The sequence below is a fragment of the Nitrospirillum viridazoti CBAmc genome (genome assembly GCF_000730165.1).
In the GTDB taxonomy this organism is placed as follows: Bacteria; Pseudomonadota; Alphaproteobacteria; order Azospirillales; family Azospirillaceae; genus Nitrospirillum; species Nitrospirillum viridazoti.
Window position 1 is genome coordinate 284,381 of sequence record NZ_CP022112.1, and the last position, 57,671, is coordinate 342,051.

The following is a 57,671-nucleotide window of genomic DNA, read 5'->3' on the forward strand; positions in this document are numbered from 1 at the left end:
GGCCCTTGCTGGCCGGTGCCGGGGTGGCCGTCTGCACCGCCGTGCTGGGCGGCGGCTCGGGTTGCGGCGTCGCAACCGGGGCGGGTTGCGGCGGCACCGGCGGGGGTGGGGGCAGAGGGATGGGCTTCACCGCCACCGGCTTGGGCGGCGGGGGCTTGGGCGTGGGTTGGGGCGGCTCCGGCTTCGGCGGCTCGGGCTTGGGCGGTGCGGGTGGCGGTGGCGGCGGTGGCAGGTCGATCTGCAGCGGCGGCGGCGGGGGCGGTGGCTCCAGGGTGGAGCGCGCCATCAGCCAGGGCAGGGCCAGGGCATGGGCGGCCAGCACCAGGGCCAGGCTGCCACCCCAGACCAGGCGTCCGCGCCTGTCCTCGCCAGGAAGGTCGCCGCCGTTTTTGGTCATCGATGCCATCGCCATGGCGTCACGGGGCCCCGCCGCCGTCCAGCCCCACCAGCGAGACCTTCAGGTATCCCGCCGTGCGCAGGCTGTTCATCACCGCCGTCAGGTCGCCGTAGGAGACGACACGGTCGGCGCTGAGGGTGATGCGCTGGTCCTTGTCACCGCCGGCGGCCTGGTCCAGGGCGGCGGCCAGGCCGTCGCGCGCCACGTCGGCGCCGTTGATCGCCAGGGTCAGGTCGGCGCGGATGGTCAGGGTCACCGGCTTTTCCGGGTGCGGCCGGGGCGGCGCGTTGGAGGAGGGCAGGTCCACCGGCACGTCCACGGTGGCCAGGGGGGCCGCCACCATGAAGATGATCAGCAGCACCAGCATCACATCGATGAAGGGCGTGACGTTGATCTCGTGGGTCTCGGCCAGCTCATCGCCGCCGTGGGAAAGACGGGCAGCCATCCCGGTCACTCCGCCGCGCGGCTGCGGACCTGGGCCACGCCAGCCTGCTCCCGGTCCAGGTCGCGGCTGACCAGGCGCAGCACGCCGGCCGACACGTCGGCCAGCAGCACGCGATAGCCGTCCACCTTGCGGGCGAAGACATTGTAGACTACCACCGCCGGGATGGCGGCCACCAGGCCGGTGGCGGTCGCCAGCAGCGCCTCGGCGATGCCGGGTGCGACGACGGCCAGGCTGGTGGTCTGGGTCTTCGAGATGCCGATGAAGCTGTTCATGATGCCCCACACCGTGCCGAACAGGCCGACGAAGGGGGCGGTGGCGCCGATGGTGGCCAGCACGCCGGTACCGCGCACGATGGCCCGGCGGGCTTTGGCTTCCAGCCGCTCCAGCCGCAGCACCACGCGTTCCTTCACGCCCTCGGCCGGCAGGCCGGCGGACAGCGCGCGCTCTGCCGACGCGGCGCGGGCGAAGGCCAGGGCCAGGGCATCGGCCTCACCCGTCAGCTGGCTGGCCGCGACATCCAGGGACGGGGCATCATCCAGCGTGTCCAGCGAGCCCTGCAGGCGGCCGCGCGCGGCGCGCAGCTCCAGCCCCTTGGCCAGCAGGATGGTCCAGGTGACGACGGAGGCCGCCAGCAGGCCCAGGATGACGGCCTTCACCACCCCATCGGCGTTCAGGAACATGCCCATGGCCGACAGGTCGTGCGGCACGGTGGCGGCGGCGGTGCGGGCCGCCCCCTCCTGCGCCCAGGCGTTGGTCGCCCCTAAGCTCAATGCCGCCGTCAAGCTGGCGGCGGCCGTCTGCTTCAGCAACTTGGTAGCCATGATGGTCGTGCCCCTCTTTGACATCGGTGCGTCCTTGGCCTGACGCGTCGTGTGACGGTTGATGGCGGTCATTCCGCGGCGGATTGCAGGATGGCCGTGGCGCGGGCGGCGCCGGCCTTGCGGTTCCGGCGCTTGATCCACCACATGGAGGTGCCGGTGATGGCGAACAGGGTGGGCAGCAGGCCGCTCAGCGCCACCAGGACGCGGTAAACGGGCCCCAGCCCCTCGCCCTCATGCAGCGGACGCATCCAGCCGGTGACCTTGTTGCCGGCCGCCTGGGCGGAGGGATCGCGCACCTCCACCACCTGGCGGGCCCAGGGGTCCACCATCAGGGTGACGGCGCTGGGGGCATCGCCGCCCGGTGGCGCCAGCACCACGCGGATGGCCTGGTCGGGGCTCTGCGGCAGGCTGGTGCCGCGCAGGGCCAGGCCGGGGCGGGGCGATGCCGCCAGGGCGATGGCCACGGCCTCATCCACGCCGGCCGGGTCCACGCCGTCGCGCGGCGTCACCTTGGGCACGGCGAAGCCCTGGGTCTGCGCCGCCATGGGCAACACCGATCCGATGCCGGCGGCGATGGTCTGGGGGAAGGCGATGGCGACGCCGGTGACGCTGACCACCAGGAAGACGACCAAGCCCCAGATGCCGGCGGCGCCATGCAGCTCGCGATGGAAGCGGGCGCCCTTGGCCGCCTTGCGCACGATGAAGGACTGGCGCCACTGCCCGGGCCGGGGCCACCACAGCACCAGGCCGGTAACGCCCAGCGCCGTCATGATGACGCCCAGGTATCCCACCAGGTCGCGGCCGCTGCGGTCCTGGATCAGCAGGTTGCCGTGCAGGCGGTGGATCCAGCCGATGGTCGCGTCCAGGCCTGGGGTGCTGACCACGGTCAGGGTGACGGGGTCGATGTGCACGCTGATGCCCGGCATGCCGCCGCCGGGGGCGCGATTGGGGGCGCCACCCTGGCCGTGGGCATGCTCCCCACCCTGCGGCATGCGGCGCTGCGCCTGGAAGCGGACGGTGGCGGTTCCGCCCGGCGCGGATGGTGCGGCGTAGCTGGCGGGCCTGGCACCCGGGGCCCCGGAGGTTTCCAGAGCCGCGGCGGCGGCGGTCACCACCTCGGCCACGCCGTGCGGTGCCGCATCGGCGGGCGATGCCGGCAATGATGGGGTGAATACGGCGCGCAGCTCCGGCTCGATCACCAGCACGGTGCCCGACAGGCCCAGCGCCAGCAGGGGCAGGCCCAGGATCAGGCCCACCCACAGATGCAGGAAGCGCAGCGTCTTCATCATGGCGTCAGGCCTCCGCCCAGCGGCGCAGCAGGTTATGGTAGATGCCGGTCAGCCGCACCACGGCGGGCTGGCCGGCGGCCTCCCGGTTCAGATCCTGGATGGTCGTGTCCAGGTCGAACAGCAGGGTGCGTTCGCCGTCGTCGCGCACCATGCTCTGCATCCAGAAGAACGAGGCGATGCGGGCGCCCCGGGTCACCGGGGCCACGCGGTGCAGGCTGGTGGACGGGTACAGCACCATGTCGCCGGCGGGCAGCTTCACCTCATGCTCGCCGTAGGTGTCCTCCACCAGCAACTCGCCGCCGTCATATTCCTCCGGATCGGCCAGGAACAGGGTGGCGGACAGGTCGGTGCGCACGCGGTGCGGCGTGCCGGGAATCTGGCGGATGGCGTTGTCGACGTGGATGCCGAAGGACTGGCCGCCGGCATAGCGGTTGAACAGCGGCGGGAAGACCTTCAGCGGCAGGGCGGCCGACAGGAACAGGGCGTTCTTTTCCAGCGCCGCCAGGATCATGTCGCCCATGGCCTGGGCTGCCGGATGGTCGGCCGGGATCTGGGCGTTGTTCTTGGCCATGGCCGACTGGTGGCCGGCCGTCACTCGGCCGTCCACCCAATCGGCGGTCTCCATCTGCTGGCGGCACCAGGCGACCTGCTCTTGGGTCAGGACGCCGGGAATGTGAAGAAGCATGGGTGCCGCCTTGGATGGTCTGGGGTTGACGGGTGGATCAGAAGGCGAAGTTGGCGGTGAACTGGACCGTGCGGCCCTCGCCCGGGACCAGGTGGGCCGGGTGGATCTGGTCGACGTAGTCGCGGTCGGTCAGGTTGATGATGTTGGCCTGGATGCTGATCTTTTCCGTGATGTCGTACTTGGCCATGGCGTTGAAGGTGACATAGCCGGGCACGGTGTTGATCAGGTTGGTGGCCGCCACGGGGCTGGAACTGCCGATGCGCTGCGACACCGCATTGGCGCCGCCACCGATCTGCAACTGGTGCGTCACCTGATAGGTGGTCCACAGGTTGAAGGTGTGGTGCGGCACGTTGGGCAGACCGCGGCCCACCTGGCTGAAGGTGGTGGACTTGATGACCCGGCCATCCATGTAGGCATAGCTGGTGTTGACCTGCCAGTCCTCGGTGATACGGCCGGTCACCTCCAGCTCGACACCCTTCACCTTCTGGTCGCCGCCCAGCACGTTCAGGGCGGAGTTGTTGGGGTCGGTGACGCGAGCATTGTCCTTTTCCGTCTGGAACAGGGCGGTGCGCACGCTCAGGGCGTCGTGCAGCAGGTCGATCTTGCCGCCGACCTCATAGGTCTTGTTGCTTTCCGGATCCAGGTTGGCCGTGGCGGCGGACAGCGACAACTGCTCGGCCGACGGGTTGAACGAGGTGCCGAAGCTGGCGTAGAGGCTGCTTTCCGGCGTGGGCTTGAACACCAGCGAGGCGCGGCCGGACGGCAGGCTGTCGGTGCGGGAGAAGGCGGCGGCCGGGGCCACGGTCTGTTTGTAGTCCGTGTCCAGATGGTCGTAGCGGAAACCGCCGACCAGCGACCACTGCTCATTGAACTTCATCGTGTCGACGGCGAACACCGCCACCGTGTCGACCGTGGTGCTGACGCGGGACGAGATAGTGCCCACGCCGGCGAAGGCTTGGTACTCGTTGGGGTTCAGCAGGGTGGTGGTGGGCACGCCCGTCCATGCGGTGCGCGTCGGGTCCGAGGTCTCGCGCGACAGTTCCACGCCGGTCACCAGATGGTGTTCCAGGAAGCCGGTGTTGAATCGGGCGGAGGCCGTGGCCTGGTCGTCCAGGGTGGTTTCCACGCTGCGCACGGTGATGGCGTTGCGCTTGATGGCCACGCCCGACAGCGGGCCGACGGTGGCCGGCGTCACGTTGGCGTTCACCAGCTGCGGCTCGGTGATACGGACGTTGCGGTAGTAGTTGCCGTAACGGAACTGGTTTTCCAGGGTGATGCCGGACGTCAGGTCGTGCTGCACGTCGGCGGTCACGACATTGGCGTCGGTCTTCAGGTAGTCGCTGTGGAAACCGTAGTAGGTGCGGTAGTCCACCGGTGCCGGCTGGCCCAGCAGGAAGGGGATGCCATAGTCCGGCCGGTCGTTTTCTGACTGGTGCAGATAGCTGATGGTGACGCGGGTGGGCGTGCCGATGCCGAAGGCGACCGAGGGCGCGAAGCCATAGCGCTCATTCTTGGCGCCGTCGCGGCCCTCGACGAAGCTGCTGGTGCCCATGGCGTTCAGGCGCACGGCGGTGGTGGCGTCGATGGCGCGGTCCACGTCGGCCGTCAGGCGCTTCATGCCGTCGGTGCCCAGGGTGGCCGTGCCGGCGGTGATGGCCTCCAGCGTGGGCGTCTTGCTCACCTGGTTGATGGTGCCGCCGGTGGACCCCCGCCCGAACATGGCGCTGTCCGGACCCTTCAGCACCTCGGCCGACTGGTAGTTGAAGCTGTCGCGGTAATAGCTGCCGAAGTCGCGCAGGCCATCCAGGAAGATGTCCGACCGGGCGCTGAAGCCGCGCAGGGTCAGGCTGTCGCCCTGGGCGCCGCCTTCACCGGCCGCCAGGCTGATGCCGGCCACGTTGCGCAGGGCGTCGCGCAGGGTGGTGACGCCCTGGTCCTTCATCTCCTGGCCGGAGATGACCGTGACGGACTGCGGGGTGTCCAGCAGCTTTTCCGTCAGCTTCACGTTGGACGACCGCTCGGTGCGGTAGTCTTGCGCCGGGGCGGCGTCCTGGTCCTGCACCGACAGGGTGGGCAACTGGCCCGTGCCGCCCTGGGTGGTGGGCGCCGTCGCCGTCTGGGCTTGCGCGCCCAGGGAAAGCAGGGCGCCGCCGGCCAGGCCCACGCTCGCAAGGCCCAGGGCAGTACGCGCCAGCGTGCGGGGCGCCTTGGCCCGGCTGGCGATGATGATATTGCGGTTGCTCGACATGACGGTCCCCACCTTATGCCACGCTATGTGGTTGGCTCCCCGCGCGGATCCCGGCTATCGAGCTCCGCGGTTATACCCTTTGTTAAGATTGCGATCGACTCTTATTTGCCGATTTGATGCCTGTCAACGGGACGGATGAGACTAATTATCAAAATCCATCGCAAAGATCCGCATGGCAGTGTTGCGGTGCGGCAAAATGGTGGAGGTGGGATTGGATGATGATCATTGCGGGACACGCCGGAACCGCCACACCATTCGGGCGTTTCCGGCGACAGGGCGCCCGCAACTTCACGCCGCCGATCGCAGGGCGGAGAGATAGCCCAGGGAAGGGAAGCGATGGACATCATGGATCAGAGCCGCCGGTCGTTCCTCCACGCCGGTTCCGCCGGCGCCGTCGCGGCCGCGGGCTTGGCCTTGGCGGGATGCGGGCAGGGGGCGGGCAGCGAGAAGGACGTCGGCGCGGTGGAGGATCTGATGCGTGAGCACGGCGTGCTGCGCCGGGTCCTGTTCGCCTACACGGAAGCCGCCACGGGACTGCGCGGGGCCGCCACGGTCGATGCCGGGGCCCTGAAGCGGGCGGCGACCTTGTTCCGCACGTTCGGCGAGGATTACCACGAGCGCCTGTTGGAGGAGGCCCACATCTTCCCGGCGATCCGCAAGCTCCAGGGCCCGGTGGCGGCCTCTCCCGACGTGCTGACGGCGCAGCACCAGCGCGGGCGGGAGATCACGGACTATATCCTGGGCGTGACCGGCAAGGGGGCGATTGGGACCGCCGACCGGGAACCGATGGCCCGCGCGATGGAGACCCTGGTCCGGATGTACCGGGTTCATGCCGCCCACGAGGACACCGTGGTTTTCACGGCATGGAAACAGGCCCTGTCCGGGCACGAGCTGGACGAGATGGGGGACAAGTTCGAGGAGATTGAGCGCCAGCAATTCGGCAAGGACGGGTTTGACGACGCGGTCCACCAGATCGCGGACATCGAACAAGCCCTGGGATTGGCCGACATCGCCCAGTTCACCGCGCCATCGCCCCTCCGCTGAAGGATCGCTTTCTAAGGCGCGCCGAAGCTCTGCCGCATGTGCAGGGAGATGCTGCTGCGCTGCAGGAGGCCGGTTTCCCAGGGGTCCATGGAATAGAGGCCTTCCAGATAAGCCTTGTCCGCCGCGCTCAGGGATGCGGGCTTCTGGTCGTTCGCGCAATTGGCGGCGAACAGGTCCAGAATGCTGGGCAGGTCGCCGCACTGGCCTAGGGCCTTGGGCTGAGCCAGCGCCAGGACGCCCAGGTAATCCGCGACCGCGCCCAGTTTCAGGCCCAGGATCCGGTCGGTGTTCACCACCATCAGGACGTGGGTCAGCACCGGGCGTAGGTCGCCGGTGGAAAGCCGGCTGCCCAGACCGCCGCCCAAGCTCATCTGGTAGGGATCGTCGATGGCGGTCAGGATGCCGTTGCTGGTGGAGGTGACGTACCAGGCCTGGATCGGTCTGGTGACCTGGGACAGCGCCTTGGCCTGATGCACGAAATGATAGCCCAGCAGCCGGGGATATTTATCCGCCACGGTGTCCATGAGCACCTGCGGCTGGTCGGTGAAAAAGATGTTCACGTTGGTTTTGCAGGATGCGCGAGAGGTTGGCGCCCCGACGGCTTGCGCGATGGCGCGGATGCGCGTGGTGATGAAGGCGTTGATATCCGCCGGGACGTTCTGCACCTGGGGACATACCGCCCTGTCCCAACGGGCGATCTGGTCGCTGTACGGCGCGCGCTTGCCATGGTCCCGCACGAAATCGCCGATGATTTCCTGCAGCCTCTCCGTCTTCAGGCGCATGCCGGTGACCACGACGGTCTCGGCGGTGTCAGCATCGTTTTCCCGGACACCGTCCCCCGGGGCGTTGGCGCCCGGAACGCTGGTGTCAAATGCGTCCGCCACGGGTGCACTGGCGTTGCCGGCCGGGGATGAGCCCACACCGGATTGGGCCAGGGCTAGGGGCGGCTGCGCGGCCAGCCCAAGCACCAGGGCGACGGCGAAGGCGATCGTGTTGCGCCGCTTGTCCCCTTGGCCATACCCCATAGCCGCCTCCCGATCCGCCGCAACCGTTCCCTGGTCACGAGGCTAGGCGCAACGCAGGATGGCAGCTCGGAAAAGGCCAGGCCGACGCCCCTTGCCCAGGCGCCGGCCCGCCAAGGTCAGAATCCGGTGCCCCCGATCTGGGCGGTGGAGCCACCGACGATGGTGCCGGTGGTGATGGTGCCGGCGCCGGCGCTGTTGACGATGGTGCCGCTGGTGTGTTCGTAGCCGATCAGCAGGCCGGCATAGTTCGGCGGGTTGCTGGTCAGGACGTCGCTGACACTGCCGCTGTTCACCACCGTGCCGCTGTTGTTGCCGATGAGGCCGCCGACGAAGCTGAGGCCCGAGACGGTACCGCTGCTGCGGCTGTCGGTGACCGTGCCGGCGTTGGTGCCCACCAAGCCGCCGACCGAATTGTCGGTCTGGGCGTTGACGTTGCCGGTGGCGTAGCTGTGGCTGATCAGGCCGTTGTTCCTGCCCACCAAGCCACCGATCGCCCCGCTTTCCGGGGCGTTGAAGACGTCGCCGGTGGCGTAGCTGTCGGTGATGGTGCCTTCATTGGTGCCGACCAGCCCGCCGATCTCACCATCCCGCCCGCCGGAGGAGACGGTGCCGCCGGCGTGGCTGGCGGCGACCAAGCCCAAATTCTCACCCACCAGGCCGCCCACGGCGTCACCCCGGGCGCTGCCCAGCACGGTGCCCAGGGCGTAACTGTTGGTGACCGTGCCGCTGTTGGACCCCACTAGGCCGCCCAGGCCATAGCTGCCGTAGCCGCTGTCCCTGATGGCGCCGGTGGCGTAGCTGTTGCTGACCAGTCCCAGGTTCTGCCCCACCAGCCCGCCGACATAGACGCCGGCATAGCCGGGGAAGGTGGTGACGCCCGCGACCGTGTCGCTGATGGTGCCGCTGGCGTGGCTGTCGCTGATGGTGCCGCTGTTGACGGCCACCAGCCCGCCGACGCGATAGTTGGCGTTGATGTCGCCGCTGGCCCAGGCACGCCGGATGTCGCCGCTGTTCAGCCCGACCAGCCCGCCGACGGTACCGGACGTCTGGGCGATGATGGCGCTGGTGGCGGAACTGTCGGTGATGGTGCCGCTGTTCGACCCCGCCAGGCCCCCGATCATCAGGCCACCGGTGCCGGCGCCGCCGGCCACGCTGATGGTGGCGCCGGCCTGGTCGCCGCCCAACAGGCCGCTGTTGGTGCCCACCAGGCCGCCCACCCCTTGGGCCAGGGTACCGGTGTTGACCAGGCCGGTGGCGTAGCTGCTGGTGATGGTGCCGCCGTTGGTTCCGGCCAGTCCGCCGACCCCGTTGACGCTGTTGCCCACCGTCACGACGCCCAGGGCGAAGCTGTGGTTGACCAGGCCGCCATTCTGGCCCACCAGCCCGCCGACCCCGCTGACGCTGTTCCCCACCTGCACGGCGCCGGTGGCGTAGGCGTCGGTGATGGTACCGGTGTTGCCGCCCGCCAGGCCGCCCAGGGCTTGGCCCCCGTTGCCGGCCGTCACCCGGCCAGTGGCATGGCTCTGCCCGATCGTCCCGCCGCTGTTGAGGCCGACCAGTCCGCCGATGTCGGTGCCGGCCACCAGGCCGCTGTCGTCGCGGGCGGTGACGGCGCCGTTGGCGTGGCTGGTGGTGATGACACCATAGTTCACGCCGATCAGGCCGCCGGTCGAGCTGGTGCCCTCCACGCTGCCGGTGGCATAGCTGTCCGTGACCACGCCCCGGTTGAAGGCCACCAGGCCGCCCACCGTCTGCGGTCCGGCGATGGTGCCGGCGAAGCGGGCGATGACGCTGCCGGTGGCGTGGCTGGCGCTGATGGTGCCGTAGTTGTAGGCCGCCAGGCCGCCCAAATTGCTGGTGCCGCCGACATCGCCGGTGGCGTAGCTGCCGGCGATGGTGCCGTATGTGCCGTTGGTGTTGACCAGGCCGGCGGCGTTGGTGACGGCGTCGCCGGCATGGCTGCCGGTGATCAGGGCGTCGTTCACGCCCACCAGGCCGGCCACGCCGTTACCCAGCATGCCGCCGGCGGCGTAGGAATTGGTGATGGCGCCCAGCTGGTTCAGCCCCACCAGGCCGCCCCAGCCGGCGCTGTAGGCGGTGTCCGCCACGGTGACGGTGGCCGCCGAATAGCTGTCGATGATGGTGCCGGCGAGGGACAGCGGCGGCGGCCAGTGCGGGTCGAACAGCCGGACGAAGCCGTTCTGGCCCACCAGGCCGCCCACTTGGCTGGCATTGGGGCCGGCGGCGACGGTGCCCAACGAGAAGCTGCTGAAGATGCGGCCCTGGTTGTCGCCCACCAGGCCGCCGACGTTGGCGGACAGGCTGCCGGTCGTCACCCGGTTCACGGTGTAGCTGTCGATGATGGTGCCGCTGTTGCCGCCGGCCAGGCCGCCGATGCCGCTGCCTGGCATAGGTGGCGGTGTGATGTTGAGGACGGTGCCGTCGTCCGGCAGGTCGTTGTCGCCGCCGGTGCGGGTGCCCGTTGTCACGCTGCCCAGGGCATAGCTGGCGCTGATCAGGCCGTCGTTCTGGCCCACCAGGCCGCCGATGCGGGTGGTGTGGTCGCCGGCGCTGACCGCCACGGCGGCGTGGCTTGAGGCAATGGTGCCCGCGTTGGTGCCGGCCAGCCCCCCCACCCGTTCCGACCATAGGCTGGTCAGCGCGATGGTGCCCGTGACCTGGCTGTTGGTGATGGTGCCGGCGTTCCAGCCGGCGATGCCGCCCACATTCTGGGTGCCGCTGGCGTTGACCGCCGTCAGCGACACGTCGTTCAGCGTGCCGGAATTGCCGCCGAACAGGCCGACATAGCTGAAGCCGCCGCCACCCACGGTCAGGTTGGCGATGCCGTGGCCCAGGCCCTGGAAGGCGCCGGAGAAAGGTGTCGTGCCATTGCCCACGGCGGTGTAGGCGAAGCCGCCCATGTTCAGGTCGGCATTCAGGGCGTAGTGGCCGGCCAAATCGTCGGCCATGGCCTGCAACTGTGCCGGAGTGTTGACCAGGGTGTAGGCCTGGCCCTGGATGGACAGGCCGTCGCCCGGGGCGGCCAGCGTGACCTTGGCGCCCTGGTTCACGTCCAGGCCGCCGCTGCCCCCCTGGGCCGGGTTCAGGGCCAAGCCGGCGGCGGTGGCGCCGCCGTGGCGAATGTCGGCGCTGACGGTGATATTGCGATAGGCATTCAGGGTCAGGCTGTTGGGCCCGGTCCAGGCTATGGCGCCCGCCACCAGGATGTCGCCGTTCCCCGTGCCGCTCGCGCCGGTCTGCAGGGTGACGTTGGTGGTGGCCAGGGCCGTTTCCACCGTGCCGCTGCTGACGGCGCCGGGGCCGCCGGGGCCCACGACCAGGTCGGCCGGGTCCAGCAGCCAGGTGCCGGTATGGCCGTGCAGGGCGGTGGTGTCGACATGGATGTCGGCGATGGACAGGGTGGCGCCTGAGGTCTCGACGGTGCCGCCATCACCGCCGGCCGCACCCGCCTTGGCGCTCAGCGTGCCGGCGACGGTGGTCACGCCCTCCGACTTCAGGCGGATGGTGCCACCGTCACCCGCACCCGCGCCGTCGGCGGCGATGGTGCCGCCGCTGTCGATCCCGGTCGAGGCCTCCAGCGTCACCACGCCGCCGTGGCTGGTCAAGGCGCTGGCCTCGATGACGCCGGTGTTGTTGATAACGCCGCCCAGCAAGGCGTCCGCCGACTTGGCGGCCAGCACGACCTGGCCATCGGGGGCCGCTATCATCTGATGGTTCACGATCAGGGTCCGGATGGCGGCCGGGTCCACCGCCACGCTGACGCCCCCCTTATCGCCCTTCGGATCAAAGGTCAGGGTCACCTTTTCGCCGGCCGCCAGCACCACGCTGCCCAACTTGGCGGTGATGACGCCGTCGTTGATCACCTCTGGCGCCAGCAGGCCGACATAGCCGCCGCTGGCCGCCGTCAGCGCGCCCTGGTTGGCGACCGTGGCGGTGCTGCCGTTGCGCTGGAAGGTGTAGGTGCCGGCCATGAAGTCCTGGTTGGCGATATCCAGGGTGGAGGCGACCAGGCCGCCGACGTTGACGCTGGCGCCCTGGCCGAAGGTGATGCCGGCGGGGTTGACGATGAAGATCTGCCCGTTGGCCGTCAGCTTGCCCAGGATTTCCGACGGGATGCCGCTCAGCACGCGGTTGAGGGCGGCGGAGGCCGGCCCAGGCTGGTGGAAGGTGACGCCGGCGTTGCCACCGATGCTGAAGTCCTGCCAAGTGATGACGGCGCGCGGACTGGTCTGGTTGACCGTCATGGCGGCGCCGGACTGGCTGATGCTGGCGCTGCCCGCCGCCACGCTGCCGCCGGTCGGCAGGGTGCTTGGGGCCACTGGGGTGGGGCCGGTTTGGGCATGGCCCGCCGCCGGCCATAGGGCGGCGGAGGCCAGCAACAACAGGCGCAAGCGGGCCGGGCGTTTAGGCGTGGGCTGGAGACGCAGGTCCCTCATGGTGAATCCCTCGGGGTTCCCTCCCGCCTGGTGCCGCCGGCGGGCTGACGCGGGGGAGGACGCCGAGGGGCGCGGGGCCGGACAGGCGCGCGTGCGACAACCGCGCTGGCGAAACCAGCGTGGTCGGAAATCAGTCGCTTTTCTAAGAAGGCGCGGGGTGCGCGCGGCTGGCGGCGGTGGCCTTTTTGACGGCGTGGCTCCCTGCCTGCGATAGTAGGCGCGGCGCCACTGGCCGGCCTGTGACCAACCGGTGGCAATCAACCTTTGGCTGCGCGCCCGGATCAGGGGCGCACCGCCCCCTCCAGCAGTTCGAACACCTCGCTTCCCCGGCCCGCCAGGATGCCCTTGGCGGAATAGAGGGCGGTGCCCACCACCTGGGCCATTTCCACCTTGGGCGGCATCACCAACTCATACCGGTCGACCTTCACATCCAGCAGGGCGGGGCCGGGGGTGGACAGCCAGTCGCGCACGGCGTTGTCCAGGTCCTGCGGCCGTTCCACGCGGCGCCCCCAGAGGCCGATGGCCTCCGCCACCCGGGCGAAATTGGGATTTTTCAGGTCGGTATAGGCATCCAGCAAGCCCTCCACCTTCTGTTCCAACTCCACGAAGCCCAGCGAGCCGTTGTTGTACACCACCACCTTGATGGGCAGGTTTTCCTGCACCGTGGTCAGCAGATCGCCCATCAGCATGGCCAACCCGCCGTCGCCGGAGAGGGAGATGACCTGCCGGCCGGGGAAGGCGGCCTGGACGCCCAGGGCTTGGGGCATGGCGTTGGCCATGGTGCCGTGGCTGAGGCTGACGACAGTGCGATTTTGGCCCGTGGCCGGCACATGGCGCAGGCACCACACCATGGGCGACCCGCCATCGGCGGTGTAGACGGCGTCAACGGCGGCGTGGCGGGCCACGGTCTCCGTCAGGTATTGCGGGTGGATGGTATCGCCCTCGCCGGCCACGGCGCGCTTCTCCAGCTTGGCATCGGCCTTGGCGGCATGGTCCAGCGCCGCGTTCAGGAAGGTGCGATCCTCACGCGGGGTCAGGCGCGGCAGCAGCGCCTCCAGCGTCGGCGCCACATCGCCCACCACGCCCAGGTCCACGGGGTGGCGACGGCCCAGGTGGGCGCCGTCGATGTCCACCTGGATGATGGTGGCCTTCTGCGGATAATACTGCCGCCAGGCGAAGTCGCAGCCCAGCAGCAGCAGGGTGTCGCAGTCCATGAGCGCCTGGTAGCCGCCGGCCGTGCCGAAGATGCCGGTCATGCCCACGTCATAGGGGTTGGCCGGCTCCAGAAAGTCCTTGGCGCGGGAGGTGCGCGCCACCGGCGCCTGCAACCGTTCCGCTAGCGCAACGACCTGGTCGTGGGCGTTTTCGCATCCCGCGCCGCCATAGATGGCGATCTTGCCGCCGGCGTTCAGAAGCTCGGCCATGCGGTCCAACTCGCCATCGCTGGGCCGCACCACCGGGCGCGTGCGGTGGGCGGTGAAGGAAGGTTCCTCCGGCGCGTCGGCGCTGGAGACGTCGACGGGCACGATCAGCACGGCCACGCCGCGCTTGGTCAGCGCCGCCTGCGCCGCCATGGCCGTCATGCGCCGCGCCTGGGTGGGGGTGCGGACCTCTTCGCAAAAGACGCTGGCGGCCTTGTACACCGCCTTGAAGTCCACCTCCTGCGGGAAGTCGAAACCCAGCTCGTCCCGCGTAATCTGGCTGGCGATCAGCACCACGGGGGCGCGGTTGCGGTGGCTTTCATACAGGCCGTTGATGAAGTGCAGGCCGCCCGGTCCGCACGATCCGGCGCACAGGGCCAGCTCGCCCGTCAGCAGGGCGTCGGCCCCGGCCGCCATGGCGCCCGCCTCCTCATGGCGCACATGGATCCAGCGCATCTCGCTGCGGCGGATGGCGTCGGTGACATGGTTCAGGGTGTCTCCCGGCACGCCATAACAACGCCGGGCGCCGGCGTCGAATAGGGTTTCCACGATGATGTCGGCGACGCTGCGGCTCATGCCTCTTCCTCCTCTGTGGACGGGGCAATAACGCCGGAAGGGGGCAGGAAGGTTCCGGGTGCGGCGAAGCCGCGCATGCTGGTTGGCCGGACTGGTTGGGGTGTCAACATAAGGGGGACGTGTTGCGCGCGGCGCAGATGACAGGGGCGGACGGGTGGCGTAAGGTCCCCGCCGGCCACGGGAGCCGCCCGTGACCAGGGTCCGCCGGAACGCACCGGCCGGGCCGGATTATCGGGAGAGCCCCAATGCCAGACGTCGGCGGTGAAAGCCGGGAGTTCACGCTGTTCCCCGTGGCCAAGGACGCCACCAGCTACCGCAAGCTGACCAGCGACTACGTGTCGACCACGACCTTCGACGGGGAAGAGGTTCTGAAGGTCGAGCCTGAGGGCCTGCGTCTGCTGGCCGAACAGGCCTTCATCGACATCAACCACCTGCTGCGCCCCGGCCACCTGGCCCAGCTGCGCGCCATCCTGGACGATGCCGAGGCGTCGCCCAACGACCGCTTCGTGGCGCTGGACCTGCTGAAGAACGCCTCCATCGCCGCCTCGGGCATCCTGCCCATGTGCCAGGACACCGGCACCGCCATCATCATGGGCAAGAAGGGCCGCCGCGTTTGGACCAAGGGCGGTGACGAGACCGCGCTCGGCAGTGGCGTGCTGGACGCCTACGCCAAGCGCAACCTGCGCTACAGCCAGGTGGCGCCCCTGTCCATGTACGAGGAAAAGAACACCCGCACCAACCTGCCGGCGCAGGTGGACATCTACGCGGAAGGCGACGACGCTTATAAGTTCCTGTTCATGGCCAAGGGTGGCGGTTCGGCCAACAAGACCTTCCTGTTCCAGGCCACGCCCTCGGTGCTGGCACCCGACCGGCTGCTGCCCTTCCTGGAAGAGAAGATCAAGTCGCTGGGCACTTCGGCCTGCCCGCCCTACCACTTGGCCATCGTCATCGGCGGCACCAGTGCCGAGATGAACCTGAAGACGGTGAAGCTGGCCTCGGCCCGCTATTACGATGGCCTGCCCACCCAAGGCTCGGAAAGCGGCCACGCCTTCCGCGACCTGGAGATGGAGGCCGCCGTCCACAAGCTGAGCCAGACCATGGGCATCGGCGCGCAGTTCGGTGGCAAGTACTTCTGCCACGACGTGCGGGTCATCCGCCTGCCGCGCCACGGCGCCTCGCTGCCCATCGGCATCGGCGTGTCGTGCTCGGCCGACCGCCAGGCCCTGGCCAAGATCACCCGCGACGGCATCTTCCTGGAGGAACTGGAGCACGATCCCGCCCGCTTCCTGCCGGAGATCGACGACAGCCAGCTGGCGGGCGAGGTGGTCAAGATCGACCTTAACCGGCCCATGTCGGAAATCCGCGAGACCCTGTCGCGCTATCCCATCCGTACCCGCGTCTCGCTGACCGGCCCGCTGATCGTGGCCCGCGACAGCGCCCACGCCCGCCTGCGCGCCGGGCTGGAGGCGGGGCAGCCGCTGCCGGATTACTTCAAGAACCATCCCATCTATTACGCCGGCCCTGCCAAGACGCCGACGGGCTACGCCTCCGGCTCCTTTGGGCCCACCACGGCCGGCCGCATGGACAGCTTTGTCGACCAGTTCCAGGCGGCGGGCGGTTCCTTCGTCATGCTGGCCAAGGGCAACCGCAGCCCGGCGGTGCGCGAGGCATGCAAGAAGCACGGCGGCTTCTACCTGGGCAGCATCGGCGGCGCCGCCGCCCGCCTGGCCCAGGATTGCATCAAGAAGGTGGAATGCATCGCCTTCGAGGATCTGGGCATGGAAGCCATCTGGCGCATCGAGGTGGAGGACTTCCCCGCCTTCGTCGTCATTGATGACAAGGGCAACGACTTCTTCCAGGAATTCACCTGATCCGGAAGGTGTTGCGGCCCATACGCGACTTGAGGAAGGCCGGTCCCGTCGGGATCGGCCTTTTTCTTCAAACCGTGCAAACCCGCGCGGCCGAACTGGCACGCCGCCTGGGAGTTATGGGTGAAGCCACCGCATCGACCGCGGATTGAAGTTCCCGGCGTTTCCACCATTATGCGTATGCCAATCGGGCGGCCTTAGCCTTTTCTTAACCACGCGCCTTCTAAGCTGCGGAAATTGGATCGGGACAGCATGGAGGCAGTTGCCATGCCGGGGTTGTTGAGCCGCATCATCGCCTGGTTTTCGGAAGAGCCGGCGCCCGGCGCCGGGCGTGGCATGATGGTTCCCAGTCCCGATGCCGCCCTTGATCTGGGCACCGGTGGCTTGGCCCCGGACGAGGTTGTCTTCCGCCAGCGTCTCAAGGCCGTGCTGGGGCCGCGCAAGGCCGCCGCCGCCGGCTGTGTCCAGTTCGTCGGCCTGGAAAGCCTGAAGGAAAAGCTGGGGCCGCGCTGGAACGGGGTACAGGCCAGGGTGCACGGCATGATCGAGAAGCTGTTGCGTCAGAACCTGGCGGCGGATGACGTCTTTTATGGCTACGGCACCGAGACCTACGTGGTGGTCTTCGCCCGGCTGAATCCCGTCCATGCCGGCCTTGTGTGCGCCAAGGTGATGCAGGAGTTGCAGCGCCTGCTGTTGGGCGAGCCTGACCTCGCCAGCATCGTCGTACGCACGGCCGCGCGCGAGGCATCGGGCGACCTCGTGCTGAAACCCGAGCGGCTGGCTGACCTCCTGACCAGGATGGTGGCGCAGATCCAACCCACGGCGCCGCTGGCGGCGGCCGGCGGTACGGCCGAAACACCGGAACAGCCGCTGTCCTCGCGCCGGTCCCTGGCGCCTCAGCCAACGTCGCAAGCCCTCCTTTCGCAGTCGCCCCCTTCGCAGTCTCCGCTGTCGCAGGCCCCGGTTTCGCAGGCCCCCCTGTCGCAGGCGCAGGCTGCGGCCGCGCTGGCCGAAGTTGGGCAGGGACGGGCCGTGGCCGCGGCCACCACCAAGGGCGGCGACGATGACCCCTGGGCCCATTTGCGCCCGGTGTTGGGCCCGCTGGAGGTGGTGTACCGCCCCGTGTGGGACGTGCGGGGCCAGGCGCTCAGCCTCTACATTGCCAGCCCCCGCCGCCAGCGGGTGGGCGGGCGCCATCATGTTTATGGCTATGACACGCTGACGCCACCGGCCGGCGGTGTCGCCTCCGCCGGCACCGCCAACGGGTTGCAGGAAATCCTGGATCTGGATCGCGAGACCCTGCGGCAGGCGGTGGACGCGTATCTGGAGCTGTACGATAACCGTTTCCGCTATTACCTGGCCCTGCCGGTGCATTTTGAGACGCTGGCGGGAACGGGCCGCCGCCGCGCCTATCTGGATCTGGCCAGCCATATCCCGGCCCATCTGCGACCCTTCATTACCTATCAGCTGATGGGGGTGCCGGACGGCGTGCCGGTGGGCCGGCTGACCGAACTGGTCAGCGCCCTGCGGCCCCTGGGCCGGGGCGTGACGGTTTGCGCGGACTTGTCACTCCAGGCCCAGGCCACCTTCGCCGCCGCGGGCGTGAAGGGGGTGAACGTCTCCCTCGGCGGCTTCGTCCCGCGCGGCCGGCTGGTCCAGGATCTCTATCTCGCGGGGGCGGAGGCCCGCCGTCGCGGGCTGCACATCCTGGTCGACGGCATCGACACGCCGGAGATGGAACAGGTGGCGGAAGAAGCGGGCTGCACCTTCATGACGGGCGACCTGATCGGCCCGTGGGTGGATTTCCCGGGCCATGCCACCCGCCTGTCACGCTCCGACGTTCTCGACCAGGCCCTGCCGCTGGACCGCTGAGCGGTCCATTGCCGGTTCTGCCCGGTGAACGGCGCGGATCCGGTAAACGTTCTTGACCAGGTCGGTGGCGTCAAACGGCATCGACCGGCTCCATCGCGTCGGCCAGGGCCTCCATGAACTCCTGCACGTTCAAGGGCTTGGTCAGGTACCGGCGGAATCCCGCGCGCAGGCCCTTTTCTATTTCACGGGGCAGGGCGTTGGCGCTCAACGCCAGGACGGGAATGTCGCGGGTTTCCTCCCGGTCCCGCAGCCGGGCCAGCACGTCGAAGCCGCTCATGCCCGGCAGGTTGATGTCCAGCACGATGACGTCGGGCTGATGGCCCATGGCCAGATCCAGGCCCGTCACCGGGTCGGCGGCGATCAGCAGCTTGGTGGCGGGCACGGTTTCCATCAGGTCGCGCATCAGCTGGATGTTGGACGGGTTGTCCTCGACATACAGCATGGTGCGGGGCCGGGTCTGGGCCAGCGGGTTGTTTTCGGCGCCTGGCGCGCGCGGTTCGGGGGCCATGTTCAGCGCCACCGGCAGGCTGACGGTGAAGGTGCTGCCCTCGCCCAGCACGCTGGCCACCTCGATCGTGCCGTCCATGGCCGACAGCAGCCGGCGGGTGATGGTCAGGCCGATGCCCGTGCCCGGAATGTCGCTGTATTCCTGGCCCAGACGGTTGAAGGGCTGGAACAGGTCGCCCAGCTTGTCGGGCGCGATGCCTTCGCCGGTGTCCTGCACGCACAGCGACAGGCGGCCCGGCGCCGGCGCGGCACCCAGGGTGACGCGCACGGTGCCGCCGGGACGGTTATACTTCACGGCGTTGGACAGCAGGTTGCTGACCACCTGAACCAGGCGGGTGCGATCGGCCAGGACGGGCGGCACCACCTCGGGTAGGACGGCGGTGATGGTCACCCGCGCCTTTTCCGCCACCGGCTGCAAGGCGTTCAGCACATCCTCCACCACCAGGCGGGGATCCACCGGTTCCAGCGACAGCGTCAACTGCCCAGCCTCGATACGGGCCAGGTCCAGCACCTCATCGATCAGACGCAGCAGGTGGTTGCCGTTCTTGACGATCTGCTGAACGCCCCGCTCCTGCTTGGGCGTCATCGGCTCGCGCGCCTTGTTGTATTCCATCAGTTGGGCGAAGCCGAGGACGGCGTTCAGCGGCGTGCGCAGTTCATGGCTCATGCTGGCCAGGAACTCGGACTTGGCCTGGTTGGCGGCCTCGGCCCGGCTGCGGGCGGCGGCCAGGTCGCGGGTACGCTCCGCCACCGCTTCCTCCAGCCCCTCGCGCACGCGCAGCAGTTCCTCCTCCGCCCGCCGGCGCTCCTCCACCTCCGCCTCCAGGGCGCGGTTGGCGGCCTTCAGGCGCTGGGCTTCCCGCTCGGCGGCGGCGTTCAGGCGGCGGTCGGCGAATGCGGTCACCAGCGCCAGCATCAGCAGGCCGTAGGTGGCGCCGGCGACGATGATGGCCAGCGGCCCGCGATCCACATCCGCCGGGGCGGGGGCCAGTGGGTCCAGGGTCAGCACCGTGGCCGTCATGCCGGTGTAGTGCATGCCGCAGATGGCGACGCCCATGATCAGGGCGGCCAGCGCGCGGTGCCAGCCATGCTTCAGGCTGACGGACAGCATCAGGGCCACCGTGGCGGCGGCCACGGCGACCAAGACGGACAAGGCGAACAGGTCGGGGCGGTAGGCGATCCGGCCCGGCACCTCCATCGCGGCCATGCCGGTGTAATGCATGACGGCGATGCCCAGGCCCACTACCGTGCCCGCCAGGGTGAAGCGGGTGACGCTGGTGCGGCCGTGGCGCACCGCCTCCAGACCCAGGGCGACGAAAACGATGGCGGTCACCAGCGATGCCAGGGTCAGCGTGGGCTCCCACGCCACAGGCAGGGCCACCTGGAAGGCCAGCATGCCGATGAAATGCATGGCCCAGATGCCGCCGCCCAGCGCACAGGCCGCGCCCAACTGCCAGGCCAGGCGGGACCGGCCGGTCGAACCGGTCATGCGTTCCGCCATGTTCAGGGCGACGAAGGAGGCGAAGACGGCGGTCAGGTATGACAGCAGCACCAGCCATGGATTGTGGCTGAAGGCGACGCCTTGATCATCGGTGCTGAAGCATAAACCCGGGAAAACCACCCGCATAGACATGCCCCCAAATGTTCCGCCCCAAGTGCTTCGCGTGGCGACGCGGACGGCGGGCGCCGAAATCCCCCCGGCGCGTCATGTTCTTGGCGGAACCACCTGGCCGCGGCCGATGGTTCTGCTGGAAAAACATTAAGGGATTATACCATCGTGCCGGTGGGGCACCACGCCTTGAATGCGTTATTGCCTGGGAACGGTATATAAAGCGTTACCGCTGCCGGCGGTCAGGGGGCCATGATCGGATACGGCCCGCGCGCCACCCTGTGGCCTGCGCCGCCACGGCGATGCTGGCGTCCGTCGTTTATATCACCCAGCCTTGGGGGTTCAGGATGGGTTTGGCGTCGATGGCGCGGGTCAGGGCCACCACCACCCGCACGACGGCCCAGATGCTGCCGATGAACAGGGTGATGAATTCCATGCCCACCACCCGTAGCGCCAGGGCGCAGAGGGCGAACAGCACGCAGATCCAGAAGGTGCGGATGGCGAAGGTCATGTGGCCTTCATAAATGGTGCCCGCGAACTCCGGCCGCTTGATGTAAGCCATGACCAGGCCCAACGGAAAAGCCCCCAGCAAATAGAGCAGATGAACAAGGATGGACCACAGCCGGGCTCTATCGCCCTGGGTGGGCGCAGTAGGGGTGGGCGCGGTGGCGGGAGTCCCGGCAAAGCTCATCACGCGTCCTTTGGAATGGGTGAATACAAGATTAGGGCTTCGGAACAGAAATTCTGAAATATGACTTCAGAATAGGCATTTGATGAAGGGGAAAATGGCCGCCGCCATTCCAGTATCGATACGTGCGACGCCTTCCTTGAAAAGTCATATAGGGCCAACGTGCTTGCGCGCCACCAAATTTGAGAATTTCGATTGGAAATTATGGGTAAGGTTGCGGTGTTAATTCATTAATAGGCAATTTTGTTTGATTTCAGGGCGCTGGATACTGTAAATCGCAGATTAATGCAGTGTTCCCACTTTGAAGGAGGAGCGTAGACGATGATTGGCACCGCCCTGTGCGCCTATGGCCTGTCCGGCCGGGTGTTCCATGCCCCCCTCATCCTGGTGGAACCAGCCCTGTCGCTACATGCCATCCTGCGGCGCTCCGGCGCCGATGGGACGGAGCCGGCCGGGGCCCGCGTGGTCACGGACTTCCAGGCCATCCTGGACGACCCGGCCGTTGAGCTGGTGGTGGTCAACACGCCCAACGCCCTGCATTTCCCCATGGCCCAGGCGGCGCTGGCGGCGGGCAAGCACGTGGTGCTGGAAAAACCCATGACCATCACCCTGGAAGAGGGGCGCCAGCTGATGGCCCAGGCCCAGGCGGCGGGCCGCCTGCTGGCCGTGTTCCACAACAAGCGCCTGGACGCCGAATACCTGACCCTGGGCCGGCACCTGGCCGCCGGCGACCTGGGCCGCCTGGTGGAGGTGGAATGGCACTACGACCGGTACCGCGCCCATGTGACGCACAAGGCCTGGAAGGAGGATGAGCAGCCGGGCGCCGGCACCTGGTTCGACCTGGGCGTCCATCTGGTGGACGGCATGCTGCGACAGTTCGGCCGCCCCCTGTCGGTGGCGGCGGAGATGCGCTCCCTGCGCCGGGCGGAGGGGGCGACCGATTATTTCGACGTCCGTTTCCGCTATGCCGACCACCGGGTCATCCTGCGATCCAGCACCTATGTGCGCGAGCCGGGGCCGGTGCTGGTGGCCCATGGCGACAAGGGTTCCCTGGTCATTCCGAAGGGCGACGTCCAAGAGGCGCAAATGGCCGCCGGCGTGAAGCCTGGCGACGCGGGCTGGGCCGTGGTGACCACCCCCGCCCTGCTGCATACCGAGCGCGCCGGCGTGGTGGTGCGGGAGGAGGTGGCGCTGGAGGCCGGCCGCTACCAGGACTTCTACCGCAACGTGGCGGACGCCCTGGCCGGCCGGGCGCCCCTGGCCTTTGGACCGGGGCCGGCGTTCGAGGCCCTGGCCCTGGTCCATCGCGCCATCGAGGCGGCGCGCCAGCCTGGCCTGCCCTGCGACATCGCGTACGAATAGGCACGCAACTGGCTGATGGAATGGAAAAGGCCGGCATCGCGATCAGGCGACGCCGGCCTTTCCTTCAAGGCGCCGGGAGGGGGCCGCCGCCTTGAAGTCCCCTTAGGCGACGTTCAGGCGAACGTCCAGGTTGCCGCGGGTGGCGTGGGAGTAGGGGCACACGATGTGGGCCTGCTGCACCAGGCTGTTGGCGGTTTCGGCGTCGATGCCCGGCAGCGTGATGGTCAAGGCCACGTCCAGGCCGAAGCCGGTGCCGTCCTCACGCGGGCCGATGCCCACCTGGGCGCTGACGGTGGCGTTCTCCGGCACCTTCACCTTGGCCTTGCCGGCCACGAACTTCAGGGCGCCCAGGAAGCAGGCGGAATAACCGGCGGCGAACAGCTGCTCAGGATTGGTGCCGTTGCCGCCAGCGCCGCCCAATTCCTTGGGCGTGGTCAGCTTGACATCCAGGATGCCGTCGACGGACTTGGCCTGGCCCTCACGGCCACCAGTGGCGGTAGCGGAAGTGGTGTAGAGGATGGGCATGATCATCTCCGTAGTTTCAACTGGTTGGGTTAACTTTTGGGGCTGGTCCCGCCGCGCTTCGGCTGGGTCATCGGCGCCGGTGAGATGAGAATTGCGCGATAACGAATTGCGCACAATTCGTCAGTTGGCATGATGGCTATGCGCAAATCGATTGCGCGCAATTCGTGATGGGATGTTAGCCTGCCGCAGATCAGGCGCCCATTTCCCTGGGCGCCGCTGGACTAGTGAGGGCGTCATCATGGCCCAAGACCACCAGGACACCACGCATCAAGGTATGGGGGGCATCGGGGCCGGCAAGGGCTCATCCGACCAGGCAGCCTTGCTGAGCAACCAGTTGTGCTTCAGCATCTATTCCGCCGCCCACCTGTTCAACCGCACCTATAAGCCGCTGCTGGACCGGCTGGGCCTGACCTATCCCCAGTACCTGGTGATGCTGGTGCTGTGGTCCGGGGACGGGCTGACGGTGAAGGCCATCGGCGAACAGCTGGATTTGGATTCCGGCACCTTGACGCCCTTGCTGAAGCGGCTGGAGGCGGCGGGCCTTGTCAGCCGTCAGCGTGACCCGCAGAACGAGCGCCTGGTGCGCGTCACCCTGACCGGGGCTGGCCGCGCATTGCGGGATCACCTGGGTACGGTGCAGGAGGCCATCCTCTGCGCCACCGGGCTCAACCTGGACGGCCTGAAGGCACTGAAGACCCAGGTGGATGAGCTGCGCGCCGGCCTGGCGGCCAATCTGGGCCCGGCGGACCGGGACGACTGAAGCCTAGCGGCCCATCGCCTGCGCCATGTGATCGAGGAACGCGCGGATACGCGGCGTGCGTTGGGCGTCGCGATGTACGCCGGCCCAGATTTCGCGCGGCGGGGCGGGGCTCGGCGTATCCACGGCCACCAGTCCACGTGCCTGGGCCATGACATGGGGCAGGGCGGCCAGCCCCGCGCCGCCGGCGCAGGCCACGGCCTGCAGGTCGCGGCTGTTGGTCCGAAGGGCGTGCCGCGCGTCATGCGCCAGGGCCAGCAGCCAGGGCAGGTCGCCCAAGCCGCCGAAGCTTTCGTTCATCAGGATCAGGCTGTGGCCGGCGGCCCCCCGGGCGAAATCCGGCGTGCCGTGCCGCGCGAGATACGCCGGTGCCGCATAAAGGCCGAAGCCCACCATGGCCACCCGGCGCTGCGCGATCTCGTTCTGGTCGAAGCGGTGGAAGCGGAAGGCGACGTCCGCTTCCCGCCGGGTCAGGCTGTACAGCCGGGCGTCGGTCACCAGCTCCACCGTGATGCCGGGGTGGGCGTCGTGGAAACGTGCCAGATGGGGCCCCAACAGCCACTGTCCCACCCATTCCGGGGACGTGGCGCGCACCGCGCCCTCCAGCCCCACGTCCAGGCCGGTGGCGGCCCGTTCCGCCGCCAGCGCCTCAGTTTCCATGCGCTCCGCCCCGGCCACCAGGCCGGTGCCCGCTTCGGTCGGGACATAGCCGGTCGGCGTGCGCTGGAACAGGCGGGTGCCCAGCCGGGCTTCCAACGCTTCCAGCCGTCGCCCCACCGTGGGCTGGCTGACGCCCAGTTGGCGGGCGGCGCCCGACAGGGTGCCGTGCCGGGCGATGGCCAGGAAATACCGCAGATCGTCCCAATCCACCGGACCTCTCCCATCGATGTCTATTCATAAATGAATAGCGTGTCTTTGGTTCTGTCAATTGATGATCAGAAGAGAATAGGCGACCTTCGGGATGTGCAGGCCGCCACTAACGGCGGCATCGTTCCCAACCCCTTGGCCAACAAGGTCACTCATCATGAAAGCCGTCGGTTACTATCAGAACCAAGCCATCGACCAGGCCGACAGCCTGGTGGATCTGGAGCTTCCCATCCCCGTGGCCACCGGCCGGGACCTGCTGGTGCGGGTGGAGGCCGTCTCGGTCAACCCCGTGGATACCAAGGTCCGCCGCAACGCCGCCCCGGTGGAGGGCACCGCGCGCATCCTGGGCTGGGACGCCGTGGGCACGGTGGTCGCGATCGGTCCGGAGGTGACTCTGTTCAAGGCCGGTGACACCGTGTTCTACGCCGGCGCTCTGGAGCGCCCCGGCACCAACGCCGAATTCCATCTGGTGGATGAGCGCCTGGTGGGTCCGAAGCCCGCCAGCCTGACGATGGCGGAGGCCGCGGCCCTGCCGCTGACCAGCATCACCGCCTGGGAAATGCTGTTCGACCGCATGGGCGTGGCGCGGCTGCCGGCCGGCGCCGGGAATGACGGCACGGCCGGCGTGCTGCTGATCGTGGGCGGTGCCGGCGGCGTCGGCTCCATCGCCACCCAGCTGGCGCGCGAGCTGACCGGCCTGACCGTCATCGCCACCGCCTCGCGGCCTGAAACGCGGGCGTGGAGCCTGGCCATGGGCGCCCATCACGTTATCGACCACCGCCAGCCGCTGGAACCCCAGGTGCGCGCTATCGCGCCCGGCGGCGCCACCCATGTCATGAGCCTGACGGCGACGGAGCAGCACTTCCCCGCCATCGCCGCCCTGATGGCGCCGCAGGGCAAGCTGGCCCTGATCGATGATCCCGCTCAGCCGGTGGACATCACCCTGCTGAAGCGCAAGAGCATCTCCCTGCATTGGGAGTTCATGTACACCCGCTCCATGTTCCAGACGCCGGACATGATCGCCCAGCATGAGCTGCTGCGCGAGGTCTCGCGCCTGGTGGATGCGGGTGTGCTGCGCACCACGATGACCCAGGATTTGGGGGGCGTCAGTGCCGCCAACCTGCGCCGGGCCCATGCCGTGGTCGAAAGCGGCACGGCCCGGGGCAAACTGGTGCTATCCGGCTTCTAATCGGTCTAAGGCTGGCCTGGGTCGCGCCCCGGGCCAGCCGGGTTGCCATAACCAACCCTTGTTCCATCAGGAGGCCGGCGATGCACCGGGTCCCCACACGGCGGAGCATTGCCCGCCGCATCCTCGACGGGTTCATCCTGGCCGGCCGGCGCTGGTTCACCCGCCGCCCGGCGGAATTGTGGCCGCCCCTCTGACCTCAGGCGGCCAGCCGCTGCCGGAGCCGGCGATACAGCCGGATGGGTAGCGGGTAGCGGGATTCCGCCATCAGGGCCAGGGCGGCGGCCACGGGCGCGTCCTCATGCCAGGACGGGTCGCCCCAGCGCTCGTAGACGCGGGCCGCCAGGCGATGGGCCCGCAGGCGCACCAGGCGGATCAGGGCCACCTTGGCGCACAAGGTGACCGTGTCCGGCCAATCGCGCAGCAGCGGGTCGTTCACCGCCTGGTCCAGCAGGGCCAGGACCTTGGCCGGCTTACGATTGCTGCCGATGGTGTCGATGGCCGTCTGCCTTGCCGCCTGGTAGGCGGCGGGGCGGGCCAGGTTGATCAGGCGGGTGACGCAATCGTCGCCCGGCAACACCGCGACCGGCTGGTCCAGGGTCTCCGCCTGCCGCATGCCCAGGGTGGCCAGGGTGGCCTTCAGGTCGGCGCGCAGCGCGTCCCGGTCCGTGGGGGTCAGCATGAAGCCGGTGGTGGAGTCCGTCGCTTCCACCAGGGTCAGCAGGGGCCGGATGTCCGCGCCCTGCACCGCCAGGTTTTGCAGGGCCAGGCGCAAGGCGGCGGGGATGGCGGTGCCGGCCTCGCCATTATCCATGCTGAGGCGCTGCAGTACCCGGCGCAGCGTCACACCCGCCAAGACAGCCGCGGCGGCGTAGCAAGCCGACCGGGCGGCATCATTGTCGGCGTTGTTGACCAGGATGGACTTGAAATGCAGCGAGGTCATCAGGTTGCCGGGCTCACGCCGGGTGAATTCCTCAAGGTCCACCGGGTTGGGCGGCACCACCAGGCTTTCCGGGTCATCCAGGTCGATGCCGAAGCGGGCGCGGACCTGCTCCACCATCCGCTTGAACACCTCCTGCGCCTCCTCGGGGAAGCCGAAGTTGACCAGTTCCTTGAACAGGCGGTAGCGGAAGCCGTTCTCCAGCCGGTCGTACTTGGGCAGGCGCTCAGGCGTCAGGCGCCGGCGCAGGTATTCGCGCAGCAGGGCGCGGTCGCAGCCGTCCCTGACCCCCGCGGGCAGCGGCACGCGCGAGGCGTGGATGCGCAGGATGCCGGCGACGGGCGCCACGCTGACATGGGTGAAGCCTGCCGCCCGCAGTGCCGTTTCCATCGAGGCGACGGTGAACAGGGTCATGTGCGAGCCGGGGCTGATGATCGGCCACATCATGGAGGCCGGCGTTTCCGGCTTCAGCACCCCACCATCCGGCGTGGTCAGGACCAGGATGCCCGTGTCGTTCAGGCCCCGGCTGAGCGTTTTCAGCAAGGGAACCGGGTTCGGCACATGCTCCAGCAATTCGAACGCGGCCACCACGTCATAGGTGACGGGCAGGGGCGTGTCTTCGGTGAAATAGTCCGGGATGATGTCCAGGCCCAGCCATTGGCGGCCCAGCTCCGACGCGCGGGAGGGGTCGTAGCCCTTGGCTTTCCAACCCAGCGCCACCTCGACATAGTCGCTGATGAAGCCGATGTTGGCGCCGATGTCCAGCAGGCGGCCTTCACCCGGCTTCAGCCAGCCCATGGGCTCCAGCATCACGTCCAAGCCCGCGCCCATTTCCAGGTACAGGTCCGTGGCGGCGATGAAGATGCCGGTGTCGTGGCTGTAGTCGCCCACCGTCCGGTCCGTGGAGAAACGGACGGTGCACCGCCGGCAGCACAGCAGCACCCAGTCCGGGTCGTGCGGCCCTCCCCAGGGAACGGTCAGGGTTGGCGCATGGGGGCCGGCGTCGCCACAGACCGGGCAGGGGGCCGCGATAGTCGGGGCGTCGGCGGAGGGCCAGCGGATATCCATGCGAAATGTTTCCGTTCTGCAATGCGGCCCCCCGCCTTATGGCGTGGCAGGGGCTGTCCGTCCGGTTGTGCCCGAGGGCCGGCGGATTTGTCCAGCGCCCGTCTGCGGCGGATGGGCGTGACCCAATCGGCGTGGACCCGATCGGCGTGGACAAGTCCGGCGATCATCCATGAGAATGCGCGACGGGCCGGGGGGTGCTGGCGGCCGGGATGATGGGAAGCGCACAGGCATGTTTCGGGTTTTACTGCTGCATAAGGACTTTCCCGGCCAGTTCCGCCCATTGGCCTTGTCATTGCTGGCCGATCCACGGGTCGAGGTGCGCGGACTGGGACAGCGGGAGGAGTGGCTGCTGCCGGGGCTGACCCCGCAGCTTTATCGCGACATGCCGGCCGTGGCCGCCGGCACCCATCCTTATCTGTTGAGCGCCGCGGACCATGTCATCCGCGGTCAGTGCGCGCTGCGGGATGCCGTGGGAATGGCGCAGCAAGGATATCGGCCCGATTTGATCATCGGCCATTGCGGTTTCGGCGATACGCTTTATCTGAAAGACTTGTGGCCGGACGTTCCGCTGGTTGGTTACTTTGAGTTTTACTATCATAGCCGAGGGGCGGACGTGGGTTTCGACCCGCTCTTCCCTGTCACCCTCGACGATCTCGCCCGTGTGCGCACGCTGAACGTCGTCAACCTGCTGGGGCTGGAGGCCGCGGATTTGGGCGTCTGCCCGACCGAATGGCAGCGCTCGCTTCATCCGGTCGCCTTCCGCGACCGCCTGCAGGTCATGCATGAGGGAATAGACACCGACCTGGCCTGTCCCGGACCGGTGCCGGCCCTCGCCCTGCCCGACGGCACGGTCCTCACGCAGGGGGACGAGGTAGTGACCTACGTGGCGCGGGACCTGGAACCTTACCGCGGCTTCCACGTCTTCATGCGCGCGCTGCCGGAAATCCTGAGGCGGCGGCCCCGGGCCCGGGTGGTGGTGGCCGGCGGCGATGGCGTCAGCTATGGTCCGCCCCCCGCGGGCGGGGGCTCTTGGCGCGAGCACCTGCTGGCGGAGGTGGGGCCGGCGCTGGAATCGAGCCGTGTGCATTTCCTGGGGCCGGTGGACCACGGCCGATTTTTGGACCTGATGCGCTTGTCCAGCGCGCACGTCTATCTCACCTATCCCTTCGTGTTGTCCTGGTCGATGCTGGAGGCCATGGCCTGCGGCGCCTTGCTGGTGGCCTCCGACACGCCGCCGGTGGCGGAGGTGGTGCGGGATGGGGTGAACGGGCTGCTGTTCCCGTTCTTCGACACGGGCATGCTGGCCAGCCGGGTGGTGGAGGCGCTGGATCGCGGGCCGGCGCTGGCACCCCTGCGGCAAAGGGCGAGGGAGACGGTGAGGGCGCGATTCGACGCCCGCACCCAGGCTGTTCCCGCCTGGCGCCAGGCCCTGGCGCGGTTCGGATGTCCTGCGCCGGCAGGAATTTAATTCGTCGTTTCATTTAAATGACGCGTTAACGAGGCAGAAAATCCGGACAAGGCATATGTAGAATTTGCCGTTTCTTTTATGAGTGCGCTAAGGTCGCGCGCAAAGGGGGTCGGCCCCTGCCCGAAAGGGGAACAGGCCGGCATAATGGGGTTCTGTACGGCGGATGACGTGAGCGCAGATTCATCGACCATGAACGGGGCCATCGTGGACCACACGATGCTCACCGCATTGCTGCTTGTGGCGCAGCACCACGGCGTCCATCTCTCGCGGGAGCAATTGGTCCGGACCTATGCCGAGGGGGAAGGCGAGGTCAAGCGCGCCGTCCTGGTGCATGCCGCCGACGAAAAGGGCTTCCAGGCCCGGGCCGTCCGCATGAACTGGCGGCAGCTGATGCGGTTGGGCCGGGCGGTCCCCGCCATCCTGTGCCTGAAGGATGGGACGGCCCTGGTGCTGACCGGCGTGTCGCCCAGCGTTTCCCCGCCCATCATCTATGTTCGCGAGCCGGGCCAGGCCAACCAAATCCGTCCGCTGGACGAGATCGCGCTGGATGAGATCTGGGCCGGCGACGTCGTCCTGTTGAAGCCGAAGAATACCGAGGCGGAGGAGCGGGGCCTGTTCGGGCTCGGTTGGCTGATGGGTGAAGTGCTGCGGGAGCGCCGCATCTTCCGCGACGTGGGCTTGGCCGCGCTGATCATGAGCTTTTTCGCCCTGGTGCCGCCGCTGGTCTACATGGTCGTGGTCGACCGCGTCCTGGTGCACCAACGCATGTCCACCATGGTGGTCCTGGCCGTCGGCGTGGGGTTCGTGATCCTTTTCGACACCGTCTTCGGGTGGCTGCGCCGCTACCTGGTGGCGGAGGGCACCGCCCGCATCGACGGCCGCCTGACCGCTTTCGTCTATGACCGCCTGCTGGGCTTGCCCATCGAGGTGTTCGAAGGCCTGTCCACGGGCCTCATCAACCACCGCCTGAACGAAATCTGGCGTGTGCGCAACTTCCTGACCGGCCAGCTGTTCGGCACCGCGCTGGACACGTTGACCCTGATCATCATCATCCCGGCCATGTTCTTCATGAACGCGATCCTGAGCCTCTGGGTGCTGGGCATCGCCTGCGTCATGTTCCTGGTCGTCCTGCTGTACATGCCGGTGATTGGCCGTTACCACGGCAAGGTGGTGGAGGCGGAGACCCGCAAGAACTCTTTCATGATCGAAAGCATCCACGGCATGCGGACGATCAAGTCGCTGGCGCTGGAAGGCAGCAAGCGGCGCGGGTGGGACATGCGGGGCGCCCAGGCGGTGAAGGCCCATCGCAACTTGGCGCTGATCGCCAACCAGCCCCAGACCATCCTGCAGCCGCTGGAGAAGCTGACCTATTCCGGCACCCTGCTGCTGGGCTGCTACATGGCGCTGTCATCCAACCAGGCGGCTCTGGCTGGATCGCTGGTGGCGTTCACCATGCTGGCCAGCCGCGCCACCCAGCCGTTGGTCCAGATCGCCGGCATGCTGCAGCAGGTGCAGGAAGTGCGCGGCGCCGTGACGCAGGTCGCCTCCATCGTCAACATCCCGCCGGAAGAGCTGCGGTCGGACCACGGCCTGCGCCCCCGGTTCCATGGGCACATCAGCTTCGAGGATGTCAGCTTCCGCTACCCCGGCGCCCAGAACAAGGCGCTGGACCGCGTCACCGTCGACATCCCGCGGGGCAGTGTGGTCGGCGTGATGGGGCGCAGCGGCTCGGGCAAGACCACCGTAACCCGCCTGCTACAGGGCCTACACCAGGATTACGATGGGCTGATCAAGATCGACGGCGTCGATTTGCGGCAGATGGACATCAGCCACTTGCGTTCCAACCTGGGCGTCGTGCTGCAGGACAACTTCCTGTTCAGCGGCAGTGTGCGTGAAAACATCGGTGCCGCCCGGGCCGACGCCTCGTTCGAGGAGATCATCGAGGCCGCCCGCATGGCCGGCGCCGAGGAGTTCATCGAGCGCCTGCCGCGCGGCTACGACACCTTCCTGGCCGAGGGGTCGACCAATATCTCCGGTGGCCAGCGCCAGCGCATCGCCATCGCCCGCGCCCTGCTGGTCGATCCGCCCATCCTGATCCTGGACGAGGCGACCAGCGCCCTGGATCCGGACAGCGAAGCCATCATCAACAGCAACCTGCAGCGTATCTCCGAAGGCCGGACGATGGTGGTCATCTCCCATCGCCTGACCTCGCTGGTGGATTGCGATATGATCGTGGTGATGGAGCGCGGACGGGTCTACGACGTCGGCACCCATGAAGAATTGCTCCAGCGGTGCGATATCTATCGCCACCTCTGGTTCCAGCAGAATCGCCATCAATCTTCCGGAGTTCCCAATGAGCGCGCGCTCTCTGGTCCCGACGCCCCGCGGGAGTGACGCCGTCGTCGCCCAGGCGATCAACGACTTCCAGTCGGAGATCGCCGCGGTCGTGGGCGCCCCATATCCCAAGCCGGTGCGCAGCACGCTGTACACCCTGTCGGCCATGGTGGCCGTCGCCCTGATCCTGATTTCCGTGGTGAAGCTGGATGAGGTGGTGACGGCCCCCGGTAAGGTGGTGTCGCGCACGCCCAGCATCGTGGTGCAGCCGCTGGACACCTCCGTTGTCCGGTCCATCATGGTGCGGCCGGGGCAGGAGGTGAAGAAGGGCGACCTGCTGGTGACGCTGGACCCGACCTTCGCGTCCGCCGACGCCTCTCAGCTGCGCGACCAGGTGGCGTCGCTGACGGCCGAGGTCGCCCGCCTGGAGGCGGAGCAGGCCAAGGGGGTCTACGATCCCGGGGCGGAGCCGACCACGCAGGCCGCCTTGCAGCTGTCCGTCTGGCGGTCGCGCCAGGCGGAGTACAAGGCCAAGCTTGCGAACTATGACCAGAAGATCGAGTCAGCCCAGTCCACCATGGTGCGCAGCCAGCGGGACATGGAGTACTTCAAGTCCCGCGTGGCGGTGACCTCGGAGATCGAGGACATGCGCGCCAAGCTGGAAAAGAAGGAATACGGCAGCCGCTTGAACACCCTGCTGGCGCAGGACAGCCGCACCGAGATGATGCGCAACCTGGCCAGCGCCGAACAGCAGGCGCGGTCGGCGTCGCACGACCTGGAGGCCTTGAGATCGGAGCGGGACTCCTTCCTGCACCAGTGGCAGGCGGACCTGGCCCAGGATCTGTCGAGCAAGCGGACGGACCTGCAGAAGGCTAGGGACGACCTGTCCAAAGCGGAACGCCGCAACGATTTGGTGGAGATGCGCGCCATCGAGGACGGTTCCATCCTGTCCGTGGGCGACATTTCCGTAGGTTCCGTCGCCAAGACCGGCGACATGCTGGTGACCCTGGTGCCGGCCAACGCGCCCCTGGAGGCGGAAGTCGACCTGGACGGTGCCGACCAGGGCCACGTCAAGCTGGGCGATAAGGTTGAGATCAAGCTCGACGCCTATCGCTTCGTCGAGCATGGCACGGCCAAAGGCATCCTGCGCAGCGTCAGCGACGACAGCTTCACCCGCCAGGATAACGGCCAGCCGACCACGCGGCGATTCTTCCGGGGACGGATCGAAATCACCGAGGTCAAGCTCTACAATGTCGGCAAGGACGGCGTGCACCTGGTCCCGGGTATGCCCCTCAGCGCCGACATCATGGTGGGGCGCCGCACCATCCTGATGTACCTGATGGAAACGGTGCTGCGTCAGGCGTCCGAGGGGATGCGCGAGCCTTGATCGGCATCCATTCAAATGGCATCTGGGGGATCACTACTGCGGCACGCGGCGGGTCATGGTCGGCTTTTCGACGCTGATAGATCGGGCAGCCACATGGCGGATCGGACGGTCATCCGCCGATTGGTCCCTGGCCATGGCCCGTCGCCTGGCCGCCCGCGGCGATGACGTCGGCGCGGCGCGGGCGTTGGCGGCCGCGGCCCGGGCGGGTTCAATCGAGGGGATGCGGGGGCTGGCGGATGCGCTGATGCAGGGGCGCGGCGTCCTGCCCGACCCAGCGGCGGCGGTCCGCTGGATCACGGCCGCTGCAGGGGCGGGCGACGCCGACTCCCAGGCGCGCCTGGGTGCCCTGTACGCCAACGGAATTGGCCGCGCACCGGCGGATGGTGACACCGGCAGCACCTTCCATCTGCCGGTGGACGTCACCCGGGCGCGCCTGTGGGCGGAGAAGGCCGCGATCCAGGGCCACGTCGAGGCCCAAGTGCTGTTGGGTTGGCTGCTGTCGCGGCGCAGCGGGTCGGAAGGCGACCCGGTGCAGGCCGCCGAGTGGTACCGCCGCGCTGCCGACGCTGGCAGCCACGCGGCCAAGGTGGGCCTGGCCATGATCCTCTCCAGCGGCGATCTGGGGGAGCCGGACGCCGCCGCCGCCGTGCGCCTGTATGAAGAGGCGGCGGCCGTCGGCAATCCCACCGCGATCTATTACCTGGCCATGGCCTATATGCTGGGCGAAGGCACGCCCCAGGACTTGGACCGTGGCGTGGCCACCCTGAAGCAGGCGGCGGATCTGCAGGTGGCGGGGGCCCAGCGGTCGCTGGGCGTCATGTACATGCGCGGCCAGAACGTTGCCCAGGACAGTGCGGCGGCGGAGACTTGGCTGCGTCGCGCCGCCGTGAAGGGCGATGTCGAGGCCATGGCGTTGCTGGGTGACCTGCACGCCGGGCGGCTGGCCCGCGTTCCCAGCGACATCGAGGCGGCGCAATGGTATCAGGCAGCGGCCGACCGCGACCATGCTGGGGCGCAAATGGCGCTGGGGCTGGCCTACGCCGGCGGGCGTGGTTTGCCCAAGGACGTGTTCGAAGCGGTGCGGTGGTTCACCAAGGCGGCCGACAGCGGCTTCGTTCCGGCCCAGTTCCGTATGGGCATCTGTCACCTGGGCGGCGAGGGCGTCCCCCAGGACTATGCCAAGTCCGCCCGGTATTTCCGCATGGCGGCCGACGCCGGCCACGCCGACGCCCTCTACAACCTGGGTGTCCTGCACTATCACGGCTACGGCCTGGAAAAGGACGAGGCGCAGGCCATGGTCCTGTACAGCCAGGCGGCGGAGAAGGGCAGTGCGTCGGCCCAGTTCCGGGTGGGGCGTGCCTATGCCACCGGGGCCGGCTTGCCGCAAGACGATGCCGCCGCCCTGGTCTGGACGCGCCGGGCGGCGGAACAGGGGCATGTACCGGGGCAGGTCAATCTGGCGCGCATGCTCCTGGCCCAGGGGTATGGAAGCCAAGGGCATGCGGCACAACGGGACGCCGCCGTGGCGGAGGCCAGGGCTTGGCTGGAAAGGGCCACGGCCGCCGGCAGCGGTGAAGCCATGAGCACCCTGGCCGAGCTGATCGCCGCCCATGACGGTGCGGCGGGCGTGGAAACGGCGCTGGAGTGGGCCCGCCGGGCGGCCAAGGCGGGTGATCCCCGCGCGCCGCAGGTCGTCGAGGCCCTAGAGGCGCGCGCCTTCCACGGTGAGGTTCGCTGACAGGGACGCGTCGGGCCCCGCCCCTCAGTGCACCCGCCCGCTCAATGCACCCGGTTGCGCATCGACAATTGCAGATGATGCAGGATGAGGCTGGTGTCGTATGAGGGCGAGGAGGCGCGGATGACCTCCTCCCAGCGCTGCACGCAGGGGATGCCGACGGGATTGCGCTGCAGCAGATCACGCTTGATGAACGGGCTGGCCTTGCGGGCCACCAGGTAATCCCAGAAATAGTGGGTCTGGTTCAGGGGCCGTCCCTGGTTGATGGCCTTTTGCAGCTGGCGCAGATAGGGCAGGATCTGTCCTTGGCTGTTGCCATGGTTGTCGACCACGGCGTCCTGCTGCTTGGACCGGTCCAGCGCCTCGTTCAGCGGCTTCGAAATTTCTGAAACCACGCTGCGGTAAGGCAGCAGGGCGCGACACTGGATACCGGCCCGCAGGAAGAAGCGCGTCATGCCGATTTCATAATCGCGGATGACCCAGCGCTTGCGCCGGTAATAACGAACCTTTTTCCAGAACTTCAAGAAGCTGGGATGCTTCAGGGCTGCGTGATGAAAAATCAAGAAATAGCTCTGCAGGTGGAAATGGCGGTCCCAGCTGTCGGTCAACCCCCAGATACCCGCCTGGGCCGGGTCCGCCTGGCGGACCACCTCCGCCAGATCCTGCAGGGGGCCGTATATGCTGTCGTTGGTGATCAACAGCTGATCAAGGGCGCCGGGGTCGGGGATGAGGGCGATGGCGTCCTTGAACGCGCCGAAGTCCCAGCCGATGTTGCGCCGTTTCAGCACCCAGGCGACATGCGGCAGCACCTTGCCGGTTTCCTTGGCCGACAATTTGGGACAGTTGCTGGCGAAGATGACGGCATAGCCGGCCTCCGCCAGCTTGGCGACGAAATAGACGACATAGTCATGGACAATGCCGCGTTGGTCATAATGGTTGAAGACGGCGACCTTGCGGGCCCCGTCCAGTGGCAAGTGGCCGGGAAGGCTGGCCTTGACCGTGGTCCGTCGGGGCAGGATGGGAGCCGCCAGGCAGCGCACCAAGTCCGCGCCGTCGACCAACAGCATCGGCAGTCGGACACCCTTCTTGAGCATCTTAAAGAACGTGTCAGACATGAAACCGATAAATCCCCCGCCTTGAATACCCATTATAGGCGATACGCTGGAGTTCTGAAAGCAAAGCTGTCGACCATCGCGCGGGGGCCGAACCCGCCAGGTCGACGCATGAAAGAAATGTCGCTACTTCTACGCTACCGTGGTGAAAGGTGCTCGCGGATCAGGCCGGTATCATAGTTGGAAACCCTGGATACAACGTATTCCCAATCACCAACATTGGGAATGTTGGCCGGATTCTTTTGCAGCAATTCGCGTTTGATGAAAGGAAAGCCCAGGCCGACCGTCAGCTCGTACCAGAAAAAATGGGTCTGGTTGATGGGAATGGAAGCCTTGATGCGGTTGGCGAGCATTTGCGCGTACCCGGCCGGCGACGTCCTGTCGGCTTTGGGCGGCGCGGTTCGCGGTGTATGGGACCGCATGAATGTTTCGGTGACGGTGTTATAGGGGAACAGCGCCTTGCAGCGCAGGCCACCGTCCTGCAGCGTCCGCGTCAGCCCGATCTCATATTTCTCGATGATCCAATGCTTGCGCCGGAAGCAGCGGACACCGTCCCAGAACCGCCGGAACGCCTCGGAGCGCAACGCCCGCTGGTGGAACAGCAGGAAGAAGCTTTGCAGGTGATAATGGCGCTCCCAGCTGTCTGTGCTGCCCCAGATGTCGGCTTCGGCCGGTGACGCGCGGGCGATCAGGGGATCCAGGTCATAGAGGGGGCCGAAGACACTGTCGTTGGTAATCAGCAGCATATCGCGCTTTTCCAACGCCGGCACCAGCGAGATGGCCTCGCGGTAGGCGGCGAAATCCCAACCGATGTTCTGGCGGGAAAAGGCCAACGCCACGTCCGGCAGCAGGGGCGCCACCGTCTGGTCGCTCAGGCAGGGCGTATTGCTGGCGAAGACCACGGCAAAGCCCGCTTCCCGCAGCTTGCGGACATGATAGCGGACATAGGGGGCGATGGTGTCGGTCCGCGCGAAGTGCATGAAGACGGCCACCCGGGCCGCGCCGTCCAGCGACACCTGGCCGGTCCAGCTTTTCTCGATGCGGCCCACCGCGGGAGGTGGGGGGAAAAGCAGCAACTCGGCGTAATCGGCCGTGCGCGTGATCAGCAGGCGGCTGCGATAAGCAACTTGGCGGACGATACGGCGAAACAGGTCACGCACTCAAATACATCCTAAGCACATATCCGGCGAACCACGCATCCGGCTCGCCTTGCCGGCCTGGCGCGTGCCGATCGCCAAGAGCCTGATCAACAAGGGAAGCGCCAGCCCCTTTATGTCCGAGCCAGTTCCTTTATGCCCGAGACGGTGTGGCCAAACAATGTCGAGAACCGGGGGCGGCCATGATGATGCCATATATGTTCGTCTGTCGAACATTTGTTCGCAGTTGCACGGCTGTTCTTGGCGCGTGGCATGGCTCATTCCCGCCGGTCCGGTGCTATCGTGGCCACTGCCCTTCAAGAATGGCGGGAGGAATGAGAGATGCCTGGATTGCTGGACCCGCTGTTCCGGGGCGGGGCGGTGGACGCGGTGTTCACCGATACCGCCACCCTGCAGGGCATGCTGGACTTTGAGGCGGCCTTGGCGCGGGCGGAGGCGGGGCTGGGCATCATTCCCCTGGGCGCCGCCGCGGCCATCGCCGCCCACTGCCGGGCCGACCGTTTCGACCTGGATGCCCTGGCCCATGCCGCGGCCAAGGCCGGCAATACCGCCATTCCCCTGGTCAAGGCACTGACGGCACGGGTGTCGGCGGCTGATCCCGACGCCAGCCGCTTCGTTCACTGGGGCGCCACCAGCCAGGACATCATGGATACCGGCCTGGTACTGCAAATCCGCCAAGCCCTGCCGCTGATGGACAAGGACCTGGACACCCTGGAGGGGTATCTGGCCCGCCTTGCGGCCACCCATGCCGGGACGCCCTTGGCCGCGCGCACCTGGATGCAGCAGGCCCTGCCCACCACCTTCGGCCTGAAGGCCGCGGGTTGGATGGCCGCTGTCGGTCGCGCCCGCCGGGCTTTGGCCACGGCCGGGCAGGATTGCCTGGTGCTGCAGTTCGGTGGCGCCGCCGGCACGCTGGCCGCCCTGGGCGACCGGGGTCTGGATGTCGCGGCGGCCCTGGCGCTTGACCTAGACTTGGCCTTGCCCGATCTGCCCTGGCACGGCCACCGCGACCGGCTGGTGGCGCTGGGCGCGGCGCTGGGCCTAGTGGCCGGCGTGCTGGGCAAGATGGCCCGCGACCTGTCGCTGCTGATGCAGACCGAGGTGGGCGAGGCGTTCGAGCCGGCGGAGGCCGGCAAAGGCGGATCGTCCGCCATGCCGCACAAGCGCAATCCCGTGGCCTGCGCCGTCGCGCTGTCCGCGGCCACCCGCGTACCGCCCCTGGTCGCCACCCTGTTCGCCGCCCTGCCGCAGGAGCAGGAACGCGGCCTGGGCGGCTGGCATGCGGAGTGGGAAACCTTGCCGGAAATCTTTCGCCTGGTGGGCGGCAGCCTCCGGGTCATGGCCGACGCCATGGCCGGGCTGGAGGTGGATGCCGTCCGCATGCGCACTAATCTTGACCTCACCCGGGGCCTGCTGATGTCGGAATCGGTGGTCATGGCGCTGGGGCAGGCCCTGGGCCGGGGCCCCGCGCATAGCCTGGTGGAAAAGGCCAGCCGCCAAGCGGTGGCCGAAGGCCGCGGCCTGGGCGACGTGCTGGCCACGCTGCCGGAGGTCACGGCCCACCTGTCGCCGGAGCAACTGGCGGCGGCGTTGGATCCCTCCGGCTACCTGGGCATGGCGCCCGAGTTCGTTGCCAGGGCCTTGGCCGCCCGCGAATCTTCCCGCGACGCATGAGGAAAATGGACCATGCCGTTGATTACCCTGGATGATGGCTGCAATCTGAGCTACCGCATCGACGGTCCCGCCGATGCGCCGCCCCTGGTGTTGTCCAACTCGCTGGGCACCGCCATGGCGATGTGGGAACCGCAGATGGCGGCCCTGGCCCAACACTACCGCGTCATCCGCTATGACAGCCGGGGCCACGGCGCCAGCGACGCGCCGGCCGGCCCCTATACCATGGAGCGGTTGGGCCAGGATGTGCTGGGCCTGCTGGATGAGCTGGACATTTATCGCTTCCGGTTCTGCGGCCTGTCCAAGGGCGGCATGGTGGGTCAGTGGCTCGGCATCAACGCTGGCCAGCGGCTGGACTGCCTGGTGCTGGCCAACACCGCCGCCTACATGGGCCCGGCGGAAAGCTGGCAGGGGCGCATGGACCTGGTGGCGGCCCAGGGCATGGCGGCCGTCACCGAGGCGGTGATCCAGCGCTGGTTCACCCCCGGCTTCGTGGCCGCCCAGCCGGATGCCGTGGATCGGGTGCGCCGGCTGCTGCTGGCCACCAAGCCGCAGGGGTATGTGGGCTGTTGCGCCGCCATCCGCGACATGGACCAGCGGCCGCAGTTGCCGGCCATCGCCGTGCCCACCCTGGTCATCGGCGGCACCCAGGACCCCGCCACCCCGCCAGAGAAGGCGCAGGAACTGCACGCCAACATCAAGGGCAGCAGGCTGACCCTGCTGGACGCAGCACACCTGTCGAATGTCGAGCAGGCGGACGCCTTCACCGCCGCCTTGACCGATTTCCTGGCCTGAGGAGCAGCCCCCATGGATGAGCAAGACCGTTTCGACCTGGGCCTCGCCACCCGCAAGTCCGTGCTGGGGGAGGCCCATGTCGACCGGGCGCTGGCCGGCCGCACCGAGTTCAACACCGAGTTCCAGGACCTCATCACCCGCTACGCCTGGGGGGAGATCTGGACGCGGCCCGCGATCGACCACCCCACCCGCCGCCTGCTGACCCTGGCGATGATGATCGCCCTGAACCGGGGGGAGGAGTTCAAGATGCACGTCCGCGCCGCCCTGCAGCATGGTGTGTCCAAGGACCTGATCAAGGAAGTGATCCTGCAGAGCGCCATCTACTGCGGCGTGCCGGCCGCCAACACCGCCTTCCATCAGGCGGCGGAGGTGTTCGCGGGCTTGGACGCGGCGGGGGCTTAGGTCAGGCAGACCATCGCCCGAATAACGAGAGGATATTGATGGTGCCCATACTATAGGTTTAACTACCGGGATCTCATGGAATGCGGGGGCGGCCATGGTCACGGGATGGTATGGGGCGTGGGCGGTGGCGGTGATGCTGGGCGGCTTGCTCAGCGGGTGTGTGCCAGCGCGCCAAATGGTGGACTCTGATCTTCATCGGGCTGGCGGGATTTCAGGGGCGATGATGGACGACCATCTGCTGCCCATGCCGTCCAAAAACGCACAAGTTTACCGCGTGGCCATCGCCACGGCGCTAATCGCGGCGGCGGGTGAGCAAACCATCAGCAACGCCAATGATGCGGATGATTATGTTTGGGCCTTGGGCCGCGTGACCCATCAGCTGGTGGAAATGAGGAACATTGCGTCCGTTAATAAGGACTGCGCGGCGATGGCCAAGCTTTGTACCGTTTACGCCGCGGAATTCGAAGCCCAGGTGCCGGCGTTGGAAGGGCGCATCTACAAACTGGCCTTGTCCGTGATTCCCCGGGAGAAGTTCGGCGACGTGGCGGACGACCTGATCGGCCAGAACTATCTGCGCCTGGCCCTGGATGTCGCCAAGACAGCGGGTGACTTGGCGCTCGCCGGGCATCGCATGGCGGCGACGTACCGGTCGGCGCTCGAGGGCATCGCCTATGCCGTCCAAAAGGAGAGACGGGCCGAACCTTTCAAGAATATGGAAGAAGTGACGGCGGAGATTCATCGCGTTCTAAAGACGCCGGATTTGTCTTTCGAGCCCCAGCTCCAGGATTTCGATCTGATCTTCCATTTGGCGCTTCGGTCTTGCCGCCAGGTCGCGGGGCGCTCCAGCGATACGGCTCGCATGCTGAAGAAGTGCGACGAGGACGTAAAAATGCCCGCCCTCATCCCTACGGCTAGTTAGGGGCCTCTCCGACGTCCCGCACCACGGCCTCCAACTGTGCCCGCAGCCAGGCTTGGGCGGGGTCGTGCTGGCTGCGCAGGTGCCAGGCCATGTACATGCGCAGGGCGTCCGTGCCCGGCGGGGCGGCGGCCAGCAGGTCGGCGGGCAGAGGGGCGGCGTGGAACTCCCGCAGTTCTACCCTGTGCAGCCGGCCGGGAATGCAGGCGATCAGGTCGGTGCCGCGCAGGAAGGGCGCCAGGCCTGAGAAGTTGGCGACCGACACCACCACGTCGCGGTGTATGCCCAACCCCTCCAGTGCCTTGTCGAAGTTCAGCGGGTCGGCCGAGGGGTGGACCACGGTGACGTGGCGCCCGGCCAGGAAGGCGGCGGCACTGGCGGGGGCGGCCCGCCGCGCGCCGTCGAAGACGCAGACATAGCGGTCGTCGAACAGCCGCTTCTGGATGATGTCCAGCCCTTCCGGCGGGGCGGGGGAGATCAGCAGGTCGCAGCGCGCCTCCCGCAGCATCTCGTTGGTCGGCCGGCCGGAAGGGATGACCTGCAGGCGGAGGTCCGCCAACTGCGCCGCCGCCCGGGCGTAAAAGCGGGGCAGCAACAGGTCGCGCTGGAAGTCGTTGGCCGCCACCGTCCAGGACAAGCGGGCCTGCGCCGGGTCGAAGCCGTCACCGGCCGTCAGGGCCTTCAACCCATCCATGAGCAACCGCGCCTGGGGCACCAGGCGTTCCGCATGCTGGGTGGCGACGATGCGCCGGCCGGACTTCACGAACAAGGGGTCGCCTACCAGGCGGCGCAGGCGGTTCAGCGCGTGGCTGACGGCCGACTGCGCCATGTCCAGCCGCCGGGCAGCGGCGGAGACCGACCCCTCCTCATACACCGTCACGAACAGGCGCAGCAGGTGCCCGTCCACCCCCAGATGATCGAAACTGCCCAACGATGCCCCCACCAATCCATGAACCATATCGATGGATTATATGCCCATGCATGGGATTTTCAGAACCATCGATTGGTCTAGGGTGGGGGTGAAAGATGTGGGCGCCGCATCGTGGCCCGCCTCTCAAGAACCAATCCCGGGAGGACGGGACCTGAGATGAGTAGCGATACTGGAGAGTTCGCCCGGCGCGACCGTGCCTGGCATCCGCCGGCCTTCACGCCGCCATACAAGACGTCCGTCCTGCGCTCGCCGGGCAAGGCGCTGGTGTCCCTGCGCCAGTCGATTGGCGAGCGCACCGGCCCGGTGCTCGGCCATGGCGACCTGGATCCTTTGGACAACGACCTGATCCGCAACTACATCACCACCGGCGGCGAGGCCATTGGCGAGCGCATCATCGTCCACGGCCGCGTGGTTGATGAGATGGGGCGCCCGGTGAAGGGCAGCCTGGTCGAAGTCTGGCAGGCCAACGCCGGCGGCCGCTACCGCCACGGCAACGATCATTACCTGGCGCCGCTGGACCCCAATTTCGGTGGCTGCGGTCGCTGCGTTACCGACGACGACGGGCGCTATTTCTTCCGCACCATCAAGCCGGGGCCCTATCCCTGGATGAACCACAACAGCGACTGGCGCCCCTCACACATCCATTTCTCGCTGTTCGGCAACGCCTTCGCCCAGCGCCTGGTGACCCAGATGTATTTCGAGGGCGACCCGCTGATTCCGCTGTGCCCCATCATCGGCACCATCCGCGACAAGGCGGCGGTGGACATGCTGGTGGCCAAGCTCGACATGAACGAGATGGTGCCCTTCGATAGCCTGGTCTACCGCTTCGACATCGTGCTGCGCGGCCGCCGCTCCACCTTCTTTGAGAACCGGCCGGAGGGGAACTGAGCCATGCCTGTCCAATACCTGAAGGAAACCCCCTCGCAGACCGGCGGCCCCTACGTCCACATCGGCTGCCTGCCTCACTTCGCCGGCCTGAACCTCCGCACCCAGGAAAAGCTGCACGTCCTGGCGGGCGGCGGCGTGCCGGGCGAGCAGATCCGCATCGAGGGCGTGGTGTGGGACGGTTCCGGCCATCCCCTGCGCGACGTGATGCTGGAACTGTGGCAGGCCGACAGCACCGGCGCTTATAACGCCCCCGGCTTCCGGGGCTGGGGCCGCGTCGGCGCCGACCCGCAGACGGGCCTGTGGGGGTTCGAGACCATCCGTCCAGGCGCCACGCCCTGGATCGACAGCCGGCCACAGGCGCCGCACTGCTCCCTGCTGCTGTTCGCGCGCGGCATCAACATCCACCTGCACACCCGCGTCTATTTCGATGACCGTCCTGAGGCCAACGCCGCCGACCCCGCGCTGCTGTCCATCGAGTTGGTGAACCGCCGCCAGACCCTGATCGCCACGCGGCAGGCCGGGGGCCAAGGGGGATCGGACGTGCCCACCTTCCGCTTCGACGTCCATTTGCAGGGCGACAAGGAAACGGTGTTCTTCGACTGCTGACCGTTTCCCTTCGAGGTGCTGGAAAGGCCCGGTCCGCCCGACCGGGCCTTTTTCGCATGATTTCCGTTCTTGAGAAAAAACTAATAAAATCAATATTTTGTCATATAGAAGAATTTCAGAAGGACTGGGGCGCGAACAGCCGACTTAACCTCCGTCGGCCAGCTTTCCTTGGGAAGCGGCAGGAACTGCAGCGGAGGGGAATTGGGCATGAACGCGACGATGCCGGCCATCATGACGCCCGAGGCGACCCTGGGGCGCCGCATATTGGTTGGCCCTGGTGTCCATGCCCGGTTGCCGGCGCGCAGGCCGGCGGCGACCAGGCTGGGCCGCATCGCCCAGACGTTGGCGGAGCGGACCACGGCCGCGACCTTCAGCCTGGCGGCGGCCAGCAGCTATCTTTTCGCGCTGACGCAGGCGTCGATGCCGGCCATCCAATTCGGGGACGCCTATCCCGTACCGCAATCCCCCTTTCCGCAATCCGGGGTGCCGTCACCACAAGCATCGTATGATGCCTTCCGGGATCAGTTCGCGACGTTTCAGGCGCAGGCCGGGACCTGGATCACGCCCCGGCGGGGCGCCGAACTGCCCAGCGTCTTTTCCCAACTGGCGTCGTTGCCGCGTCTGCTAGCGGACATGACCCGCGTTCTGGACGACGCCTTGGCGGGGCGGTCCGGCCAAGGTGCCGGCCGGTTGCCGTGCGCCCATCCCCTGAAAGCCTGCGAAAGGGCCGTTCGGCGACGGAGTGAAGCGGTTTCCGCCCTGCTCGGCATGGTCACCCAGCAGGGTCAATGGCTGGCGACCACCGCCACGGCCCTGGGGGCTGCCCCCCAAACCGGTGTCCTTGGGCAACTGTTGGCGACCCATGCTGGCGAGGCCAAGGCCATGACCATGGCCGTCCACCATGCCCAGGCCTGCATCGCGGCCGAGACCAGCCGCATCATTGACGCCGGCCTGGGCGGCGCCTCCTCCGTGGCCGTGGGGGTGGTGGGATTGACGATGTGCTGGAATCCCTTGGGCTGGTCGATGATCCCAGGTGGGGTTGTCGGCACGCACAATGGTGGCATCGACCTGTCCCTAATCCAAGGCCAGCTGGGCAAGCTTGAGGCGCTGATCGAGGTCAAGCTCGACCGGTGGCGGCAGGGACAGGCGGCGGCCATGCTGCTGGCGGGAATGGGGGTCCAGTTGATGGGCGTAGCACCCATGGTGCAGGCCGCCCAGGAGGAATTGGCGGCGTTGGCCTGGCTGCTGGGGCGCTTGCCGTCCGAGGTGTCGACCGCGCTGGACGACGGCGACCTGTCGGCTGCGCGGAGGGAGTGGGGCGCCGTCATGGCCGATGCGGGCCTGTCCGATGCCCTGTCCCTGCACTTGTGGCCGTCGCCCGCGCACCTCAGCGCGCCCACCACCGTCGCCGTGGCGGGCGACGACGTCTTCCGTATCGCCGCCTCGGGGCGGATGTACCATCATTCCCCGTCGTCACCCGGCTGGACCGACATGCAGGTCACGGCCCTCAGTTGCGTCAGCGATGGCTACGACCTTGTGGCCATCGATGGGGCGCCGGTCGCCTCCGTTCAATCCGGCACGGGGGCTTCCTCCAGCTATCATGTGAAGCTGTATGACCGCTTCACCCAGGCCTGGACCACCATCTCCGCCTTCCCTGCGTCGTGCATCGCCGTGGGGCAGGGCACCATCTACGCGGTGAACCAGGCCGCGGGGGACGGGCGGGTGCACCGCTATAACGGCATGGGCAAAAGTTGGACGGCCTTGCCCATGCTGCCGGGACCGGACGTCGCCGCCCAGATCGCCGTCGCCGGCGGCGTCGTCTTCGCCCTGACCAACAACAGCCAGACGCTCTACCGCTACAATCCCGCCCGTCAGAATTGGGGACGGGTGGGGCGCGCTGCCTATCTGTCGATCCGGGCCAATGGCAACAAGCTGGGCATGGTGGATGCCGACAACCGTGCCTACCTTTACGATGCGCTGGCCGGTGGCACGCCCCGGCAGGTGGGGGCCTGCATCAACGCCATCGCCCAGCTGTCGACCGGTGAGCAGTTGGGCATCGCCTCCGGGGCGGGGGCCCTCTGGCATATTGATACGAGGGTGCAGCCGCCGTGCCGAACCTATGTGACCTCGGAAGCGACGGCCATCTTCGCCAGTGACACGGACGTGGCCTACCACTGTGACGGCAAGGGGGACCTTCACCGCATGATGCCCGACGGCGGTATGGTTCGGCTGCCGTCCCTGCCTTCATGAGCGGCATCTCCATGAGTGGCATGCCGCTTCCCATCCTGGAGTTTTGCAATCGGCTGATCGCGCTGGCCCGTTGCCTCAGTGCCCTCAGAAGCGGCCGGATGCCGGCGTTCGTAGCCCGGCAGGCGCCCGGCTTGGCGGCGGAATACGGATTTTGGCAGAACACCTTGTGGAAAGGATTCCACCAGGGCCTGATCGGCCATGGCATCATCGCCCTGGCGCTGAACTGCCGGCAGCTGGTCCGGGAGGGGCGGGGCGACCGGGGAAGGTACCAGGCCCTTGTCAGCCGGCCGGGAGCCGCAGGGCCCGCCATCCATGCGCTCTTCGACGTGGTGGCCAACCAACTGGCGATGGGGGCCAGCTATGTCGGCCATCTGAGGGGTATCGCCCGGCACCTGGGTTCGGTGATGGAGGGCGACGACCTTACGCGCTTCCGGGCCATCATGGCCACGATGGAAGGCCAACTGGACGCGGCTTCGGAATGCTTGGTGGGGAACTTGTTGGCTGAAGGCGGGCCCATCGTGGTCGCCATCACCGACATTGGGTTGGCGGCTGGGGGGAATGGGGCCATCCTGACGGCGCGCGGCATCGTCCAGATTGGACCGGCCGTCGCCCGGCCGTCGCCGGTTCCGGCGGATGTCCTGGCGACGGCGAGGCTGGCTCTGGACTGGTGGGCCGGTGCCGAACCGGCGCTGCGCCAAGCCGCCCAGCTGATCCTGATGATCGACAGGCTGGCCGACGCCACCGCGCGGCAGTCATTCGCCATGGACACCTTGGCGGCCATTCGGAACGACTGCCGGCAGGTGTGTGCCATGATCGATACCGGCCCGCCGGACCAATGGGCCGACGCTGGGTTGAGGCGCTTGGCCGACTGGGCGGATGCCATGATGCGCATCGAGTTCGCCGAACCGGTATCGCGCCAAATTCCAGGCTGACTTTCCACGCTGACGCGGTAGACCCCGCCGCCGTCAGGGCCGGGGCAACGCCACCGGGCAACCCCCTGCGGCGACGCCCCGGTTCATACGTGATCGGCCCCGGTCGTTTCGAAAAACGTGCCGACACGGACCTGACCCCGGCGGTGCCGGAGCCAGGGATCGTGTCATCTCATTCCGAAGATCAGGCCACCGGCGGCCGGATCGGCGGATTGTTGTCAACCTCAGGGTCAGGGCTGAGAATGGCGGTCCCGGTGTCATCGTTCAGCCGGGCGACCAGGATAAAGCCGAACGGCCGGCGGCCCGTGGCGCCGGGGCCCCAGTCATTCGCGTCATTGATCGTGATCGTCGAATCACCATAGGTGATCTGGGTGACCTGCGCGGTTATGCAATGTGTCGGGGATAAGTTGGCGAAGACGAGATTGTAGGTGTCCTGTAAATCCTCAGCGAGCTGGTAGATGATCTGGGTTGGGCCTTGGTTTGGGAGGGTGATGTGGCCGGTCGTCGGATCGACGCCTGGCCCCTCATAAGTCCAAGCGTTGGGCGCGATCGCGGTGATGGTGATTGTGATGGGGGGGGGCGGATTGACGGTCGTCGTCATCGCGGGCTCCTCATTTTTCAAATTGTGACAAGATCAATAAGTAACTTGGGTCGCGATATCCAATTTTATCGAGTGTCGATATGTAACCACCAACGGACATTTTATTTCCGAGGCACAAATTGATACGGATCCAAGTGTCTATATTATAGTAGTCATTGGGATTTTTATCAATAAGATAGCGAGCAATGGGCAGGGACTCTTCGCACAATTTTTCTTTTAGATCATCCTGTCCTTTGGTGCGATGTATCATCGCCATTTGAAACAGGCCACGTGCCATTTGTTGGCGATAATCCAGATCTTGTTGGCGGCTTTCGGGCATGATGCGCAGTTTGTCCAAGGCGGATTGTAGAACGTGTGCTGATTCATTTGCTCGGCCCATGCGTAGTAAAGTACCCGCGACATGAAATTGATTGCCGGTCTCGGCCAGTTGCCATTCCGCACTTCCCTCGCCCTGCGCGGTGATTTGCGCCAATGTTCCGGCGTTCGCGTACAGAATGGCCAATGCCTCATCAAATTTTTGGCGCTCGTTCAGAATCTCGGCCGTTAATACGCGAAGCTTGATGCGCATTTGTTGCCAGAGCTGATTACTGGCATCACGGGCCATCAGGTCCTGGATGAGGATCAGCGCTTGGTCAAGCTCTTCGGCTGCCGTGTCCAGGTCACCCAGCGCATAAAGCAGACGTGCCCGGCGATACAGTGAGGTCACCAGGCGGAAGGTCCATAGCAGTTCCGACGGGGCGGCCGCCCGCAGGGACAGAAACTGCTCTTTCTCCTGGCCGAAGAAAGAGAGCGCCTCCCGCAATTCCCCCTCCGCCTCATGGGCGGATCCCAGCCATGACAGGGTGTTGGCGATGCCGCTGCGCAGGCTGCGGTTGTCAGGCCGGCGTTCCAGGGCGCGGCGTTTCAGGGCGAGGGAGGATTCGAACAGCGTCCGGGCCGCCTGGGTGTCGCCCCGCGCTTGAGCGGCCGACCCCAGGTTGGTGCGGGCGTACGACAGTTCGATCCACGCGTCGACATCGTCGGGAGCCAGCGCCACCATGCGCTGGCTATAGCGTTCATAGTCCCGGAAGAAGGTCTCGGCCTGCGCCACGTCACGCTGGTCGAGGCTGATTTGGCCCATCCAGAAGGCGTCGGCACCCAGATCCTTCAGCAGCTCCTGGCTTTCCAGGCCCTCTGCCAAATTTGTATCAAGTAAGCTTTTCGCCCTAGCCAAGGCCACCTGCGCGCTTTTCGGGTCGCCGCGCGATCGCGCCACCTCGGCCAAGGTCTGCAAGGCACGCGCCTGCTGGTTCCGATCTTCTGCGGTGAGTGATGACAAGTTTTCTTGACTGAAATAACTCAGGGCTTTTTCCCCGATGTCCGACAGCAGATCCAGTCGGCCCAAAGGGCGTAGCTTGTCGGCGAAGTTGCCGACCATGAAGTTCATCAGGTCCACCGCCTGATGCTTGCGCTGTTCCGCCGCCTTTTCCGCCCGGCGGGCCACCAGGCCCAGCGTGCCGGCGACGACGGCGATGACGGCGAAGCTGGCCATGGCCACCAGGCGCCGTCGTTCGGCCTGCCGCGCCCGCGCCGCCGAGGCGTCGATGTAGGCGCGCACCCCGGCATCCAGGGGGATGGGGGCGAAGTCGGCCAATTCCCGCGCCTCTTCCAGTTGCTGCCCCCGGGGCAGCAACAGATCGACGCGGCGCCCCTCCGCCGTCCAGCGCTTCGCCGCTTCCTCCATTCGGCTGCGGGCCTTCAGGAAGCGACGGTGGTCAGCGATCCAAGCGGTGGCCCGGGGCCATTGCCGCAGCATGGCTTCATGGGCGACACCAAACACCGGTTCACCGTCATAGACCTGGGAGACGAACAGCCGTTGCCGCACGAAGGTGTCGACGAGGGTCTGTTCCTCAGGTGTGGCCAGGGCGCTCCAGGGTATGCGCCGGCTACGCGCCGCCTCGTCGCTGGCGCCCACCGTGACGACCAGCGACAGGACGCGGCTGAGGGCGGCCCGGCTGGTGGCGGGAAGCCCCTCCAGGGTGGCGTCGGCCCGCCTGCCGATGGCACCACCCAGGCCACCCAGGGCGCGATAGCCGGCGATCGTCAGTTCGCGGCTGGTACTGCGCTGCAGATAGAGTTCGTGCAGTGTGTATTGCAGCAGGGGCAGGGCGTCCGGCTGGTCCGCCGCGGCGTCGCACAGCATGTCGTCCAACCGCTCACCAGTTTCCGGATCGGTGCCGAAACGAAGCCCGGCGACAATGGCGGGCAGCCTGATCATGTGGATAATCTCGGCCCGCGTCGGCGGTCCCAGGTCGAAATGTCCCCCTCGGGCTTTGGCGGCCATCAGCAACGGTTCGCCGGCGACATCAGGGTAGAAATCGTTGCGGCAAGCGGCGATGACCAGGATATGTCCGCTGCGCGCCAAATGACCCAGCGCGGTAAAAAACTGCTGCCGCTGCGCCTCGCCGACGGTGGCGTCGTGGAACACCGCTTCCAGGCGGTCGATGAACAGGATGGCCCGGCCGTCCCGAGGGGGGCCAATCGCTTCGTCCAGGAACAGGGGGCGATCAACCCCTGCCAGGGCCGTTCCGATGGCGTCGGCGCTCAGCCCCTGCAGCAGGGGGCGTCCATCAACCTCCAGGTCCAGCAGGGCGCCGCCGATGGCCAGAGGCAGGGGAATGTCCTGGACATCGCCCAGATCCAGGACGCTGGTGCCGAGCAGGGGGAAAAGCCAGTCCTGCGATCTTAGGGACGGAATCAGGCCGGCCTGGACCAGCGATGTCTTGCCGCTGCCGCTGGGGCCCAGGATCAGCACCAAGTCGTGCCCGCCGGCGATCTGGGCGGCCACGGTCGCGCGCAATTGGGCGATCGCCGTGTCCCGGCCAAAGAACACGGCCGCGTGCCTCTCATCGAAGGCGTCCAGGCCGACGAAAGGCGAGGTGTCGATCCACATGTCCAGGACGGTGGTCTTGCCATCCGCCGCGACGGGGGTGACCGCAGCCACGGTGCGGTATCCGCGTTTGCGGATGTTTTCGATGTACCTGGGGTCACCGGCGGTATCGCCCAGCAGCTTGCGCAACTGCGTGATCGCCTTGTGGACCTGGTTCTCCCCCACCGCCAGACCGTCCCAGCAGAGGTGCAACAGGTCGTCCGCGCTTAGGATCTGGCCCGAGCGCTCACACAGGGCCAGCAGGACGTCCATGGCCCGCGGCTCGACCTTCAAGGTCTGCGGGGCCGACTCTTGACTCCCTTGGTCTTGCCTCAATGTGCAGGTCTGCGCATCGACTAGCCACTCACCGAAGTGAAAGCTCTTCGTTTGCAATTCTTCCCCCCGCTGGGCCCACACCCATTCCCCGTGTGGGCATCTGCCCCTGGGGTGCTTTTAGCACATCCCCAAAAGGGTTAATGCGTTAAAATAGAGGAAGTATTTGGGAACTGCTCGTGTTGGCCGGCCAGCGGCGGATGGCGTCGCCGAGGGGGAAAGGCAGATCAGGCACCGTCTCCGCACACGTCGATGCCGGCGGCGGCGAGCAACAGGTGCTGCTGGTCGCCCGCGATCTTCAGGCCGCTGTATCCCGCCAACTGACGGATATCCAGGCCGCTGACCTTCGCCCCGCGCAGGTCGGCGCCATCCAGCTTGGCGTCGGTGACGATGGCCTGGAACAGGTCGCTGTCGCGCAGATCCGCGTCCGTCAGGTCGGTGGCGTGCAGGTCGGTTTCCCGCAGGCGGCAGCGGGTGATCACGGCGTCGCGCAGCGACAGGCGCGACAGGTCGGCCAGTTCGAAGGTGCAGTCGCGGAAGGTGGCGCGATGCACCGTTTGCGCCCGGCTGAGCGCGTGGTGGAAGTCCACCAGGTGGAAGCGCGCGCCGAAGAAGGTGCAGCCTTCCGCCTCCACGTCGAACAGGCCGCAGCGGTCCAGCGTGGCGAAGGACAGATCGCAGCGGCTGAGGCGGGCGGCCCGCAGGTCGCTGAAGGCCAGGGTGCAGCCGGCGGTCTTGTCCGCCGGGTCGATGAAGCGGCACTCCTCCAGCACGGCGTCGCGCAGCTTGGCGTGCGACAGGCGGCAGCGGACGAATTGGCAGTTCTTGAAATGGGCGTCGCTGAAGTCGACGGCGGTGAAGCGCACATCCTCGAAAACACAATCCTCGAACCGGCAGCCGGCGGCATCCAGGTCACGCCAGTCCATGGCGGTGAAGCGGGCATCGCGGACCAGGCCGGCGGCCAGCAGATCTTCCAGGGTATCGATGTCCATCCGGCCAGCTTCGTCAAACACGGGAGGGGACTCTACGATACCGTGGAAGGGGCCGCCGTCATCGTGCCTTCTGCACAAGGTGTGGCGGCTCGTTTCGCACCACCGTGGTCAAGGCGCATTGGGTCAGCACCAAGGCCAGCAACAGGCCTGTGGCGGCGTGGCGGAGGGGACGGGACATGGGGCGGACATCGGCTGGGGGCGGGACGTTGTTGAAGTAGAACCCGCCACGCGTCCGCCAATGCACCCATCCTTCCGGTATCAGCCGAATTATCCTTGGCCAAACTAATCTTGGGCCCAACTAATCTTGGGACAGGTAATCCAGCTTGGGATACCAGTGCGGCGGCCGGCCGCCGGGGGTGCAGTCCAGCACCATCCACAAGGGCGCCGGGTCGGGTGCGCCGCGCGGGTCTTGGCCGGGATCCGCGGTGGCGCCGGTCATCTCGCCGGACCAGAAATGGCGGATGGTGCCGTCGCGGCGGGTGAAGACGTTCAGCGCCGGGATTTCCGATCCGTCAGGCAGCACGCCGAAATAGTCGCGGGTATAGGTGCCGTCGGCGTCGCTATAGAGCCGCAGGTGGCGCCAGCCGCGTTCCCGCTTCCAGGCCAGCAGCTTGTCGATGGGTGACCGGGCGATGACGGCCAGCGACACCTGTTGGCCGATGTCGGCGGCATTGCCCTCCCACCCGCCCAGCAGGTTGGTGCACATGGGGCAAGGGCGTTGGCGTTGGGGGCCGAACATGTAGCTGTAGAGCACCAGGGTGTCTTTGGTCCCGAACAGGCCGGCGAAGTCGGTGGTGGCGCCGTCCTCGCCCACGAAGCGGTAATCGCCGGTGACCGGGCCGCCCGGTGGCAGGGCGCGGCGCTGCGCCGCCACCCGTTCCAGATGGCGGCGCAGCTCAATCTCCTCCGCCAGCAGGGCGGCGCGGGCGGCGCGGTACTCGGCGCTTTCGTTGGGGAAGCGCATGGGATTGTCGCGGGCCAACTGGTCGGCTGGGATCAGGGTGGGGGCATCCATGGTCACGAACTCCTCCGTCGGTTTTTGCCGTTTAGAAAAGGGCGGCCAGATCCGCCCGCAGGCGGTCGGGTCCCGGTTGACCGGTATCGCCGGTGCCCAGCCAGCCCTCGATCTCCGCATGGGTTGCGCGCCAGATGGGCACAGCCGCCGCCAGCCGGTCGCGCCCGGCAGGGGTCAGGGCCAGCACGCGGCCGCGCCTGTCCTCCGGATCCACGGTGACGGTCAGCAGGCCGTCCCGCTCCAGCGGCTTCAATGCCGCCGTCAGGGTGGTGCGGTCCACCGCCAGCACCTCGGCCACCGGGCCGAGGCGGGCGGGTATCGGCCGGTTGAGCGACATGAGCAGCGAGAACTGGCCGTTGGTCAGGCCCATCGGGCGCAGGGCCTCGTCAAACCGCCGGGCCACCCGGCGGGCGGCGCGCTGCAGATGCAGGCACAGGCAATGGTCGCGCACATGCAGCGTGGTGGCATAGGGCACGGTGGCGTCGGGCATCGTCGTGCCCAGGGCCGTGGCGGCGATGTCGAGTGTTTTGGACATGGCTTATTTACGTTGATATCAACCCTATCAGTCAAGAACAACGCGACGGCCGGGTGGCCGCCGCGTCGGGTGGGTCATATCGTGTGGTCAGATGGGCAGCCCCACATAGTTCTCGGCCAGGGCGGTGGCGGCGGCGCGGGAGCTGACGACGTAATCCAGGTCGGCCTCGCGGATGCGATGCTCGAAGGGGCTGGCCGCCTCATCGGTGTGCAGCATGGTGGTCATGTACCAGGAGAAGCGCTCGCCCTTCCAGATGCGGGCCAGGCAGGTGGCGGCATAGGCGTCCAGGCCGGCGCCGTCGCCCTGGGCGTAGAATTTCTCCAGGGCGCGGGACAGCACCAGCACGTCGGCCACGGCCAGGTTCAGACCCTTGGCGCCGGTGGGCGGCACGATGTGGGCGGCGTCGCCCGCCAGGAACAGCCGGCCGTGGCGCATGGTCTCGCAGACGAAGCTGCGCATGGCGATGATGCCCTTCTGGATGATGGGCCCTTCCGTCAGGGTCCAGCCGTCCACCGTCTCCAACCGCTGGTGCAGTTCCGACCAGATGCGCGCGTCGGGCCACAGGGCCATGTCGTCCTTGGGATCGCACTGGATGTACAGGCGCTGGATCTCCGGCGACCGCATGCTCAGCAGGGCGAAGCCCCGATCATGGCGGGCGTAGATCAGCTCATGGTGGGACGGCGGCGCCTCCGTCAGGATGCCCAGCCAGCCATAAGGGTAGATCTTCTGAAACTCCTTGCGCGCCGCGGCCGGGATGGCCTGGCGGCTGGGGCCGTGGAAGCCGTCGCAGCCGGCGATGAAATCGCAGGTCAGCATAGCCGGCGTGCCATCGGCCTGGGCGTAGGTGATGAACGGCCGGTCGCTGACGATGTCATGCAGCGCCACGTCCTTCACGCCGAAATGGATTTCCGCGCCTTGGGCCAGGCGGTGGGCCACCAGGTCCTTGATCACCTCATGCTGGGGATAGACCGTCACCTTCTTGCCGCCGGTCAGCTCCACCATGTCCAGGTGATGGCTTTGCCCCTTGAAGCGCAGGGTGATGCCGGTATGGAAATGGCCCTCGCGCATCATGCGCTCCCCCACGCCCAACTGGTTCATCAGATCGACAGTCCAGTTCTCCAGCACCCCGGCGCGGATGGTGCCCTCGATCTCTTCGCGGCTGCGGGATTCGAGAATGACGCTGGCGATGCCGTGCCGGTGCAGCAGTTCCGACAGGAACAGCCCGGCGGGACCGGCGCCGATGATGCCGACCTGGGTGCGGATCTTGGGTGTTGCGACCATGGGGTGGGCCCTCCCGAGCCTGGGATTCTTATCCTGGACCGCCTGTATCAGGCCGGCCGACCCCGGAACGATAGGGGTGGGCAAGGCCGTCCTGGAATGGACGGGGGTTCACAAAAATTGGATTTTTTCGCAACAATCGCCCAAGATAACCGTCTGCCCACCTAACAGGGCGGGGCACTAGAACCATCGAGCCTATCGATACATGTTATCGGCCATATCGATCTATTCTTGGCATTTTTCCACCACGCCGACGCGGCGGTCATGAGCCGTCCGGACATCCCCGTCTTTTCCCTGTATGGCGAGGCGCCGGCTACGGCCGAGGACCGCTTCCTGCATGTGGAGCTGATTGAGGACCGCAGCAGCTTGGTGGATTGGCGCATCCGCCCGCACCAGCATGGCGACCTGGTGCAGTTCCTGGCCATCCGCGAAGGGGCGGGGCAGGTGCAGGCGGACCAGCGCACCTGGACCTTCGATGGGCCCACCCTGATCTTGGTGCCGGCCGGCGTGGTGCATGGCTTCGCCTTCGCCCGCGGCACCATAGGCTGGGTCGTCACCCTGTCCGACCGCATCCTGCGCGGCTTGGCCCAGCGCGATCCCGCCTTCGCCATTCTGGCCCGGGAACCCTCCTGCCTGGATATGGCGGGGCAGGGGCAGGCCTTCGCCGCCGTGCTGGCCGCCGCCGCCGGCATCCTGGGTGAATTGCGCGGCCAGGGTGCCGGCCACCGCGCGGCGGCGGAGGGGCATATGCTGCTGCTGCTGGCCGCCATGCTGCGGGTGGCGCGCCCGCCCGAGGCGATGAGCACCGCGGCCGGCGGCCGCTCCGGCCAGGTGGCGCTGGTGGCGGCCTTCCGCGCTCTGGTGGAGCGGCACTACCGCAGCCACCGGCCGCTGGACGCTTACCTGACGGAGTTGCGCACCTCCTCCTCCACCCTGCGCGCCGCCTGCCTGGCGGTTACGGGGCGCCCTGCCATCGGCCTGATCCAGGATCGGCTGATGACCGAGGCCAAGCGCCTGATCCTCTACAGCGGCCAGACCATTGCTGCCGTGGCCTATGAACTGGGCTTCGAGGATCCGGCCTACTTCTCCCGTTTTTTCAACAAGCAGAGTGGCGAGGCGCCGCGCGTCTGGCGACGGCGGCTGATGGCGGAATGGCCGGTTGCCGATACCTCCTCGCTGGAACCGCCGGACCCACTGGCGTCCCCGATCGCTGATACGTAAACAACGGCTTGCCGGGGCCCGCGCCTGGCGCATGCGGCCGCCTGCCGGCTAAATGATTTTGATTCTTAACGGTATGGATGTTGCGCTTAATCCGGTAGTCGCGGCCGCCCAGCAGGGGCGGCCTGTCGCCTGACAACACGGGGGCGCGAGGGTTCCGATGACCGCATGGCACTTGATCACCGATCAGTTCCCCGTCGAGCAGCGTCGCGATGTATGGCGCGACGCGCTGGAAAAACTGAAGCTTCCACTGGACCATTTGCCAGAAGATGAAGACTTCTTCGCCAAATTGTTGTGCCTGAAGTCGCCTCTTGGCATCGAATTCGCCCGCATCACTTCCTCACCGCAGGAAATATCCGGCCGTCTGATGAAGAAATTGGACGCCGTTTGGCTGATTGTCTTGATCGAGGGCAGCGCCACCTTGACTCATCCGGGTGGTAAACTGGAGCTGGCGCCGCAGGATATCATCTATGGCCAGACGGGAATCCCCGCCTCATTGTCCTTCAGCACCAAATTCCAGGTCCTGTATGCTCTCATTCCCAAGTCGGCCGTCAACCCTCGATTGATAACGCCGCTATCTTTCGGTGTTTTGCATTTGCCGGGGCGGTCAGGAATTGGGCACGTGCTTTCGGGAATGCTCAAGGCTTTGGCAGAAACATTCGGCACGTTGACCGAAGGTCCGCTGCGGCCCATCGACATGGCGCTGTCGGAGTTCCTGATGACGGCCCTGGCCGACAATCCGCAGGTGCAGACGGCGCGCGGTTCGGCCGGCATCCGCTCCATGGCGCTGCAGCGGATCTGCCAGATCATCGAGACGCGGCTCAGCGATCCCGACCTGACGCTGGAGGATGTGGCCAACGAATATGGCGGCTCCGCCCGCTATCTGCAAAAGCTGTTCAAGGAGGTCGACCAGACCTTCAGCGGCTATGTTCGCAACCGCCGGCTGGAACGTTGCCGGCATGATTTGATCAACCCCACCTTCGCCCATCTCGGCATTTCCCAGATCTGCTTCCGCTGGGGCTTCAACGAGGCGGCGCACTTCAGCCGCGCTTTCCGCGACCGGTATGGCACCACCCCGCGCGCCTATCGCCAGTCGGCGGGCTTGGCTGATAACGACAACGGCGATTTCCAGGTGCCGCCTGGCGCGGGCACGGAGGGTACCGCCGCCCGTCAGTTCGCGGAATAGGGCCGGCCTATAAACGGCGACGGCGCCCCATCTGCGGGGCGCCGTTGGACCTTGCGGCGTTGTGGTCCAGGCAGGGCCTCTTAAAGGTCCACCACCAGCATCTCGCTGACCGCCCGGGAACAGCAGGGGGTGAACAGGTGATTGGCCTTATGCTCCGCCTCCGTCAGGACGCAGTCGCGATGCTCCGGCGTGCCGTCCAGCACACCGGTAATGCAGGCGCCGCACACGCCTTCAGCGCAGGAAATGGGCAGTTCCACATTGGCGCCGGCCAGGGCCTCGGCCGCCGTCTGGTTCGCCATGACGGGGATGACGGCACCGGTGGAGCGCAGGCGCAGCAGGAAGGGGCGGTTGGCCCCGGCATCGGTCCCAGGCTCGGCGGCGAAGCGTTCCAGGTGGATATGGTCGGCCGGCCAGCCCAGGCCCTCGGCCGTGGCGGTGGCTGCGTCCAGCAGGGCGGCGGGACCGCAGAGATAGAGATGGCGCCCCGGGGCGGGTGGGCCGATCAGGACGGCCAGATCGGGCCGCCCTGTTTCCGCCGTCACGTGCAGGTGCAGGTTCCCCGGTCCCACTGCCTGGCGGGCGGCGTTCAGCAAGGCGGCGCGGTCGCGTTGGCGCACCAGGTAATGCAGCGTGACGCCGCCATTCCCCGCCAGGTGCGACGCCATGGACAGCAGGGGCGTGATGCCGATGCCGCCGGCGATCATGACATGCGACGTCGCCCCGGCCGCCAGGGTGAACAGGGCGCGGGGCCGGCGAATGCGCACGGTGTCGCCCGCCGCGACTGTGTCGCACAGGGTGCGCGATCCGCCGCGTCCCTCGGCCTCCCGCTGCACGGCGATGCCATAGCGGCAGGTGTCGGCCGGCGCGCTGTACAGGGAGTACTGGCGCGTCAAGCTGGCGCCGTCCGCTGGCCCCTCCACCGCCACATCAATGTGCGCGCCGGGCTGGAAGGACGGCAGGGGGGCGCCCGCGGGGTCGGCCAGGTCGAACAGGAAGACGTCGCCCCCGTCCCGCACCTTGGCGGTGACGCGCACGGGGAACCAGTCATCGGCGCCGGTCATCGTCCCATACCCCCGTCAGGCGGCCAGGTCGCCGAAGGCGACGGTCAGCATGCTGAGCGATCCGTGTTCCACCCGGTCGTTGACCAGGGTGACGGCATCGCCCGGCTGGCGGGTGCCCAGCACATAGAGGAAGGGCAGGAAATGGTCGGGTGACGGGATGCTGGCTGCGGCGTCCGGCCCGGCCTTCTGGAAGTCGATCATGGGCTGGGGCGTGTCGCTGGCGATGCACTGCTTCACCAGGTCGTTGAAGCGGGCGGCCCAGGGATAGGGCGGGGTGCTGGGGTCCCAGTTCATGCGCCCCAGGTT

At 67.4% G+C, this 57,671-nt stretch carries 45 protein-coding genes (2 of these 45 running past the window's edge); 20 read left to right on the forward strand and 25 right to left on the reverse strand.

The window, feature by feature from the left end:
* The 6 genes from Y958_RS31550 to Y958_RS23265 all read right to left on the reverse strand — a co-directional run.
* Positions 1-397, reverse strand: the 5' portion of a protein-coding gene (locus Y958_RS31550; protein ID WP_145727531.1) for an energy transducer TonB family protein. Its footprint begins 278 nt before the window's first position; 397 of the gene's 675 nt are visible here — the first part of the coding sequence; its start codon is at positions 395-397; its stop codon lies beyond the left edge, outside the window.
* A 19-nt stretch (positions 398-416) separates the two neighbouring features.
* A complete protein-coding gene (gene exbD, locus Y958_RS23245; RefSeq protein WP_088874343.1) occupies positions 417-842 on the reverse strand; it encodes a TonB system transport protein ExbD in 426 nt (141 codons plus the stop codon).
* A gap of 5 nt (positions 843-847) precedes the next feature.
* On the reverse strand, positions 848-1,663 hold the full coding sequence (exbB, locus tag Y958_RS23250) for a tonB-system energizer ExbB (RefSeq protein WP_244909661.1): 816 nt from the start codon (positions 1,661-1,663) through the stop codon (positions 848-850).
* Positions 1,664-1,731: 68 nt separating this feature from the next.
* Positions 1,732-2,952 carry a PepSY-associated TM helix domain-containing protein gene (locus tag Y958_RS23255; protein ID WP_088874345.1) on the reverse strand — a complete coding sequence of 407 codons (1,221 nt, stop codon included), beginning with the start codon at positions 2,950-2,952 and terminating at the stop codon, positions 1,732-1,734.
* Positions 2,953-2,956: 4 nt separating this feature from the next.
* Complete coding sequence (locus Y958_RS23260; RefSeq protein WP_040842460.1) at positions 2,957-3,637, reverse strand: Fe2+-dependent dioxygenase; 681 nt, start codon at positions 3,635-3,637, stop codon at positions 2,957-2,959.
* Positions 3,638-3,674: 37 nt separating this feature from the next.
* Positions 3,675-5,885: a TonB-dependent receptor gene (locus tag Y958_RS23265; RefSeq protein WP_244909662.1), complete on the reverse strand. Its 2,211-nt coding sequence runs from the start codon at positions 5,883-5,885 to the stop codon at positions 3,675-3,677.
* A gap of 336 nt (positions 5,886-6,221) precedes the next feature.
* On the opposite strand from Y958_RS23265, the gene Y958_RS23270 reads away from it, so the two are divergent.
* Complete coding sequence (locus Y958_RS23270) at positions 6,222-6,929, forward strand: hemerythrin domain-containing protein (protein ID WP_088874346.1); 708 nt, start codon at positions 6,222-6,224, stop codon at positions 6,927-6,929.
* A gap of 11 nt (positions 6,930-6,940) precedes the next feature.
* On the opposite strand, the gene Y958_RS23275 is transcribed toward Y958_RS23270, so the two are convergent.
* The 3 genes from Y958_RS23275 to Y958_RS23285 all read right to left on the reverse strand — a co-directional run bounded on the left by Y958_RS23275 (position 6,941) and on the right by Y958_RS23285 (position 14,408).
* The gene (locus Y958_RS23275) at positions 6,941-7,954 is read right to left on the reverse strand and encodes a hypothetical protein (protein WP_088874347.1); all 1,014 of its coding nucleotides are present in this window, start codon (positions 7,952-7,954) and stop codon (positions 6,941-6,943) included.
* A 116-nt stretch (positions 7,955-8,070) separates the two neighbouring features.
* Positions 8,071-12,411 carry a beta strand repeat-containing protein gene (locus Y958_RS23280; protein ID WP_088874348.1) on the reverse strand — a complete coding sequence of 1,447 codons (4,341 nt, stop codon included), beginning with the start codon at positions 12,409-12,411 and terminating at the stop codon, positions 8,071-8,073.
* Positions 12,412-12,692: 281 nt separating this feature from the next.
* A complete protein-coding gene (locus tag Y958_RS23285) occupies positions 12,693-14,408 on the reverse strand; it encodes a thiamine pyrophosphate-dependent enzyme (RefSeq protein ID WP_088874349.1) in 1,716 nt (571 codons plus the stop codon).
* A 245-nt stretch (positions 14,409-14,653) separates the two neighbouring features.
* Between Y958_RS23285 and Y958_RS23290 the strand changes: the two genes are divergently transcribed.
* Entirely contained in the window at positions 14,654-16,279 is a 1,626-nt protein-coding gene (locus Y958_RS23290; RefSeq protein WP_088874350.1) for a fumarate hydratase, read from the forward strand.
* Positions 16,280-16,543: 264 nt separating this feature from the next.
* The gene (locus Y958_RS23295; RefSeq protein ID WP_088874351.1) at positions 16,544-18,148 is read left to right on the forward strand and encodes a hypothetical protein; all 1,605 of its coding nucleotides are present in this window, start codon (positions 16,544-16,546) and stop codon (positions 18,146-18,148) included.
* Between the two features lie 70 nt (positions 18,149-18,218).
* Here the strand turns inward: Y958_RS23295 and Y958_RS23300 are convergent, their stop codons facing one another.
* Positions 18,219-20,282, reverse strand: a complete 2,064-nt coding sequence (locus tag Y958_RS23300; protein ID WP_186291575.1) for an MHYT domain-containing protein — start codon at positions 20,280-20,282, stop codon at positions 18,219-18,221.
* Positions 20,283-20,583: 301 nt separating this feature from the next.
* On the reverse strand, positions 20,584-20,826 hold the full coding sequence (locus Y958_RS23305; protein ID WP_145727530.1) for a hypothetical protein: 243 nt from the start codon (positions 20,824-20,826) through the stop codon (positions 20,584-20,586).
* Positions 20,827-21,273: 447 nt separating this feature from the next.
* Between Y958_RS23305 and Y958_RS23310 the strand changes: the two genes are divergently transcribed.
* Positions 21,274-22,314, forward strand: a complete 1,041-nt coding sequence (locus Y958_RS23310) for a Gfo/Idh/MocA family oxidoreductase (protein WP_088874354.1) — start codon at positions 21,274-21,276, stop codon at positions 22,312-22,314.
* A 102-nt stretch (positions 22,315-22,416) separates the two neighbouring features.
* Here the strand turns inward: Y958_RS23310 and Y958_RS23315 are convergent, their stop codons facing one another.
* The gene (locus Y958_RS23315) at positions 22,417-22,839 is read right to left on the reverse strand and encodes an organic hydroperoxide resistance protein (protein WP_088875190.1); all 423 of its coding nucleotides are present in this window, start codon (positions 22,837-22,839) and stop codon (positions 22,417-22,419) included.
* A 238-nt stretch (positions 22,840-23,077) separates the two neighbouring features.
* On the opposite strand from Y958_RS23315, the gene Y958_RS23320 reads away from it, so the two are divergent.
* Positions 23,078-23,599, forward strand: coding sequence for a MarR family winged helix-turn-helix transcriptional regulator (locus Y958_RS23320; RefSeq protein ID WP_425600692.1), 522 nt, complete (start codon positions 23,078-23,080; stop codon positions 23,597-23,599).
* A 3-nt stretch (positions 23,600-23,602) separates the two neighbouring features.
* Here the strand turns inward: Y958_RS23320 and Y958_RS23325 are convergent, their stop codons facing one another.
* On the reverse strand, positions 23,603-24,466 hold the full coding sequence (locus Y958_RS23325) for a LysR family transcriptional regulator (RefSeq protein ID WP_088874355.1): 864 nt from the start codon (positions 24,464-24,466) through the stop codon (positions 23,603-23,605).
* A 154-nt stretch (positions 24,467-24,620) separates the two neighbouring features.
* Here Y958_RS23325 and Y958_RS23330 point away from each other — a divergent pair, with 154 nt between their 5' ends.
* Entirely contained in the window at positions 24,621-25,652 is a 1,032-nt protein-coding gene (locus Y958_RS23330) for a zinc-binding alcohol dehydrogenase family protein (protein WP_088874356.1), read from the forward strand.
* Positions 25,653-25,848: 196 nt separating this feature from the next.
* Here the strand turns inward: Y958_RS23330 and Y958_RS23335 are convergent, their stop codons facing one another.
* Entirely contained in the window at positions 25,849-27,657 is a 1,809-nt protein-coding gene (locus Y958_RS23335) for a class I SAM-dependent methyltransferase (protein ID WP_088874357.1), read from the reverse strand.
* A 229-nt stretch (positions 27,658-27,886) separates the two neighbouring features.
* Here Y958_RS23335 and Y958_RS23340 point away from each other — a divergent pair, with 229 nt between their 5' ends.
* From Y958_RS23340 to Y958_RS23355, 4 genes are all read left to right on the forward strand, one after another.
* A complete protein-coding gene (locus Y958_RS23340) occupies positions 27,887-29,125 on the forward strand; it encodes a glycosyltransferase (protein WP_088874358.1) in 1,239 nt (412 codons plus the stop codon).
* Between the two features lie 189 nt (positions 29,126-29,314).
* Positions 29,315-31,519 (forward strand): peptidase domain-containing ABC transporter, encoded by a 2,205-nt coding sequence (locus tag Y958_RS23345; RefSeq protein ID WP_244909663.1) that lies wholly within the window; start codon positions 29,315-29,317, stop codon positions 31,517-31,519.
* Complete coding sequence (locus Y958_RS23350; RefSeq protein ID WP_244909664.1) at positions 31,479-32,846, forward strand: HlyD family type I secretion periplasmic adaptor subunit; 1,368 nt, start codon at positions 31,479-31,481, stop codon at positions 32,844-32,846. Before Y958_RS23345 ends, Y958_RS23350 begins: the two co-directional genes overlap by 41 nt.
* Positions 32,847-32,979: 133 nt before the next feature.
* Positions 32,980-34,584, forward strand: a complete 1,605-nt coding sequence (locus tag Y958_RS23355; RefSeq protein ID WP_186291576.1) for a tetratricopeptide repeat protein — start codon at positions 32,980-32,982, stop codon at positions 34,582-34,584.
* 41 nt (positions 34,585-34,625) lie between these two features.
* Here Y958_RS23355 and Y958_RS23360 read toward each other — a convergent pair whose 3' ends face one another.
* Together Y958_RS23360 and Y958_RS23365 are read right to left on the reverse strand one after the other, a co-directional pair.
* Positions 34,626-35,696, reverse strand: a complete 1,071-nt coding sequence (locus Y958_RS23360; RefSeq protein WP_186291577.1) for a rhamnan synthesis F family protein — start codon at positions 35,694-35,696, stop codon at positions 34,626-34,628.
* A gap of 134 nt (positions 35,697-35,830) precedes the next feature.
* Positions 35,831-36,853 (reverse strand): rhamnan synthesis F family protein, encoded by a 1,023-nt coding sequence (locus Y958_RS23365; protein WP_088874362.1) that lies wholly within the window; start codon positions 36,851-36,853, stop codon positions 35,831-35,833.
* Between the two features lie 318 nt (positions 36,854-37,171).
* Between Y958_RS23365 and Y958_RS23370 the strand changes: the two genes are divergently transcribed.
* The 4 genes from Y958_RS23370 to Y958_RS23385 all read left to right on the forward strand — a co-directional run bounded on the left by Y958_RS23370 (position 37,172) and on the right by Y958_RS23385 (position 40,637).
* Positions 37,172-38,524, forward strand: a complete 1,353-nt coding sequence (locus tag Y958_RS23370) for a 3-carboxy-cis,cis-muconate cycloisomerase (protein ID WP_088874363.1) — start codon at positions 37,172-37,174, stop codon at positions 38,522-38,524.
* A gap of 12 nt (positions 38,525-38,536) precedes the next feature.
* On the forward strand, positions 38,537-39,316 hold the full coding sequence (pcaD, locus tag Y958_RS23375) for a 3-oxoadipate enol-lactonase (RefSeq protein WP_088874364.1): 780 nt from the start codon (positions 38,537-38,539) through the stop codon (positions 39,314-39,316).
* 12 nt (positions 39,317-39,328) lie between these two features.
* The gene (pcaC, locus tag Y958_RS23380; protein WP_088874365.1) at positions 39,329-39,718 is read left to right on the forward strand and encodes a 4-carboxymuconolactone decarboxylase; all 390 of its coding nucleotides are present in this window, start codon (positions 39,329-39,331) and stop codon (positions 39,716-39,718) included.
* A gap of 124 nt (positions 39,719-39,842) precedes the next feature.
* Positions 39,843-40,637, forward strand: coding sequence for a hypothetical protein (locus tag Y958_RS23385; protein WP_145727529.1), 795 nt, complete (start codon positions 39,843-39,845; stop codon positions 40,635-40,637).
* On the opposite strand, the gene Y958_RS23390 is transcribed toward Y958_RS23385, so the two are convergent.
* The gene (locus Y958_RS23390; RefSeq protein WP_198924857.1) at positions 40,630-41,565 is read right to left on the reverse strand and encodes a LysR family transcriptional regulator; all 936 of its coding nucleotides are present in this window, start codon (positions 41,563-41,565) and stop codon (positions 40,630-40,632) included. The two genes, Y958_RS23385 and Y958_RS23390, sit on opposite strands and share 8 nt — an antisense overlap.
* A gap of 156 nt (positions 41,566-41,721) precedes the next feature.
* On the opposite strand from Y958_RS23390, the gene pcaH reads away from it, so the two are divergent.
* From pcaH to Y958_RS23410, 4 genes are all read left to right on the forward strand, one after another.
* Positions 41,722-42,453: a protocatechuate 3,4-dioxygenase subunit beta gene (gene pcaH / locus Y958_RS23395; protein WP_088874367.1), complete on the forward strand. Its 732-nt coding sequence runs from the start codon at positions 41,722-41,724 to the stop codon at positions 42,451-42,453.
* Positions 42,454-42,456: 3 nt separating this feature from the next.
* Complete coding sequence (gene pcaG, locus Y958_RS23400; RefSeq protein WP_088874368.1) at positions 42,457-43,059, forward strand: protocatechuate 3,4-dioxygenase subunit alpha; 603 nt, start codon at positions 42,457-42,459, stop codon at positions 43,057-43,059.
* Between the two features lie 207 nt (positions 43,060-43,266).
* Positions 43,267-45,309: a Kelch repeat-containing protein gene (locus tag Y958_RS23405; RefSeq protein ID WP_145727528.1), complete on the forward strand. Its 2,043-nt coding sequence runs from the start codon at positions 43,267-43,269 to the stop codon at positions 45,307-45,309.
* Positions 45,310-45,407: 98 nt separating this feature from the next.
* Positions 45,408-46,241: a hypothetical protein gene (locus tag Y958_RS23410; protein WP_145727527.1), complete on the forward strand. Its 834-nt coding sequence runs from the start codon at positions 45,408-45,410 to the stop codon at positions 46,239-46,241.
* Between the two features lie 181 nt (positions 46,242-46,422).
* Here Y958_RS23410 and Y958_RS23415 read toward each other — a convergent pair whose 3' ends face one another.
* The 6 genes from Y958_RS23415 to pobA all read right to left on the reverse strand — a co-directional run bounded on the left by Y958_RS23415 (position 46,423) and on the right by pobA (position 53,903).
* The gene (locus Y958_RS23415; RefSeq protein ID WP_088874371.1) at positions 46,423-46,839 is read right to left on the reverse strand and encodes a DP-EP family protein; all 417 of its coding nucleotides are present in this window, start codon (positions 46,837-46,839) and stop codon (positions 46,423-46,425) included.
* A 10-nt stretch (positions 46,840-46,849) separates the two neighbouring features.
* Positions 46,850-50,020 carry an nSTAND1 domain-containing NTPase gene (locus tag Y958_RS23420; protein WP_145727526.1) on the reverse strand — a complete coding sequence of 1,057 codons (3,171 nt, stop codon included), beginning with the start codon at positions 50,018-50,020 and terminating at the stop codon, positions 46,850-46,852.
* A gap of 287 nt (positions 50,021-50,307) precedes the next feature.
* Positions 50,308-51,072: a pentapeptide repeat-containing protein gene (locus Y958_RS23425; RefSeq protein WP_088874373.1), complete on the reverse strand. Its 765-nt coding sequence runs from the start codon at positions 51,070-51,072 to the stop codon at positions 50,308-50,310.
* 298 nt (positions 51,073-51,370) lie between these two features.
* Positions 51,371-52,087, reverse strand: coding sequence for a DUF899 family protein (locus tag Y958_RS23430; RefSeq protein ID WP_088874374.1), 717 nt, complete (start codon positions 52,085-52,087; stop codon positions 51,371-51,373).
* A 31-nt stretch (positions 52,088-52,118) separates the two neighbouring features.
* On the reverse strand, positions 52,119-52,622 hold the full coding sequence (locus tag Y958_RS23435) for a MarR family winged helix-turn-helix transcriptional regulator (protein ID WP_244909665.1): 504 nt from the start codon (positions 52,620-52,622) through the stop codon (positions 52,119-52,121).
* An 87-nt stretch (positions 52,623-52,709) separates the two neighbouring features.
* Positions 52,710-53,903: a 4-hydroxybenzoate 3-monooxygenase gene (gene pobA / locus Y958_RS23440; RefSeq protein ID WP_186291578.1), complete on the reverse strand. Its 1,194-nt coding sequence runs from the start codon at positions 53,901-53,903 to the stop codon at positions 52,710-52,712.
* A 261-nt stretch (positions 53,904-54,164) separates the two neighbouring features.
* Here pobA and Y958_RS23445 point away from each other — a divergent pair, with 261 nt between their 5' ends.
* The gene (locus tag Y958_RS23445) at positions 54,165-55,121 is read left to right on the forward strand and encodes a helix-turn-helix domain-containing protein (RefSeq protein WP_088874375.1); all 957 of its coding nucleotides are present in this window, start codon (positions 54,165-54,167) and stop codon (positions 55,119-55,121) included.
* 157 nt (positions 55,122-55,278) lie between these two features.
* Entirely contained in the window at positions 55,279-56,304 is a 1,026-nt protein-coding gene (locus tag Y958_RS23450) for an AraC family transcriptional regulator (protein WP_088874376.1), read from the forward strand.
* A gap of 80 nt (positions 56,305-56,384) precedes the next feature.
* On the opposite strand, the gene Y958_RS23455 is transcribed toward Y958_RS23450, so the two are convergent.
* Together Y958_RS23455 and ygiD are read right to left on the reverse strand one after the other, a co-directional pair.
* Positions 56,385-57,365: a PDR/VanB family oxidoreductase gene (locus Y958_RS23455; protein ID WP_088874377.1), complete on the reverse strand. Its 981-nt coding sequence runs from the start codon at positions 57,363-57,365 to the stop codon at positions 56,385-56,387.
* Between the two features lie 15 nt (positions 57,366-57,380).
* A protein-coding gene (gene ygiD / locus Y958_RS23460; RefSeq protein WP_088874378.1) for a 4,5-DOPA-extradiol-dioxygenase crosses the window boundary here: on the reverse strand, positions 57,381-57,671 show its final stretch. The gene runs 501 nt beyond the window's last position; 291 of the gene's 792 nt are visible here — the last part of the coding sequence; the start codon falls outside the window, past its right edge; the stop codon is at positions 57,381-57,383.

Bases quoted from the DNA above. Each gene is read 5' to 3' on its own strand.
- exbD (WP_088874343.1), bottom strand. From the start codon at position 842: ATGGCTGCCCGTCTTTCCCACGGCGGCGATGAGCTGGCCGAGACCCAC.
- exbB (WP_244909661.1), bottom strand. From the start codon at position 1,663: ATGGCTACCAAGTTGCTGAAGCAGACGGCCGCCGCCAGCTTGACGGCG.
- Y958_RS23255 (WP_088874345.1), bottom strand. From the start codon at position 2,952: ATGATGAAGACGCTGCGCTTCCTGCATCTGTGGGTGGGCCTGATCCTG.
- Y958_RS23260 (WP_040842460.1), bottom strand. From the start codon at position 3,637: ATGCTTCTTCACATTCCCGGCGTCCTGACCCAAGAGCAGGTCGCCTGG.
- Y958_RS23265 (WP_244909662.1), bottom strand. From the start codon at position 5,885: ATGTCGAGCAACCGCAATATCATCATCGCCAGCCGGGCCAAGGCGCCC.
- Y958_RS23270 (WP_088874346.1), top strand. From the start codon at position 6,222: ATGGACATCATGGATCAGAGCCGCCGGTCGTTCCTCCACGCCGGTTCC.
- Y958_RS23275 (WP_088874347.1), bottom strand. From the start codon at position 7,954: ATGGGGTATGGCCAAGGGGACAAGCGGCGCAACACGATCGCCTTCGCC.
- Y958_RS23280 (WP_088874348.1), bottom strand. From the start codon at position 12,411: ATGAGGGACCTGCGTCTCCAGCCCACGCCTAAACGCCCGGCCCGCTTG.
- Y958_RS23285 (WP_088874349.1), bottom strand. From the start codon at position 14,408: ATGAGCCGCAGCGTCGCCGACATCATCGTGGAAACCCTATTCGACGCC.
- Y958_RS23290 (WP_088874350.1), top strand. From the start codon at position 14,654: ATGCCAGACGTCGGCGGTGAAAGCCGGGAGTTCACGCTGTTCCCCGTG.
- Y958_RS23295 (WP_088874351.1), top strand. From the start codon at position 16,544: ATGCCGGGGTTGTTGAGCCGCATCATCGCCTGGTTTTCGGAAGAGCCG.
- Y958_RS23300 (WP_186291575.1), bottom strand. From the start codon at position 20,282: ATGCGGGTGGTTTTCCCGGGTTTATGCTTCAGCACCGATGATCAAGGC.
- Y958_RS23305 (WP_145727530.1), bottom strand. From the start codon at position 20,826: ATGGCTTACATCAAGCGGCCGGAGTTCGCGGGCACCATTTATGAAGGC.
- Y958_RS23310 (WP_088874354.1), top strand. From the start codon at position 21,274: ATGATTGGCACCGCCCTGTGCGCCTATGGCCTGTCCGGCCGGGTGTTC.
- Y958_RS23315 (WP_088875190.1), bottom strand. From the start codon at position 22,839: ATGCCCATCCTCTACACCACTTCCGCTACCGCCACTGGTGGCCGTGAG.
- Y958_RS23320 (WP_425600692.1), top strand. From the start codon at position 23,078: ATGGCCCAAGACCACCAGGACACCACGCATCAAGGTATGGGGGGCATC.
- Y958_RS23330 (WP_088874356.1), top strand. From the start codon at position 24,621: ATGAAAGCCGTCGGTTACTATCAGAACCAAGCCATCGACCAGGCCGAC.
- Y958_RS23335 (WP_088874357.1), bottom strand. From the start codon at position 27,657: ATGGATATCCGCTGGCCCTCCGCCGACGCCCCGACTATCGCGGCCCCC.
- Y958_RS23340 (WP_088874358.1), top strand. From the start codon at position 27,887: ATGTTTCGGGTTTTACTGCTGCATAAGGACTTTCCCGGCCAGTTCCGC.
- Y958_RS23345 (WP_244909663.1), top strand. From the start codon at position 29,315: ATGAACGGGGCCATCGTGGACCACACGATGCTCACCGCATTGCTGCTT.
- Y958_RS23350 (WP_244909664.1), top strand. From the start codon at position 31,479: ATGAGCGCGCGCTCTCTGGTCCCGACGCCCCGCGGGAGTGACGCCGTC.
- Y958_RS23355 (WP_186291576.1), top strand. From the start codon at position 32,980: ATGGCCCGTCGCCTGGCCGCCCGCGGCGATGACGTCGGCGCGGCGCGG.
- Y958_RS23360 (WP_186291577.1), bottom strand. From the start codon at position 35,696: ATGTCTGACACGTTCTTTAAGATGCTCAAGAAGGGTGTCCGACTGCCG.
- Y958_RS23370 (WP_088874363.1), top strand. From the start codon at position 37,172: ATGCCTGGATTGCTGGACCCGCTGTTCCGGGGCGGGGCGGTGGACGCG.
- pcaD (WP_088874364.1), top strand. From the start codon at position 38,537: ATGCCGTTGATTACCCTGGATGATGGCTGCAATCTGAGCTACCGCATC.
- pcaC (WP_088874365.1), top strand. From the start codon at position 39,329: ATGGATGAGCAAGACCGTTTCGACCTGGGCCTCGCCACCCGCAAGTCC.
- pcaH (WP_088874367.1), top strand. From the start codon at position 41,722: ATGAGTAGCGATACTGGAGAGTTCGCCCGGCGCGACCGTGCCTGGCAT.
- pcaG (WP_088874368.1), top strand. From the start codon at position 42,457: ATGCCTGTCCAATACCTGAAGGAAACCCCCTCGCAGACCGGCGGCCCC.
- Y958_RS23405 (WP_145727528.1), top strand. From the start codon at position 43,267: ATGAACGCGACGATGCCGGCCATCATGACGCCCGAGGCGACCCTGGGG.
- Y958_RS23410 (WP_145727527.1), top strand. From the start codon at position 45,408: ATGCCGGCGTTCGTAGCCCGGCAGGCGCCCGGCTTGGCGGCGGAATAC.
- Y958_RS23415 (WP_088874371.1), bottom strand. From the start codon at position 46,839: ATGACGACGACCGTCAATCCGCCCCCCCCCATCACAATCACCATCACC.
- Y958_RS23420 (WP_145727526.1), bottom strand. From the start codon at position 50,020: ATGGACGTCCTGCTGGCCCTGTGTGAGCGCTCGGGCCAGATCCTAAGC.
- Y958_RS23425 (WP_088874373.1), bottom strand. From the start codon at position 51,072: ATGGACATCGATACCCTGGAAGATCTGCTGGCCGCCGGCCTGGTCCGC.
- Y958_RS23430 (WP_088874374.1), bottom strand. From the start codon at position 52,087: ATGGATGCCCCCACCCTGATCCCAGCCGACCAGTTGGCCCGCGACAAT.
- Y958_RS23435 (WP_244909665.1), bottom strand. From the start codon at position 52,622: ATGTCCAAAACACTCGACATCGCCGCCACGGCCCTGGGCACGACGATG.
- pobA (WP_186291578.1), bottom strand. From the start codon at position 53,903: ATGGTCGCAACACCCAAGATCCGCACCCAGGTCGGCATCATCGGCGCC.
- Y958_RS23445 (WP_088874375.1), top strand. From the start codon at position 54,165: ATGAGCCGTCCGGACATCCCCGTCTTTTCCCTGTATGGCGAGGCGCCG.
- Y958_RS23450 (WP_088874376.1), top strand. From the start codon at position 55,279: ATGACCGCATGGCACTTGATCACCGATCAGTTCCCCGTCGAGCAGCGT.
- Y958_RS23455 (WP_088874377.1), bottom strand. From the start codon at position 57,365: ATGACCGGCGCCGATGACTGGTTCCCCGTGCGCGTCACCGCCAAGGTG.